The sequence below is a fragment of the Pseudomonas sp. VEM90 genome (assembly GCF_054611535.1).
Map to the genome: position 1 here is coordinate 1 of NZ_JBTRAR010000009.1, position 55,964 is coordinate 55,964.

Annotated in this window: 60 protein-coding genes, 5 tRNA genes and 1 rRNA gene (1 of these 66 running past the window's edge); 62 read left to right on the plus strand and 4 right to left on the minus strand. The window is 58.7% G+C overall.

Going from position 1 to position 55,964, the window contains the following annotated elements:
- From rrf to bfr, 51 genes are all read left to right on the plus strand, one after another.
- Positions 1–77 (plus strand): 5S ribosomal RNA (gene rrf, locus ACYCCG_RS10660); the annotation flags it as partial.
- A 184-nt stretch (positions 78–261) separates the two neighbouring features.
- Positions 262–1,221 (plus strand): bifunctional biotin--[acetyl-CoA-carboxylase] ligase/biotin operon repressor BirA, encoded by a 960-nt coding sequence (gene birA / locus ACYCCG_RS10665; RefSeq protein ID WP_339444724.1) that lies wholly within the window; start codon positions 262–264, stop codon positions 1,219–1,221.
- Positions 1,211–1,960: a pantothenate kinase gene (locus tag ACYCCG_RS10670; protein ID WP_176684320.1), complete on the plus strand. Its 750-nt coding sequence runs from the start codon at positions 1,211–1,213 to the stop codon at positions 1,958–1,960. Before birA ends, ACYCCG_RS10670 begins: the two co-directional genes overlap by 11 nt.
- A gap of 7 nt (positions 1,961–1,967) precedes the next feature.
- A complete protein-coding gene (locus tag ACYCCG_RS10675; RefSeq protein WP_176684321.1) occupies positions 1,968–2,393 on the plus strand; it encodes a hypothetical protein in 426 nt (141 codons plus the stop codon).
- Positions 2,394–2,545: 152 nt separating this feature from the next.
- Positions 2,546–2,629 (plus strand) — tRNA-Tyr (locus ACYCCG_RS10680).
- 24 nt (positions 2,630–2,653) lie between these two features.
- Positions 2,654–2,727 (plus strand) — tRNA-Gly (locus ACYCCG_RS10685).
- Between the two features lie 29 nt (positions 2,728–2,756).
- Positions 2,757–2,832: transfer RNA gene (locus ACYCCG_RS10690), tRNA-Thr, on the plus strand.
- 78 nt (positions 2,833–2,910) lie between these two features.
- The gene (gene tuf / locus ACYCCG_RS10695; RefSeq protein WP_003255489.1) at positions 2,911–4,104 is read left to right on the plus strand and encodes an elongation factor Tu; all 1,194 of its coding nucleotides are present in this window, start codon (positions 2,911–2,913) and stop codon (positions 4,102–4,104) included.
- Positions 4,105–4,158: 54 nt separating this feature from the next.
- A tRNA-Trp gene (locus ACYCCG_RS10700) sits at positions 4,159–4,234 on the plus strand.
- A 44-nt stretch (positions 4,235–4,278) separates the two neighbouring features.
- Complete coding sequence (gene secE / locus ACYCCG_RS10705; RefSeq protein WP_003255502.1) at positions 4,279–4,647, plus strand: preprotein translocase subunit SecE; 369 nt, start codon at positions 4,279–4,281, stop codon at positions 4,645–4,647.
- Between the two features lie 9 nt (positions 4,648–4,656).
- Positions 4,657–5,190, plus strand: a complete 534-nt coding sequence (gene nusG / locus ACYCCG_RS10710; RefSeq protein WP_003255501.1) for a transcription termination/antitermination protein NusG — start codon at positions 4,657–4,659, stop codon at positions 5,188–5,190.
- Between the two features lie 119 nt (positions 5,191–5,309).
- Entirely contained in the window at positions 5,310–5,741 is a 432-nt protein-coding gene (rplK, locus tag ACYCCG_RS10715) for a 50S ribosomal protein L11 (RefSeq protein WP_003255500.1), read from the plus strand.
- On the plus strand, positions 5,741–6,436 hold the full coding sequence (gene rplA / locus ACYCCG_RS10720; protein ID WP_003255499.1) for a 50S ribosomal protein L1: 696 nt from the start codon (positions 5,741–5,743) through the stop codon (positions 6,434–6,436). The genes rplK and rplA overlap by 1 nt, the downstream gene beginning before the upstream one ends.
- Before the next feature lie 197 nt (positions 6,437–6,633).
- Positions 6,634–7,134, plus strand: coding sequence for a 50S ribosomal protein L10 (rplJ, locus tag ACYCCG_RS10725; protein ID WP_016715872.1), 501 nt, complete (start codon positions 6,634–6,636; stop codon positions 7,132–7,134).
- Positions 7,135–7,211: 77 nt separating this feature from the next.
- Positions 7,212–7,577 (plus strand): 50S ribosomal protein L7/L12, encoded by a 366-nt coding sequence (gene rplL / locus ACYCCG_RS10730; RefSeq protein ID WP_003255496.1) that lies wholly within the window; start codon positions 7,212–7,214, stop codon positions 7,575–7,577.
- 220 nt (positions 7,578–7,797) lie between these two features.
- Positions 7,798–11,871 carry a DNA-directed RNA polymerase subunit beta gene (gene rpoB, locus ACYCCG_RS10735; protein WP_176684322.1) on the plus strand — a complete coding sequence of 1,358 codons (4,074 nt, stop codon included), beginning with the start codon at positions 7,798–7,800 and terminating at the stop codon, positions 11,869–11,871.
- Between the two features lie 64 nt (positions 11,872–11,935).
- Positions 11,936–16,135, plus strand: a complete 4,200-nt coding sequence (rpoC, locus tag ACYCCG_RS10740) for a DNA-directed RNA polymerase subunit beta' (RefSeq protein ID WP_014589475.1) — start codon at positions 11,936–11,938, stop codon at positions 16,133–16,135.
- Positions 16,136–16,346: 211 nt separating this feature from the next.
- On the plus strand, positions 16,347–16,718 hold the full coding sequence (gene rpsL / locus ACYCCG_RS10745) for a 30S ribosomal protein S12 (protein ID WP_003255492.1): 372 nt from the start codon (positions 16,347–16,349) through the stop codon (positions 16,716–16,718).
- Between the two features lie 106 nt (positions 16,719–16,824).
- A complete protein-coding gene (rpsG, locus tag ACYCCG_RS10750; RefSeq protein WP_003246741.1) occupies positions 16,825–17,295 on the plus strand; it encodes a 30S ribosomal protein S7 in 471 nt (156 codons plus the stop codon).
- A gap of 30 nt (positions 17,296–17,325) precedes the next feature.
- A complete protein-coding gene (fusA, locus tag ACYCCG_RS10755; RefSeq protein WP_459670350.1) occupies positions 17,326–19,470 on the plus strand; it encodes an elongation factor G in 2,145 nt (714 codons plus the stop codon).
- A 27-nt stretch (positions 19,471–19,497) separates the two neighbouring features.
- On the plus strand, positions 19,498–20,691 hold the full coding sequence (gene tuf, locus ACYCCG_RS10760) for an elongation factor Tu (protein WP_038411791.1): 1,194 nt from the start codon (positions 19,498–19,500) through the stop codon (positions 20,689–20,691).
- A gap of 142 nt (positions 20,692–20,833) precedes the next feature.
- Positions 20,834–21,145, plus strand: a complete 312-nt coding sequence (gene rpsJ, locus ACYCCG_RS10765; RefSeq protein ID WP_003186070.1) for a 30S ribosomal protein S10 — start codon at positions 20,834–20,836, stop codon at positions 21,143–21,145.
- An 80-nt stretch (positions 21,146–21,225) separates the two neighbouring features.
- On the plus strand, positions 21,226–21,861 hold the full coding sequence (gene rplC / locus ACYCCG_RS10770) for a 50S ribosomal protein L3 (protein WP_003255486.1): 636 nt from the start codon (positions 21,226–21,228) through the stop codon (positions 21,859–21,861).
- A 12-nt stretch (positions 21,862–21,873) separates the two neighbouring features.
- On the plus strand, positions 21,874–22,476 hold the full coding sequence (gene rplD, locus ACYCCG_RS10775; protein WP_003255485.1) for a 50S ribosomal protein L4: 603 nt from the start codon (positions 21,874–21,876) through the stop codon (positions 22,474–22,476).
- Positions 22,473–22,772 carry a 50S ribosomal protein L23 gene (gene rplW / locus ACYCCG_RS10780; protein ID WP_003255484.1) on the plus strand — a complete coding sequence of 100 codons (300 nt, stop codon included), beginning with the start codon at positions 22,473–22,475 and terminating at the stop codon, positions 22,770–22,772. The genes rplD and rplW overlap by 4 nt, the downstream gene beginning before the upstream one ends.
- 14 nt (positions 22,773–22,786) lie before the next feature.
- Positions 22,787–23,611: a 50S ribosomal protein L2 gene (gene rplB / locus ACYCCG_RS10785; protein ID WP_003255483.1), complete on the plus strand. Its 825-nt coding sequence runs from the start codon at positions 22,787–22,789 to the stop codon at positions 23,609–23,611.
- 16 nt (positions 23,612–23,627) lie between these two features.
- Positions 23,628–23,903 (plus strand): 30S ribosomal protein S19, encoded by a 276-nt coding sequence (gene rpsS / locus ACYCCG_RS10790; RefSeq protein WP_003255482.1) that lies wholly within the window; start codon positions 23,628–23,630, stop codon positions 23,901–23,903.
- Positions 23,904–23,914: 11 nt separating this feature from the next.
- The gene (rplV, locus tag ACYCCG_RS10795; protein WP_003103908.1) at positions 23,915–24,247 is read left to right on the plus strand and encodes a 50S ribosomal protein L22; all 333 of its coding nucleotides are present in this window, start codon (positions 23,915–23,917) and stop codon (positions 24,245–24,247) included.
- Positions 24,248–24,260: 13 nt separating this feature from the next.
- Positions 24,261–24,947: a 30S ribosomal protein S3 gene (gene rpsC, locus ACYCCG_RS10800; protein WP_003255481.1), complete on the plus strand. Its 687-nt coding sequence runs from the start codon at positions 24,261–24,263 to the stop codon at positions 24,945–24,947.
- Positions 24,948–24,959: 12 nt separating this feature from the next.
- Positions 24,960–25,373, plus strand: coding sequence for a 50S ribosomal protein L16 (gene rplP, locus ACYCCG_RS10805; protein WP_003255479.1), 414 nt, complete (start codon positions 24,960–24,962; stop codon positions 25,371–25,373).
- A complete protein-coding gene (gene rpmC, locus ACYCCG_RS10810; RefSeq protein ID WP_002555481.1) occupies positions 25,373–25,564 on the plus strand; it encodes a 50S ribosomal protein L29 in 192 nt (63 codons plus the stop codon). The genes rplP and rpmC overlap by 1 nt, the downstream gene beginning before the upstream one ends.
- Before the next feature lie 2 nt (positions 25,565–25,566).
- Positions 25,567–25,833 carry a 30S ribosomal protein S17 gene (gene rpsQ, locus ACYCCG_RS10815; RefSeq protein ID WP_003255478.1) on the plus strand — a complete coding sequence of 89 codons (267 nt, stop codon included), beginning with the start codon at positions 25,567–25,569 and terminating at the stop codon, positions 25,831–25,833.
- A gap of 23 nt (positions 25,834–25,856) precedes the next feature.
- Positions 25,857–26,225: a 50S ribosomal protein L14 gene (rplN, locus tag ACYCCG_RS10820; RefSeq protein WP_002555479.1), complete on the plus strand. Its 369-nt coding sequence runs from the start codon at positions 25,857–25,859 to the stop codon at positions 26,223–26,225.
- Positions 26,226–26,236: 11 nt separating this feature from the next.
- Positions 26,237–26,551, plus strand: coding sequence for a 50S ribosomal protein L24 (rplX, locus tag ACYCCG_RS10825; protein WP_003255476.1), 315 nt, complete (start codon positions 26,237–26,239; stop codon positions 26,549–26,551).
- Positions 26,552–26,571: 20 nt separating this feature from the next.
- Positions 26,572–27,111: a 50S ribosomal protein L5 gene (gene rplE / locus ACYCCG_RS10830; protein WP_003255474.1), complete on the plus strand. Its 540-nt coding sequence runs from the start codon at positions 26,572–26,574 to the stop codon at positions 27,109–27,111.
- A 13-nt stretch (positions 27,112–27,124) separates the two neighbouring features.
- Complete coding sequence (gene rpsN / locus ACYCCG_RS10835) at positions 27,125–27,430, plus strand: 30S ribosomal protein S14 (RefSeq protein ID WP_110637824.1); 306 nt, start codon at positions 27,125–27,127, stop codon at positions 27,428–27,430.
- Between the two features lie 208 nt (positions 27,431–27,638).
- On the plus strand, positions 27,639–28,031 hold the full coding sequence (gene rpsH / locus ACYCCG_RS10840; RefSeq protein WP_003255471.1) for a 30S ribosomal protein S8: 393 nt from the start codon (positions 27,639–27,641) through the stop codon (positions 28,029–28,031).
- Positions 28,032–28,043: 12 nt separating this feature from the next.
- Positions 28,044–28,577, plus strand: a complete 534-nt coding sequence (gene rplF / locus ACYCCG_RS10845) for a 50S ribosomal protein L6 (RefSeq protein WP_003255469.1) — start codon at positions 28,044–28,046, stop codon at positions 28,575–28,577.
- 10 nt (positions 28,578–28,587) lie between these two features.
- Positions 28,588–28,938: a 50S ribosomal protein L18 gene (gene rplR / locus ACYCCG_RS10850; RefSeq protein ID WP_003255467.1), complete on the plus strand. Its 351-nt coding sequence runs from the start codon at positions 28,588–28,590 to the stop codon at positions 28,936–28,938.
- A 3-nt stretch (positions 28,939–28,941) separates the two neighbouring features.
- The gene (gene rpsE, locus ACYCCG_RS10855) at positions 28,942–29,442 is read left to right on the plus strand and encodes a 30S ribosomal protein S5 (RefSeq protein WP_003255465.1); all 501 of its coding nucleotides are present in this window, start codon (positions 28,942–28,944) and stop codon (positions 29,440–29,442) included.
- A gap of 2 nt (positions 29,443–29,444) precedes the next feature.
- A complete protein-coding gene (gene rpmD, locus ACYCCG_RS10860) occupies positions 29,445–29,621 on the plus strand; it encodes a 50S ribosomal protein L30 (RefSeq protein ID WP_003255463.1) in 177 nt (58 codons plus the stop codon).
- 3 nt (positions 29,622–29,624) lie between these two features.
- Complete coding sequence (gene rplO, locus ACYCCG_RS10865; protein ID WP_003255461.1) at positions 29,625–30,059, plus strand: 50S ribosomal protein L15; 435 nt, start codon at positions 29,625–29,627, stop codon at positions 30,057–30,059.
- Positions 30,060–31,391 (plus strand): preprotein translocase subunit SecY, encoded by a 1,332-nt coding sequence (secY, locus tag ACYCCG_RS10870; protein ID WP_003257108.1) that lies wholly within the window; start codon positions 30,060–30,062, stop codon positions 31,389–31,391. It begins immediately after the preceding gene.
- Between the two features lie 28 nt (positions 31,392–31,419).
- Positions 31,420–31,536 (plus strand): 50S ribosomal protein L36, encoded by a 117-nt coding sequence (gene rpmJ / locus ACYCCG_RS10875; protein ID WP_002555468.1) that lies wholly within the window; start codon positions 31,420–31,422, stop codon positions 31,534–31,536.
- A 131-nt stretch (positions 31,537–31,667) separates the two neighbouring features.
- Positions 31,668–32,024 (plus strand): 30S ribosomal protein S13, encoded by a 357-nt coding sequence (gene rpsM / locus ACYCCG_RS10880; protein WP_459670362.1) that lies wholly within the window; start codon positions 31,668–31,670, stop codon positions 32,022–32,024.
- An 18-nt stretch (positions 32,025–32,042) separates the two neighbouring features.
- Positions 32,043–32,432: a 30S ribosomal protein S11 gene (gene rpsK, locus ACYCCG_RS10885; RefSeq protein ID WP_003255454.1), complete on the plus strand. Its 390-nt coding sequence runs from the start codon at positions 32,043–32,045 to the stop codon at positions 32,430–32,432.
- A gap of 15 nt (positions 32,433–32,447) precedes the next feature.
- Positions 32,448–33,068, plus strand: a complete 621-nt coding sequence (gene rpsD, locus ACYCCG_RS10890; protein ID WP_003255453.1) for a 30S ribosomal protein S4 — start codon at positions 32,448–32,450, stop codon at positions 33,066–33,068.
- Positions 33,069–33,090: 22 nt separating this feature from the next.
- Complete coding sequence (locus tag ACYCCG_RS10895; RefSeq protein ID WP_003255452.1) at positions 33,091–34,092, plus strand: DNA-directed RNA polymerase subunit alpha; 1,002 nt, start codon at positions 33,091–33,093, stop codon at positions 34,090–34,092.
- Between the two features lie 42 nt (positions 34,093–34,134).
- Positions 34,135–34,521 carry a 50S ribosomal protein L17 gene (gene rplQ / locus ACYCCG_RS10900; protein ID WP_003255451.1) on the plus strand — a complete coding sequence of 129 codons (387 nt, stop codon included), beginning with the start codon at positions 34,135–34,137 and terminating at the stop codon, positions 34,519–34,521.
- A 172-nt stretch (positions 34,522–34,693) separates the two neighbouring features.
- Entirely contained in the window at positions 34,694–36,133 is a 1,440-nt protein-coding gene (locus tag ACYCCG_RS10905; RefSeq protein WP_339443336.1) for a catalase, read from the plus strand.
- Positions 36,134–36,296: 163 nt separating this feature from the next.
- Entirely contained in the window at positions 36,297–36,761 is a 465-nt protein-coding gene (gene bfr / locus ACYCCG_RS10910; RefSeq protein ID WP_003255449.1) for a bacterioferritin, read from the plus strand.
- A 72-nt stretch (positions 36,762–36,833) separates the two neighbouring features.
- Here the strand turns inward: bfr and uvrA are convergent, their stop codons facing one another.
- Positions 36,834–39,668: an excinuclease ABC subunit UvrA gene (uvrA, locus tag ACYCCG_RS10915; protein WP_209968308.1), complete on the minus strand. Its 2,835-nt coding sequence runs from the start codon at positions 39,666–39,668 to the stop codon at positions 36,834–36,836.
- 129 nt (positions 39,669–39,797) lie between these two features.
- Between uvrA and ACYCCG_RS10920 the strand changes: the two genes are divergently transcribed.
- Both ACYCCG_RS10920 and ACYCCG_RS10925 read left to right on the plus strand, forming a co-directional pair.
- A complete protein-coding gene (locus ACYCCG_RS10920) occupies positions 39,798–41,192 on the plus strand; it encodes an MFS transporter (RefSeq protein WP_209968305.1) in 1,395 nt (464 codons plus the stop codon).
- A 9-nt stretch (positions 41,193–41,201) separates the two neighbouring features.
- Positions 41,202–41,747 carry a single-stranded DNA-binding protein gene (locus ACYCCG_RS10925; RefSeq protein ID WP_003255446.1) on the plus strand — a complete coding sequence of 182 codons (546 nt, stop codon included), beginning with the start codon at positions 41,202–41,204 and terminating at the stop codon, positions 41,745–41,747.
- Positions 41,748–41,837: 90 nt separating this feature from the next.
- Here ACYCCG_RS10925 and ACYCCG_RS10930 read toward each other — a convergent pair whose 3' ends face one another.
- Entirely contained in the window at positions 41,838–43,220 is a 1,383-nt protein-coding gene (locus ACYCCG_RS10930; RefSeq protein WP_176684328.1) for an aminotransferase-like domain-containing protein, read from the minus strand.
- 201 nt (positions 43,221–43,421) lie between these two features.
- Here ACYCCG_RS10930 and ACYCCG_RS10935 point away from each other — a divergent pair, with 201 nt between their 5' ends.
- The 9 genes from ACYCCG_RS10935 to ACYCCG_RS10975 all read left to right on the plus strand — a co-directional run bounded on the left by ACYCCG_RS10935 (position 43,422) and on the right by ACYCCG_RS10975 (position 54,328).
- Positions 43,422–44,207 (plus strand): sulfite exporter TauE/SafE family protein, encoded by a 786-nt coding sequence (locus ACYCCG_RS10935; RefSeq protein ID WP_021783899.1) that lies wholly within the window; start codon positions 43,422–43,424, stop codon positions 44,205–44,207.
- Positions 44,208–44,228: 21 nt separating this feature from the next.
- Positions 44,229–44,990: an SDR family NAD(P)-dependent oxidoreductase gene (locus ACYCCG_RS10940; RefSeq protein ID WP_176684329.1), complete on the plus strand. Its 762-nt coding sequence runs from the start codon at positions 44,229–44,231 to the stop codon at positions 44,988–44,990.
- A gap of 147 nt (positions 44,991–45,137) precedes the next feature.
- The gene (gene fdnG / locus ACYCCG_RS10945; RefSeq protein ID WP_459670367.1) at positions 45,138–48,206 is read left to right on the plus strand and encodes a formate dehydrogenase-N subunit alpha; all 3,069 of its coding nucleotides are present in this window, start codon (positions 45,138–45,140) and stop codon (positions 48,204–48,206) included.
- Entirely contained in the window at positions 48,206–49,156 is a 951-nt protein-coding gene (gene fdxH, locus ACYCCG_RS10950) for a formate dehydrogenase subunit beta (protein WP_021783903.1), read from the plus strand. The genes fdnG and fdxH overlap by 1 nt, the downstream gene beginning before the upstream one ends.
- The gene (locus tag ACYCCG_RS10955; protein ID WP_209968297.1) at positions 49,153–49,809 is read left to right on the plus strand and encodes a formate dehydrogenase subunit gamma; all 657 of its coding nucleotides are present in this window, start codon (positions 49,153–49,155) and stop codon (positions 49,807–49,809) included. Before fdxH ends, ACYCCG_RS10955 begins: the two co-directional genes overlap by 4 nt.
- 4 nt (positions 49,810–49,813) lie before the next feature.
- On the plus strand, positions 49,814–50,740 hold the full coding sequence (gene fdhE / locus ACYCCG_RS10960; RefSeq protein ID WP_392461600.1) for a formate dehydrogenase accessory protein FdhE: 927 nt from the start codon (positions 49,814–49,816) through the stop codon (positions 50,738–50,740).
- A 139-nt stretch (positions 50,741–50,879) separates the two neighbouring features.
- Complete coding sequence (gene selA / locus ACYCCG_RS10965; protein ID WP_459670370.1) at positions 50,880–52,307, plus strand: L-seryl-tRNA(Sec) selenium transferase; 1,428 nt, start codon at positions 50,880–50,882, stop codon at positions 52,305–52,307.
- Positions 52,304–54,226 (plus strand): selenocysteine-specific translation elongation factor, encoded by a 1,923-nt coding sequence (gene selB, locus ACYCCG_RS10970; protein WP_459670372.1) that lies wholly within the window; start codon positions 52,304–52,306, stop codon positions 54,224–54,226. Before selA ends, selB begins: the two co-directional genes overlap by 4 nt.
- A gap of 6 nt (positions 54,227–54,232) precedes the next feature.
- Positions 54,233–54,328: transfer RNA gene (locus ACYCCG_RS10975), tRNA-Sec, on the plus strand.
- 106 nt (positions 54,329–54,434) lie between these two features.
- Here ACYCCG_RS10975 and ACYCCG_RS10980 read toward each other — a convergent pair.
- On the minus strand, positions 54,435–55,433 hold the full coding sequence (locus ACYCCG_RS10980) for an asparaginase (protein WP_209968288.1): 999 nt from the start codon (positions 55,431–55,433) through the stop codon (positions 54,435–54,437).
- Positions 55,434–55,496: 63 nt separating this feature from the next.
- Positions 55,497–55,964: the 3' portion of an alanine/glycine:cation symporter family protein gene (locus ACYCCG_RS10985; RefSeq protein ID WP_176684337.1), read on the minus strand. 975 nt of this gene lie beyond the right edge of the window; only the last 468 of its 1,443 coding nucleotides appear in the window; its start codon lies off the right edge, out of view — the gene reads right to left on this strand; the stop codon is at positions 55,497–55,499.

A 55,964-nucleotide genomic window follows, 5' to 3' on the forward strand; every position in this document is an offset into this window, starting at 1 on the left:
CCGAACTCAGTAGTGAAACGATGCATCGCCGATGGTAGTGTGGGGTTTCCCCATGTGAGAGTAGGTCATCGTCAAGATTCATTTCGCAAAACCCCTATCTGCGCATGCAGGTAGGGGTTTTGTCTTTTGGGGCTGAAAATTCCAGGCCTGGCAGTGTTTCACTCTGTGATTGCGATGCGCGGCCCCTCCTGCAGGCCCTTTTCCTATGCAAGCCAACAGCCCATGGCTATCATGCCTGCCTTATTCCAAGTCGAGACTGGCATGCTGAAGTTGTTGAATCTCCTCAAGGATGGTCGGTTCCATTCCGGAGAAGCTCTGGGGGCAGCCCTGGGGGTGAGTCGCAGCGCAGTTTGGAAGCAGCTGCAGCATCTGGAAAGTGAGCTGAACCTCACCATTCACAAGGTTCGTGGCCGCGGTTACCAGTTGGCCGCGCCACTGGCTTTGCTCGAGGCGAAGGCAATCGGCGGGTTTGCCGTGGGTGAACAGTGGCCGGTATTCATCCACGAAACCATCGATTCGACCAATGCCGAAGGCTTGCGCCTTGCCGCTGAAGGGCAGGCGGCTCCATTCCTGGTTCTCGCCGAGCGTCAGAGTGCTGGGCGCGGTCGGCGCGGCCGGCAGTGGGTCAGCCCATTTGCTGAAAATCTCTATTACAGTCTGGTGCTGCGTGTCGATGGGGGCATGCGTCAGCTTGAGGGGTTGAGCTTGGTAGTGGGGTTGGCGGTAATGCGCACCTTGCAGGCGTTCGGGGTAAAGGATGTCGGGCTTAAATGGCCTAACGATGTGTTGGTTCGTGGGCAGAAGATCACCGGGATTCTCCTGGAATTGGTGGGCGATCCTGCAGATGTCTGTCATGTAGTGCTAGGCATTGGTATCAATGTAAACATGCAGGTAAACGACCGGGTCGATCAGCAGTGGACCTCTATGCGGCGTGAGGTAGGGGCAGCCATAGATCGTAATCACTTGGTAGCGCTGCTCAGCCAGCAGTTGCAGCACGAATTGGCGCGCCATCGCCGATACGGCTTTGCCGCATTCCAGGAGGAGTGGGAGCAGGCACACTTGTGGCAGGGCCGCAATGTTTCGCTCATTGCTGGTAGTACACGTATTGATGGTGTGGTTCTTGGCGTCGACGGGCAGGGTGGTTTGCGCCTTGAGGTGGACGGGATGGAAAAGAGCTTCAGTGGTGGTGAGCTCAGTTTGAGGTTGCGTGATGATTCTTGAGCTCGATTGCGGTAACAGCTTCATCAAGTGGCGGGTGATCCATGTCGCCGATGCTGTGATTGAAGGTGGCGGGATCGTCGATTCCGACCAGGCGCTGGTGGCCGAAGTGGCTGCGCTCGCGTCAGTGCACCTTACGGGTTGCCGTATTGTGAGTGTGCGTAGCGAAGATGAAACCGATGCGCTTTGCGCGGTGATTGCTCAGGCATTTGCCGTGCAGGCGCGAGTGGCCCACCCGGTCCGTGAAATGGCTGGTGTGCGAAATGGTTATGACGACTATCAGCGCCTGGGTATGGATCGTTGGCTGGCGGCGCTGGGTGCGTTTCACCTGGCCAAAGGCGCGTGCCTGGTGATTGACCTGGGGACCGCAGCAAAAGCGGACTTCGTGTCCGCGGACGGCGAGCATCTGGGAGGTTACATCTGCCCGGGTATGCCGTTGATGCGTAGCCAGCTGCGTACGCACACCCGTCGTATCCGCTACGACGATGCCTCCGCGGAGCGCGCATTGACCAGTTTGTCGCCAGGTCGCTCGACTGTCGAAGCGGTAGAGCGCGGTTGCGTATTGATGCTCCGGGGTTTTGCCTACACCCAGCTCGAGCAGGCTCGTGTGCTCTGGGGTGAGGATTTCACTGTGTTCCTCACTGGCGGTGATGCACCGTTGGTGAGGGAAGCCTTGCCGCAGGCGCGTGTCGTGCCTGACCTGGTTTTCGTTGGCCTGGCAATGGCCTGCCCATTGGATTGAGGTGCCTATGCGCTGGTTGTTTCTGCTGTTACTGGTGCTTAACGTCTTTTATTACGTATGGCATCAGCAGGAAGCCCCGCTGAAGGTCAAGGAAGTCGCCCCGTTGTCGCTGTACAAGGGGAATCAGCAAGAAATCCGTCTGTTGCGTGAAACTGGCGTGTCCGCACCGCCCAAGCGTCGTGATGAGTGCCTGGTAGTCGGGGGCGTGATGGGGCGGGTGCAGTTGGATGCGCTGCGTCAACGCCTGCTGAGTCTGGATATTGCCACCTTGCCGGTCGTAGGGCAGTTGCCTGGGGTGGATGGTCGCTGGCTCAAGGTTGCTCCGGAAAGCGAGCGTTTGCTGGACCAAACGGTGCTTCAGGCTCTTTCCAATGATTTCAAAGACTTAAAACATAAAATTATTTTCTGCCAGGGTATTGCAACTGGCGAATAGCTTGATAGAATGGCGCCCGCTTCACAGGGAACACCACTTAGGTGGTAGAGCTGGAAGCGGTGTCAAAGCAGCTAAGTTTCAGATTTGATTGAAAAAATTTGAAAAAACGCTTGACACTAGGGCGGCAGACAAATAGAATGCCGGCCACATCTGGAGGGATTCCCGAGCGGTCAAAGGGGACGGACTGTAAATCCGTTGCGAGAGCTTCGAAGGTTCGAATCCTTCTCCCTCCACCAGTTTTAGCGAGAGCCGCAAGCTCCGCGGGTATAGTTTAGTGGTAGAACCTCAGCCTTCCAAGCTGATGATGCGGGTTCGATTCCCGCTACCCGCTCCAAGTTTGCCGGATTTTGCACAAAGTGTTTCGCTCTTGTAGCTCAGTTGGTAGAGCACACCCTTGGTAAGGGTGAGGTCAGCGGTTCAAGTCCGCTCAAGAGCTCCATATAAACAAGGCAGATATGAAAATATCTGCCTTTGTTTTATCAGCGCAAGACTATTTCTTCTGCGGAGGATTGTATCGATGGCTAAGGAAAAGTTTGATCGTTCCCTTCCCCACGTTAACGTCGGCACTATCGGCCACGTTGACCACGGTAAGACCACTCTGACCGCAGCTCTGACTCGCGTTTGCTCCGAAGTTTTCGGTTCGGCAATCGTTGAGTTCGACAAGATCGACTCGGCTCCGGAAGAAAAAGCGCGCGGTATCACCATCAACACCGCTCACGTTGAGTACAACTCGACCATTCGTCACTACGCTCACGTTGACTGCCCAGGTCACGCTGACTACGTGAAGAACATGATCACCGGTGCTGCCCAGATGGACGGCGCGATCCTGGTTTGCTCGGCCGCCGATGGTCCGATGCCACAAACCCGTGAGCACATCCTGCTGTCCCGTCAGGTAGGCGTTCCGTACATCGTGGTCTTCCTGAACAAGGCTGACCTGGTAGACGACGCTGAGCTGCTGGAACTGGTCGAGATGGAAGTTCGTGACCTGCTGTCCACCTATGACTTCCCAGGCGACGACACCCCGATCATCATCGGTTCGGCTCGTATGGCGCTGGAAGGCAAAGACGACAACGAAATGGGTACTACCGCTGTCAAGAAGCTGGTAGAAACTCTGGACAGCTACATTCCTGAGCCAGTTCGTGCCATCGACCAGCCGTTCCTGATGCCGATCGAAGACGTGTTCTCGATCTCGGGTCGTGGTACCGTTGTTACCGGTCGTATCGAGCGTGGTATCGTCCGCGTTCAGGATCCACTGGAAATCGTTGGTCTGCGTGACACCACCACCACCACCTGCACCGGTGTTGAGATGTTCCGCAAGCTGCTGGACGAAGGTCGTGCTGGCGAGAACTGCGGCGTTCTGCTGCGTGGTACCAAGCGTGACGACGTTGAGCGTGGTCAGGTTCTGGTCAAGCCAGGTTCGGTCAAGCCGCACACCAAGTTCACCGCAGAAGTCTACGTCCTGTCGAAGGAAGAAGGCGGCCGTCACACTCCGTTCTTCAAAGGCTACCGTCCACAGTTCTACTTCCGTACCACTGACGTGACCGGTAACTGCGAACTGCCGGAAGGCGTTGAAATGGTAATGCCAGGTGACAACATTCAGATGACTGTTACCCTGATCAAGACCATCGCAATGGAAGACGGTCTGCGCTTCGCTATCCGTGAAGGCGGTCGTACCGTCGGCGCCGGTGTCGTAGCAAAAATTATTGAATAAGTAGTTGATTTACTTGATCAGGCCGGTATAATGGCCGGCCTGATACAGCGTTACAGGTCAGTAGCTCAATTGGCAGAGCGACGGTCTCCAAAACCGTAGGTTGGGGGTTCGATTCCCTCCTGACCTGCCATTTCACCTCGGTGTGATGGCTTTCTTCTTACAGGATCCTCCTCGATGACCCCCAAAACTGAAGCCCAAGAATCGCGTTTTGATCTGTTCAAGTGGCTGGCTGTAGTGGCTTTGGTGGTTGTTGGTGTTGTGGGTAATCAATATTACTCCGCCTCTCCAATCCTGTATCGCGTCCTTGTACTTCTCGTTCTGGCTGCTGTCGCGGGCTTTGTAGCCCTGCAGACTGCGAAGGGCAAGTCGTTCTTTGCGTTGGCGAAGGAAGCTCGTACCGAGATTCGTAAAGTCGTGTGGCCGACCCGCCAGGAAACCACCCAGACCACGCTGATTGTCGTGGCTGTCGTGCTGGTTATGGCACTGCTGCTGTGGGGGCTCGACTCCCTGCTCGGCTGGGCGGTCTCCTTGATCGTTGGCTAAAGGTGTCCCGTGGCTAAGCGTTGGTATGTTGTGCATGCTTACTCGGGTTACGAGAAGCATGTAATGCGCTCCCTGATCGAGCGCGTCAAGCTGGCTGGCATGGAAGACGGTTTCGGCGAGATCTTGGTTCCGACCGAAGAAGTCGTCGAAATGCGCAACGGCCAGAAGCGCAAGAGTGAGCGCAAGTTCTTCCCTGGCTATGTACTGGTCCAGATGGAGATGAACGAAGGGACTTGGCACTTGGTCAAGGATACCCCTCGCGTGATGGGCTTTATTGGTGGTACTGCTGACAAGCCTGCACCGATCACCGATAAAGAGGCTGAGGCTATTCTGCGTCGCGTTGCCGACGGCAGTGACAAGCCGAAGCCCAAGACGCTCTTCGAGCCAGGAGAAGTGGTTCGAGTCATTGATGGTCCGTTTGCTGACTTCAATGGTAGTGTCGAAGAGGTTAACTACGAAAAGAGCCGCCTGCAGGTTGCGGTGCTCATTTTCGGTCGCTCTACTCCGGTGGAGCTCGAGTTCAGCCAGGTCGAGAAGGTCTAGGCGGACGAAGCATCCCATACCCCGCAGCCCTGTGTGCTGCGGGGTTTTGTCGTCACTGGGATAAAACGCAAGTCATCCGGGGAGCCATCAGGCGTTCGTACCCGATTTTGGAGTAGCTCATGGCTAAGAAGATTCAGGCTTACATCAAGCTGCAAGTTAAGGCCGGCCAGGCCAACCCAAGCCCACCCGTTGGTCCAGCTCTGGGTCAACATGGTGTGAACATCATGGAATTCTGCAAGGCCTTCAACGCCCGTACCCAGGGTCAAGAAGCCGGCCTGCCGACTCCAGTGATCATCACTGTCTACAGCGACCGTAGCTTCACCTTCGAGACCAAGAGCACCCCTGCCTCGGTTCTGCTGAAGAAAGCTGCTGGCCTGACCAGTGGTTCGGCTCGCCCGAACACCGTTAAAGTCGGTACCGTTACCCGTGCTCAGCTGGAAGACATCGCCAAAGCTAAACAGGCTGATCTGACTGCCGCTGACCTGGACGCTGCTGTACGCACCATCGCTGGCTCTGCCCGCAGCATGGGCCTGAACGTGGAGGGTGTGTAATGGCTAAGCTGACCAAACGCCAAAAGGCAATCGCCGAGAAAATCGAAGCAGGCAAGGCCTACAACTTCGAAGAAGCGGCAACTCTGCTGGCCTCGCTGCCTGCTGCCAAGTTCGTCGAGTCCTACGACATCGCCGTTAACCTCGGTGTTGATCCGCGTAAATCCGACCAGGTCGTTCGTAGCGCTACCGTGCTGCCACACGGCACTGGCAAGACCGTTCGCGTTGCTGTCTTTACCCAGGGTCCAGCTGCTGAAGCTGCTCTGGCTGCCGGCGCTGATCGCGTAGGTATGGACGATCTGGCTGCCGAAATGAAAGGCGGCGACCTGAACTATGACGTCGTTATCGCATCCCCTGATGCCATGCGCGTTGTAGGTCAACTGGGTCAGGTTCTGGGTCCTCGCGGCCTGATGCCTAACCCGAAAGTTGGTACCGTGACCCCAGACGTAGCCACTGCCGTGAAAAACGCCAAGGCTGGTCAGGTTCGCTACCGTACCGACAAAAACGGTATTATCCACACCTCCGTTGGCAAGATCGGCTTTGAAGCTGACAAGCTGAAGGAAAACGTTGAAGCCCTGATCGCTGACCTGAAGCGTATCAAGCCGGCCTCTTCGAAAGGTATCTACGTTAAGCGCGTTACCCTGAGCACCACCATGGGCCCAGGTCTGGTCATCGATCAGAGCTCGCTGAACGTGTAAGAACATGGCGGCGCGACCAGTCGCGCCGCCAGCAAAAATTGGGGTCCCTGCCTGGCGGGGGCTATCCAAGACCGTAGGCGGCGCAAGCCTTAAAATATCAGCCCACGCAGATGGTGCTCCCGATTCGTTACCGAATCAGACACCAAAACGACATCCGGCTTCGGCCAGATGAAACGGTAAAAACCAGGAGTAAACCCGTGGCAATTAAACTCGAAGACAAGAAGGCCATCGTCGCTGAAGTCAACGAGGCTGCCAAAGTCGCTCTGTCCGCTGTCGTGGCTGATGCCCGTGGTGTGACTGTAAGCGCAATGACCGGACTCCGTAAAGAGGCCCGCGAAGCTGGTGTATACGTGCGTGTAGTGCGTAATACCCTGCTCAAGCGCGCTGTTGAAGGCACCGAATTCTCGATCCTCAACGACGCGTTCAAAGGCCCGACCCTGATTGCTTTCTCCAACGAACACCCGGGCGCTGCTGCTCGTCTGTTCAAAGAGTTCGCCAAGGGTCAGGACAAGTTCGAGATCAAGGCAGCTGCGTTTGACGGCAATTTCATTGCAGCGAACCAGATCGACGTGTTGGCTACCCTGCCGACCCGCGACGAAGCTATCGCAAAACTGATGAGCGTTATTCAAGGCGCTACCAGCAAGCTGGCTCGTACTCTGGCAGCCATTCGCGACCAGAAAGAAGCTACCGCTGCCTAAGGCGCGCGAATTCTTTCAAAATCATACGTTTAATTTGATGGCTGCGTAGGCTGTCACCCCAATACAGGATTTAAGTCATGTCTCTGACTAACGAACAAATCATCGAAGCAATCGGCCAGAAAACCGTTCTGGAAGTTGTTGAGCTGATCAAAGCAATGGAAGAAACCTTCGGCGTTACCGCTGCTGTTGCCGCTGCTGGCCCAGCTGCTGCTGCTGCCGTTGTTGAAGAGCAGACCGAGTTCAACGTTGTTCTGGTTGAAGCCGGCGACAAGAAAGTGAACGTGATTAAAGCTGTTCGCGAGCTGACCGGTCTGGGCCTGAAAGAAGCCAAAGAGAAAGTCGATGGCGCTCCTCAGGTTGTAGCTGAAGGCGTTTCGAAAGAAGCCGCTGAAGACGCTAAGAAGAAGCTGGAAGAAGCAGGCGCTAAAGTCGAGCTGAAGTAATCTCGACCTTGCGATGCCAGCCTGAGCGTTGAGCGAAAGGCTGATGGCTGGTGGCTTATGCCACCGGCCTTTTTCCGTTATTGGTGGCCGGTCAGGCCGGTCCCGATAACGAGCTGCAAGACACCCATGTGGGTGGCGCAAACCAAGGGGTTTGCACGATTTTCTGGCTGCTCCCGCCGGGAGAAGCCAAACAAGCAGGTGACCAAGCTGGGGAACGCTGATGGCTTACTCATACACTGAGAAAAAACGTATCCGCAAGGACTTTAGCAAGTTGCCGGACGTCATGGATGTGCCTTACCTCCTGGCCATCCAGCTGGATTCGTATCGCGAATTCCTGCAAGCGGGAGCATCCAAGGATCACTTCCGCGACGTCGGCCTGCACGCGGCCTTCAAATCGGTATTCCCGATCATCAGCTACTCCGGCAATGCTGCCCTGGAGTACGTAGGCTATCGCCTGGGCGAACCCGCCTTCGATGTGAAGGAATGTGTCCTGCGTGGCGTGACCTTCGCGGTCCCACTGCGGGTCAAGGTGCGCCTGATCATCTTCGACAAGGAATCGTCGAACAAAGCGATCAAGGACATCAAAGAGCAAGAAGTCTACATGGGTGAAATCCCCCTGATGACTGAGAACGGTACCTTCGTTATCAACGGTACCGAGCGTGTGATCGTTTCCCAGCTGCACCGTTCGCCTGGTGTGTTCTTCGACCACGATCGTGGCAAGACCCACAGCTCGGGCAAGCTGCTGTACTCCGCTCGCATCATCCCTTACCGCGGTTCCTGGCTGGACTTCGAGTTCGATCCGAAGGACTGCGTGTTCGTGCGTATCGACCGTCGCCGCAAACTGCCGGCCTCGGTGCTGCTGCGCGCCCTGGGTTACAGCACTGAAGAAGTGCTGAACACCTTCTACACCACCAGCGTGTTCCACATTTCCGGCGAAAAACTCAGCCTGGAACTGGTGCCGCAGCGTCTGCGTGGTGAAGTTGCAGTCATGGACATCCATGACGAAACCGGCAAAGTCATCGTCGAGCAAGGCCGCCGTATTACCGCGCGCCACATCAACCAGCTCGAGAAGGCCGGCGTCAAGCAACTGGACGTTCCAATGGAGTACGTCCTGGGCCGCACTACCGCCAAGGCAATCGTGCATCCGGCTACCGGCGAGATTCTCGCCGAATGCAACACCGAGATGACCACCGAGCTGTTGATCAAGGTCGCCAAGGCGCAGGTTGTCCGTATCGAGACCCTGTACACCAACGACATCGATTGCGGTCCGTTCATCTCTGACACCCTGAAGATCGATACCACCAGCAACCAACTGGAAGCTCTGGTCGAAATCTACCGCATGATGCGTCCAGGCGAGCCGCCAACCAAGGATGCAGCCGAGACCCTGTTCAACAACCTGTTCTTCAGCGCCGAGCGTTACGATCTGTCCGCCGTAGGCCGCATGAAGTTCAACCGTCGTATCGGTCGTACCGAGATCGAGGGTTCGGGCGTGCTGAGCAAGGAAGACATCGTCGAGGTTCTGAAGACCCTGGTCGATATCCGTAACGGCAAAGGCATCGTCGACGACATCGACCACCTGGGTAACCGTCGCGTACGTTGCGTCGGCGAGATGGCCGAGAACCAGTTCCGTGTTGGCCTTGTGCGTGTCGAGCGCGCGGTCAAGGAACGCCTGTCGATGGCGGAAAGCGAAGGCCTGATGCCGCAAGACCTGATCAACGCCAAGCCGGTAGCGGCGGCGGTGAAAGAGTTCTTCGGTTCCAGCCAGCTGTCCCAGTTCATGGACCAGAACAACCCTCTCTCGGAGATTACCCACAAGCGCCGCGTCTCCGCACTCGGCCCTGGCGGTCTGACTCGTGAGCGTGCCGGCTTCGAAGTCCGTGACGTACACCCGACCCACTATGGCCGTGTGTGCCCGATCGAGACGCCTGAAGGTCCGAACATCGGTCTGATCAACTCCCTGGCGGCCTACGCCCGCACCAACCAGTACGGCTTCCTGGAAAGCCCGTACCGTGTTGTGAAGGAAGGCGTTGTCAGCGACGACATCGTGTTCCTGTCGGCAATCGAAGAGGCGGATCACGTCATCGCACAGGCTTCGGCCGCGATGAACGACAAGAAGCAACTGATCGATGAGCTGGTAGCAGTTCGTCACCTGAACGAATTCACCGTCAAGGCGCCGGAAGACGTCACCCTGATGGACGTTTCGCCGAAGCAGGTTGTTTCCGTTGCAGCGTCGCTGATTCCGTTCCTTGAGCACGACGACGCCAACCGTGCATTGATGGGTTCGAACATGCAGCGTCAGGCTGTACCGACCCTGCGTGCCGACAAGCCGCTGGTAGGTACCGGCATGGAGCGCAACGTTGCCCGTGACTCCGGTGTCTGCGTGGTTGCTCGCCGCGGTGGTGTGATCGACTCGGTCGACGCCAGCCGTATCGTTGTTCGCGTTGCCGACGACGAAGTGGAAACCGGCGAAGCGGGTGTGGATATCTACAACCTGACCAAGTACACCCGTTCGAACCAGAACACCTGCATCAACCAGCGTCCGCTGGTGAGCAAAGGTGACAAGGTTCAGCGTGGTGACATCATGGCCGACGGCCCGTCCACCGACATGGGTGAGCTGGCTCTGGGTCAGAACATGCGCATCGCGTTCATGGCGTGGAACGGCTTCAACTTCGAAGACTCCATCTGCCTGTCCGAACGTGTTGTTCAGGAAGATCGCTTCACCACCATCCACATTCAGGAACTGACCTGTGTGGCGCGTGACACCAAGCTTGGCCCAGAGGAAATCACTGCGGACATCCCGAACGTGGGTGAAGCTGCACTGAACAAGCTGGACGAAGCCGGTATCGTTTACGTAGGTGCTGAAGTTGGCGCTGGCGACATCCTGGTCGGCAAGGTCACGCCAAAAGGCGAAACCCAGCTGACTCCGGAAGAAAAACTTCTGCGCGCAATCTTCGGTGAGAAGGCCAGCGACGTTAAGGACACCTCCCTGCGTGTGCCAACCGGCACCAAGGGTACTGTCATCGACGTACAGGTCTTCACCCGTGATGGCGTGGAGCGCGATAGCCGCGCACTGGCCATCGAGAAGATGCAGCTCGACGAGATTCGCAAGGACCTCAACGAAGAGTTCCGCATTGTCGAAGGTGCAACCTTCGAGCGTCTGCGTTCGGCTCTGAACGGCCAGGTGGTTGACGGTGGTGCAGGCCTGAAGAAAGGCACTGTGATCACTGACGAAGTGCTGGACGGTCTGGAGCACGGCCAGTGGTTCAAACTGCGCATGGCTGAAGATGCACTGAACGAGCAGTTGGAAAAGGCTCAGCAGTACATCGTCGACCGTCGCCGTCTGCTGGACGACAAGTTCGAAGACAAGAAGCGCAAGCTGCAGCAGGGCGATGACCTGGCACCGGGCGTACTGAAGATCGTCAAGGTTTACCTGGCAATCCGCCGCCGCATCCAGCCGGGTGACAAGATGGCCGGTCGTCACGGTAACAAGGGTGTTGTCTCGGTCATCATGCCGGTTGAAGACATGCCGCACGATGCCAACGGTACGCCGGTTGACGTCGTACTGAACCCGCTGGGTGTACCTTCGCGTATGAACGTTGGTCAGATCCTTGAAACCCACCTGGGCCTCGCGGCCAAGGGCCTGGGCGAGAAGATCGACCGCATGCTCGAAGAGCAGCGTAAAGCCGCTGAGCTGCGCGTGTTCCTGACCGAGGTCTACAACGAGATCGGCGGTCGTCAGGAAAACCTCGACGAATTCACCGACGAAGAGATCCTGGCCCTGGCTAACAACCTGAAGAAAGGCGTGCCGATGGCTACCCCGGTCTTCGATGGTGCCAAGGAGCGCGAGATCAAGGCCATGCTGAAGCTGGCCGACCTGCCAGAGAGCGGCCAGATGGTGCTGTTCGACGGCCGTACCGGCAACAAGTTCGAGCGTCCTGTGACCGTTGGTTACATGTACATGCTCAAGCTGAACCACTTGGTGGACGACAAGATGCACGCGCGTTCCACTGGTTCCTACAGCCTGGTTACCCAGCAGCCGCTGGGTGGTAAGGCGCAGTTCGGTGGTCAGCGTTTCGGGGAGATGGAAGTGTGGGCGCTGGAAGCATACGGCGCGGCATACACCCTGCAAGAAATGCTCACAGTGAAGTCGGACGACGTGAACGGCCGTACCAAGATGTACAAGAACATCGTGGATGGCGATCACCGTATGGAGCCGGGCATGCCCGAGTCCTTCAACGTGTTGATCAAAGAGATCCGTTCGCTCGGTATCGATATCGATCTGGAAACCGAATAACACGTGACGCGAAGGGGGGTGGGGCAGGTAATGCCCGCTCCCTGCTCCGCCAGGAGGAAAGGCCTTGAAAGACCTACTGAATTTGCTGAAAAACCAGGGTCAAGTCGAAGAGTTCGACGCCATCCGCATCGGTCTGGCGTCGCCTGAAATGATCCGTTCGTGGTCGTTCGGTGAAGTTAAGAAGCCGGAAACCATCAACTACCGTACGTTCAAGCCTGAGCGTGACGGCCTGTTCTGCGCCAAGATCTTTGGCCCAGTCAAGGACTACGAGTGCCTGTGCGGCAAGTACAAGCGCCTCAAGCACCGCGGCGTAATCTGCGAGAAGTGCGGCGTTGAAGTTGCCTTGGCGAAGGTTCGTCGTGAGCGCATGGCGCACATCGAACTGGCCTCGCCGGTTGCCCACATCTGGTTCCTGAAGTCGCTGCCGTCCCGTATCGGCCTGCTGATGGACATGACCCTGCGTGATATCGAGCGCGTGCTCTACTTCGAGAGCTATGTCGTTATCGATCCGGGCATGACTACCCTGGAAAAGGGCCAGCTGCTGAACGACGAGCAGTACTTCGAAGCGCTGGAAGAGTTCGGTGACGACTTTGACGCCCGCATGGGTGCCGAGGCTGTCCGCGAGCTGCTGCACGCTATCGACCTGGAGCACGAGATCGGCCGCCTGCGCGAAGAAATTCCGCAGACCAACTCGGAAACCAAGATCAAGAAGCTTTCCAAGCGTCTGAAGCTGATGGAAGCCTTCCAGGGCTCGGGCAACCTGCCTGAGTGGATGGTCCTGACCGTTCTGCCAGTGCTGCCGCCGGACCTGCGTCCGCTGGTACCGCTGGATGGTGGCCGTTTCGCGACCTCCGACCTGAACGACCTGTATCGTCGGGTGATCAACCGTAACAACCGTCTGAAGCGCCTGCTGGACCTGTCGGCGCCGGACATCATCGTGCGCAACGAAAAGCGCATGCTGCAGGAAGCGGTCGACGCCCTGCTGGACAACGGCCGTCGTGGTCGCGCCATCACTGGCTCGAACAAGCGTCCGCTGAAGTCCCTGGCCGACATGATCAAAGGTAAGCAAGGTCGCTTCCGTCAGAACTTGCTCGGTAAGCGTGTTGACTACTCCGGCCGTTCGGTAATTACCGTAGGTCCGACCCTGCGTCTGCACCAGTGCGGTCTGCCGAAGAAGATGGCCCTCGAGCTGTTCAAACCGTTCATTTTCGGCAAGCTGGAAATGCGTGGTCTGGCGACCACCATCAAGGCTGCCAAGAAGATGGTCGAGCGCGAGCTGCCAGAGGTGTGGGACGTTCTCGCAGAAGTGATTCGCGAACACCCCGTACTGCTCAACCGTGCACCGACCCTGCACCGTCTGGGTATCCAGGCGTTTGAGCCCGTACTGATCGAAGGTAAGGCTATCCAGCTTCACCCGCTGGTCTGTGCTGCGTACAACGCCGACTTCGACGGTGACCAGATGGCCGTTCACGTGCCGCTGACCCTGGAAGCCCAGCTCGAAGCACGTGCGCTGATGATGTCGACCAACAACATCCTGTCGCCAGCCAACGGTGAGCCAATCATCGTTCCGTCGCAGGACGTTGTACTGGGTCTGTACTACATGACCCGTGAAGCTATCAATGCCAAGGGCGAAGGTCGCGTCTTCGCCGACCTGCAGGAAGTCGACCGCGTATTCCGCGCCGGCGAAGCTGCACTGCACGCGAAAATCAAGGTTCGTATCAACGAAACCGTGAAAGAGCGTGATGGCTCGGTGGTCAAGAATACCCGTATCGTCGACACCACCGTCGGCCGTGCGCTGCTGTTCCAGGTTGTGCCGGCAGGTCTGCCGTACGACGTGGTCAACCAGCCAATGAAGAAGAAGGCGATCTCCAAGCTGATCAACCAGTGCTACCGCGTGGTTGGTCTGAAAGAGACCGTTATCTTCGCCGACCAGTTGATGTACACCGGTTTCGCTTACTCGACCATTTCCGGCGTTTCCATCGGTGTTAACGACTTCGTTATCCCGGACGAGAAAGCCCGCATCATCGGTAACGCTACCGACGAAGTGAAGGAAATCGAGAGCCAGTACGCCTCCGGCCTGGTAACCCAGGGCGAGAAGTACAACAAGGTCATCGACTTGTGGTCGAAGGCGAACGACGAAGTGTCCAAGGCGATGATGGCCAACCTCTCGAAAGAGAAGGTCATCGACCGCGAAGGCAAGGAAGTCGAGCAAGAGTCCTTCAACTCGATGTACATGATGGCTGACTCGGGTGCGCGGGGTTCCGCAGCCCAGATCCGTCAGCTGGCCGGTATGCGTGGTCTGATGGCTAAGCCGGACGGCTCCATCATCGAGACGCCGATCACTGCGAACTTCCGTGAAGGTCTGAGCGTACTTCAGTACTTCATCTCGACTCACGGTGCTCGTAAGGGTCTGGCGGATACCGCACTGAAAACCGCTAACTCCGGTTACCTGACTCGTCGTCTGGTGGACGTTGCCCAGGATCTGGTTGTGACCGAGATCGACTGCGGCACCGATCAGGGCCTGGTGATGACGCCACACATCGAAGGCGGCGATGTTGTAGAGCCGCTGGGTGAGCGTGTACTGGGTCGTGTCATCGCCCGTGACGTGTTCAAGCCAGGCACCGAGGACGTTATCGTTCCGGCCGGTACCTTGGTCGACGAGCAATGGGTCGAGTTCATCGAGCTGAACAGCATCGACGAAGTGATCGTGCGTTCGCCGATCAACTGCGAAACCCGCTACGGCATCTGCGCCAAGTGCTACGGTCGTGATCTGGCTCGCGGTCACCAGGTGAACATCGGTGAAGCTGTCGGCGTTATCGCTGCCCAGTCGATCGGTGAGCCGGGTACCCAGCTGACCATGCGTACGTTCCACATCGGTGGTGCTGCAAGCCGTACTTCGGCTGCCGACAGCGTCCAGGTGAAGAATGGCGGTATGGTGCGTCTGCACAACCTGAAGCAGGTTGAGCGTGCCGACGGTAACCTGGTTGCCGTATCGCGTTCGGGTGAGTTGGCGATTGCCGACGAGTTCGGTCGTGAGCGTGAGCGCTACAAGCTGCCTTACGGTGCGGTGATTTCGGTCAAGGAAGGTGAAAAGGTCGAAGCTGGCGCCATCGTCGCCAAATGGGACCCGCACACTCACCCGATCGTTACCGAACTGAAAGGTACCGTGACCTTCGTGGGCATGGAAGAAAACATCACCATCAAGCGTCAGACCGACGAACTGACCGGCTTGACCAACATTGAAGTACTGGACGTCAAGGATCGCCCTGCCGCAGGCAAGGAAATCCGTCCGGCAATCAAGATGGTCGATGCTGCTGGCAAGGACCTGTACCTGCCAGGTACTGACGTACCTGCCCAGTACTTCCTGCCGGCCAACGCCCTTGTCGGTGTGGCTGACGGTGCGCAGATCGGTGTTGGTGACGTTATTGCGCGTATCCCGCAAGAGACGTCGAAGACCCGTGACATTACCGGTGGTCTGCCGCGCGTTGCCGACCTGTTCGAAGCGCGTCGTCCGAAAGAAGCCTCGATTCTGGCTGAAGTCAGCGGCACCATCGCATTCGGTAAAGAGACCAAGGGCAAGCGTCGCCTGGTGATCACTCCGACCGACGGTAGCGATCCGTACGAAGAGCTGATTCCGAAGTGGCGCCACCTGAACGTCTTCGAAGGTGAACAGGTAAACCGCGGCGAAGTTATCTCGGACGGCCCGAGCGATCCGCATGACATCCTGCGTCTGCTGGGTGTGAGTGCGCTGGCGAAGTACATCGTCAACGAGATCCAGGACGTTTACCGTCTGCAAGGCGTGAAGATCAACGACAAGCACATCGAGACCATTCTGCGTCAGATGCTGCGCAAGGTTGAGATCTCCGAGTCGGGTGATTCCAGCTTCATCAAGGGCGACCAGATGGAACTGACCCAGGTACTGGTAGAGAACGAGCGTCTCGCTAGCGAGGACAAGTTCATCTCCAAGTTCACCCGCGTGCTGCTGGGTATCACCAAGGCCTCGCTGTCGACCGAGTCGTTCATCTCCGCGGCTTCCTTCCAGGAAACAACCCGCGTACTGACCGAAGCGGCGGTAACCGGCAAGCGCGACTACCTGCGCGGCCTGAAAGAGAACGTGGTCGTGGGTCGTCTGATCCCGGCTGGTACTGGTCTGGCCTACCACAGCGAGCGCAAGCGTCGCCGTGATGCCGACAAACCGCTGCGTGTAAGCGCCAGTGAAGTGGAAGCCGCACTGACCGAAGCGCTGAATTCCAGCGGTAACTAAGTACAGGGCAAGGCCCCGGCTAGCCTCGGGCGATCATCGGCGACATGAAATGTTGCCGATGATCGGGCGGGGAGGGCCGGGGCCTCGTCTTGACTGGGTGCAAGATCCTCTTTAGACTTTTGTACCCTTAAATTTGGTGAGGCTCCGTCTCGCCAATTTTTGGCTTTCTTGCAAGACAATAGAGTCGCAAGACAATCAGTGGAGCTAGTAGATGGCAACTATCAACCAGCTGGTACGTCAGCCGCGTAAGCGTTCGGTCGAGAAGTCCGACGTTCCTGCGCTGCAGAACTGCCCGCAACGTCGTGGCGTGTGCACCCGTGTGTACACCACCACGCCGAAAAAACCTAACTCGGCACTGCGTAAAGTATGCCGTGTGCGTCTGACCAACGGTTTCGAGGTTTCCTCGTACATCGGTGGTGAAGGCCACAACCTGCAAGAGCACAGCGTCGTCCTGATTCGTGGCGGTCGTGTAAAAGACTTGCCAGGTGTTCGTTACCACACCGTTCGCGGCTCTCTGGATACTTCGGGCGTTAAAGGCCGTAACCAGGGTCGTTCGAAGTACGGTACCAAGCGTCCGAAGTAATCGGCCGTTTGCAGACATCCATTTTTTTGAGTCGATAAGAGTAAGGTCGGGCGTGGGTCGAATGACCTGGTCCCGGGCTAACCTGAAGACCGTTTGAGGGCTTATCATGCCAAGACGTCGTGTAGCAGCAAAACGTGAGATCCTTGACGATCCGAAGTACGGATCCCAGATCCTCGCGAAGTTCATGAACCACGTGATGGAAAGCGGCAAGAAGGCCGTAGCCGAGCGCATCGTTTACGGTGCCCTGGATACCGTCAAAGCACGCAAGAACAGCGACCCCCTGGAAATCTTCGAGAAAGCTCTCGACGCCATCGCTCCGCTGGTCGAAGTAAAGTCCCGTCGTGTCGGCGGTGCCACTTACCAGGTTCCGGTTGAAGTTCGTCCATCCCGTCGTAACGCTCTGGCAATGCGCTGGCTCGTAGACTACGCCCGTAAGCGCGGCGAGAAGTCGATGGCTCTGCGTCTGGCCGGCGAGCTGCTGGATGCTGCCGAAGGCAAGGGTGCTGCAGTCAAGAAGCGTGAAGACGTTCACCGTATGGCTGAAGCCAACAAAGCGTTCTCGCACTACCGCTTCTAATTCAAGCATCAATCTTTTTGCGAGGGCTTTATGGCTCGTACTACAGCAATTAACCGCTACCGCAACATTGGTATCTGTGCCCACGTTGACGCGGGCAAGACCACCACTACCGAGCGGATCCTGTTCTACACAGGTCTGAGCCACAAAATGGGCGAGGTGCATGACGGCGCCGCGACCACCGACTGGATGGTGCAGGAGCAGGAGCGCGGTATCACCATTACCTCCGCTGCCGTTACCACCTTCTGGAAAGGTTCCCGTGGTCAGTATGACAACTACCGCGTAAACGTCATCGATACCCCTGGCCACGTTGACTTCACCATTGAAGTAGAGCGTTCGCTGCGTGTACTCGATGGCGCGGTCGTTGTGTTCTGCGGCACCTCCGGCGTTGAGCCGCAGTCCGAAACCGTATGGCGTCAAGCCAACAAGTACGGTGTTCCGCGTGTTGTTTACGTGAACAAGATGGACCGTGCTGGTGCAAACTTCCTGCGCGTCGTAGGTCAGATCAAGAACCGTCTGGGTCACACTCCGGTTCCTGTTCAGCTGGCCATCGGTTCGGAAGATAACTTCCAGGGTCAGGTTGACCTGATCAAGATGAAGGCTATCTACTGGAGCGAAGACGACAAGGGCACTACCTACCGTGAGGAAGAAATTCCTGCGGATATGGTCGAGCTGGCTAACGAATGGCGCAACAACATGGTTGAAGCTGCCGCCGAAGCCAACGAAGAGCTGATGAACAAGTACCTTGAAGAAGGTGAGCTGTCCGTCGAAGAGATCAAGGCAGGCCTGCGTGCGCGCACCCTGGCCAGCGAGATCGTTCCGGCTGTCTGCGGTTCGTCGTTCAAGAACAAGGGTGTTCCCCTGGTTCTGGATGCCGTCATCGACTTCCTGCCTGCGCCGACCGAGATTCCTGCTATCCAGGGTATCAACCCGGACGACAAGGATCTGGCAAAAGACGACCCGGCCGTTCGCAAGGACGAGCGTCATGCTGACGATGACGAGCCGTTCTCGGCACTGGCGTTCAAGATCGCGACCGACCCGTTCGTAGGTACTCTGACCTTCGTTCGCGTCTACTCGGGCGTTCTGAGCTCCGGCGACTCCGTGATCAACTCGGTCAAAGGCAAGAAAGAGCGCGTTGGTCGTATGGTGCAGATGCACGCCAACCAGCGTGAAGAGATCAAGGAAGTACGCGCTGGCGACATCGCGGCCCTGATCGGCATGAAGGACGTGACCACGGGTGAAACCCTGTGCAACGCCGACAAGCCAATCATCCTTGAGCGTATGGACTTCCCGGAGCCTGTAATCTCCCTGTCCGTCGAGCCGAAAACCAAGGCTGACCAGGAGAAGATGGGTATCGCACTGGGCAAGCTGGCTCAGGAAGATCCGTCGTTCCGCGTCAAGACCGATGAAGAAACCGGTCAGACCATCATCTCCGGTATGGGTGAGCTGCACCTGGACATCCTCGTTGACCGCATGAAGCGCGAATTCAACGTCGAAGCCAACATCGGCAAGCCGCAGGTTTCGTACCGCGAGAAGATCACCAAGTCCAACGTCGAGATCGAAGGCAAGTTCGTTCGTCAGTCGGGTGGTCGTGGTCAGTTCGGTCACTGCTGGGTTCGTTTCTCCGAGCCGGACGTGGACGAAAAGGGCAACATCACCGAAGGTCTGGTGTTCTCCAACGAAGTCGTTGGTGGTGTGATTCCTAAGGAATACATCCCTGCGATCCAGAAGGGTATCGAAGAGCAGATGAAAAACGGCATTGTTGCCGGTTATCCTCTGATCGGCCTGAAGGCCGCGGTATTCGACGGTTCGTACCACGACGTCGACTCCAACGAAATGGCGTTCAAGATCGCTGCTTCGATGGCGACCAAGCAACTGGCCCAGAAGGGCGGTGGCGTGGTTCTCGAGCCGATCATGAAAGTCGAAGTTGTAACCCCGGAAGACTACCTGGGTGACGTGATGGGTGACCTGAACCGTCGTCGTGGTCTGGTCCAGGGTATGGATGAGTCGGTCTCTGGCCGTGTCGTCCGTGCTGAAGTACCGCTCGGAGAGATGTTCGGTTACGCAACCGACGTTCGTTCCATGTCTCAGGGTCGCGCAAGCTACTCCATGGAATTCTCCAAATACGCCGAAGCTCCGTCGAACATCGTCGAAGCACTCGTTAAAAAACAAGGCTAATCCCCTTTAGGCAAGAGGTTCACTGTCGTGGCTAAAGAAAAATTTGATCGTTCCCTTCCCCACGTTAACGTCGGCACCATCGGCCACGTTGACCACGGTAAGACCACTCTGACCGCAGCTCTGACTCGCGTTTGCTCCGAAGTTTTCGGTTCGGCAGTCGTTGAGTTCGACAAGATCGACTCGGCTCCGGAAGAAAAAGCGCGCGGTATCACCATCAACACCGCTCACGTTGAGTACAACTCGACCATTCGTCACTACGCTCACGTTGACTGCCCAGGTCACGCTGACTACGTGAAGAACATGATCACCGGTGCTGCCCAGATGGACGGCGCGATCCTGGTTTGCTCGGCCGCCGATGGTCCGATGCCACAAACCCGTGAGCACATCCTGCTGTCCCGTCAGGTAGGCGTTCCGTACATCGTGGTCTTCCTGAACAAGGCTGACCTGGTAGACGACGCTGAGCTGCTGGAACTGGTCGAGATGGAAGTTCGCGACCTGCTGTCCACCTATGACTTCCCAGGCGACGACACCCCGATCATCATCGGTTCGGCTCGTATGGCGCTGGAAGGCAAAGACGACAACGAAATGGGTACTACCGCTGTCAAGAAGCTGGTAGAAACTCTGGACAGCTACATTCCTGAGCCAGTTCGTGCCATCGACCAGCCGTTCCTGATGCCGATCGAAGACGTGTTCTCGATCTCGGGTCGTGGTACCGTTGTTACCGGTCGTATCGAGCGTGGTATCGTCCGCGTTCAGGATCCACTGGAAATCGTTGGTCTGCGTGACACCACCACCACCACCTGCACCGGTGTTGAGATGTTCCGCAAGCTGCTGGACGAAGGTCGTGCTGGCGAGAACTGCGGCGTTCTGCTGCGTGGTACCAAGCGTGACGACGTTGAGCGTGGTCAGGTTCTGGTCAAGCCAGGTTCGGTCAAGCCGCACACCAAGTTCACCGCAGAAGTCTACGTCCTGTCGAAGGAAGAAGGCGGCCGTCACACTCCGTTCTTCAAAGGCTACCGTCCACAGTTCTACTTCCGTACCACTGACGTGACCGGTAACTGCGAACTGCCGGAAGGCGTTGAAATGGTAATGCCAGGTGACAACATTCAGATGACTGTTACCCTGATCAAGACCATCGCAATGGAAGACGGTCTGCGCTTCGCTATCCGTGAAGGCGGTCGTACCGTCGGCGCCGGCGTTGTGGCCAAAATCATCGAGTAATCACTCGACCGATTGAAAAAAACCCCCGCTCAGCGGGGGTTTTTTTTATTGGGTTGACACTAAATGGGGGCGTCTATAGAATCACGCCTCCTTTTAGCGGGCGTAGTGCGTCCGTTGGGAACAGCCTGGAGTCTGAAATCCAATGCAAAATCAGCAAATCCGTATCAGGTTGAAGGCTTTCGACCATCGCCTGATCGACCAATCCACCCAGGAAATCGTGGAAACCGCGAAACGTACTGGTGCACAAGTGCGTGGTCCAATTCCACTGCCTACCCGCAAAGAGCGTTTCACCGTTCTGGTTTCCCCGCACGTCAACAAAGACGCGCGCGACCAGTACGAGATTCGCACTCATAAGCGTGTTCTGGACATCGTCCAGCCAACGGATAAAACCGTTGACGCGCTGATGAAGCTTGATCTGGCGGCAGGTGTGGAAGTACAGATCAGCCTCGGCTAAGACTTCGGTCTAGTCGTGTAACGCTCTGAAATGGGCGGCCATAGCGGGTGAAAGCCCCGTACACTCATGAGGTTTACAACATGACTATTGGTGTAATCGGTCGCAAGTGCGGTATGACCCGCATTTTCACCGAAGAAGGTGTCTCCATTCCGGTCACGGTCATTGAGATCGAGCCGAATCGCGTCACCCAGTTCAAAACTGAAGAAACCGATGGCTACCGTGCAGTGCAAGTCACTGTCGGCGAGCGTCGTGCTTCGCGTGTGACTGCCGCTCAGGCAGGCCACTTCGCCAAGGCCAACGTTGCCGCTGGTCGCGGTGTTTGGGAGTTCCGTCTTGAAGAAGGCGATTTCCAGGCTGGCGATCTGATCAAAGCTGAACTCTTCACTGCAGGCCAGCTGGTTGACGTTACTGGTCAGTCCAAAGGTAAAGGCTTCGCCGGTACCATCAAGCGCTGGAACTTCCGTGGTCAGGACAACACCCACGGTAACTCCGTGTCGCACCGTGTTCCTGGTTCCATCGGCCAGTGCCAGACTCCTGGTCGTGTGTTCAAGGGCAAGAAAATGTCCGGTCACATGGGCGCCGAGCGCGTGACTGTTCAGTCCCTGGAAGTAGTTCGCGTAGACGCTGAGCGCAACCTGCTGCTGATCAAGGGTGCCGTACCTGGCGCTACTGGCGGCGACGTGGTTGTACGTCCAGCTGTCAAGGCTCGCGGTTAAGGGGAAACTGACATGCAACTTAATGTAAATGACGCTCAGGCGATCGAAGTTTCCGAACTGACTTTCGGTGGCGAATTCAACGAGACGCTGGTTCACCAAGCAGTCGTGGCCTACATGGCCGGCGGCCGTCAGGGCACCAAGCAGCAGAAGACCCGTTCCGACGTGGCTGGTGGCGGTAAGCGCCCATGGCGTCAGAAGGGTACTGGCCGTGCTCGTGCTGGTACCACTCGTGGTCCGATCTGGCGTGGCGGTGGTGTAACCTTCGCAGCTCGCCCACAAGATCACTCGCAGAAGCTCAACAAGAAGATGTATCGCGCAGCTCTGCGCTCCATCCTCGCTGAGCTGGTGCGTAGCGACCGTCTGGTCGTGGTTCAGGACTTCGCTGTTGAAGCACCGAAAACCAAAGATCTGCTGAACAAGCTGAACGGCATGGGTCTGAGCGATGTATTGATCGTTTCCGACGCTGTTGATCAGAACCTGTACCTGGCTGCTCGTAACCTGCCGCACGTCGATGTACGTGACGTACAAGGTTCCGACCCGGTCAGTCTGATCGCATACGAGAAAGTGTTGATCACTGTCTCGGCCGTGAAGAAATTCGAGGAGCTGCTGGGATGAACCAGGAACGCGTATTCAAAGTCCTCCTTGGCCCGCACGTTTCCGAGAAGGCTACCGTTCTGGCTGAGAAGAAAGGCCAGTTCGTATTCAAGGTTGCTACTGATGCAACCAAGCTGGAAATCAAGAAAGCTGTCGAAGGCCTGTTCAACGTAAAAGTTGAAAACGTGTCGACTGTTAACGTTCTGGGTAAAACCAAGCGTACCGCACGTGGTCTGGGCAAGCGTAATGACTGGAAGAAGGCGATCGTCTCCCTTCAGCCAGGCCAAGATCTCGATTTCAGCAGCAGTGCTGAGTAAGGAAGGGGTGCATCATGGCAATCGTTAAATGCAAACCGACTTCCCCTGGCCGCCGTTTCGTGGTCAAGGTGGTCAACAAGGAGCTGCACAAAGGCGCTCCTCACGCACCGCTGATCGAGAAAAAATCGAAGTCTGGTGGTCGTAACAACAATGGCCGCATTACCACTCGTCACGTTGGTGGTGGTCACAAGCAGCATTACCGTCTGGTCGACTTCCGTCGCAACGACAAAGATGGCATTCCAGCCACTGTCGAGCGTATCGAATACGATCCGAACCGTACTGCTCACATCGCCCTGCTGTGCTACGCAGACGGTGAGCGTCGCTACATCATCGCGCCTAAGGGCGTGAGCGCTGGCGACCAGCTGATCGCAGGTGCCCTGGCCCCAATCAAGGCCGGTAACTCCCTGCAGCTGCGCAACATTCCAGTAGGTAGCACCATTCACGGCATCGAACTGAAGCCGGGTAAAGGTGCTCAGATCGCTCGTTCCGCTGGTGCTTCGGCTCAGCTGATCGCTCGCGAAGGTGTCTACGTGACCCTGCGTCTGCGCTCTGGTGAAATGCGTAAAGTCCTGGCTGAGTGCCGTGCGACCCTGGGTGAAGTCTCGAACTCCGAGCACAGCCTGCGTTCGCTGGGTAAAGCTGGTGCCAAACGCTGGCGCGGCGTTCGCCCAACCGTTCGTGGTGTTGCCATGAACCCGGTTGACCACCCACACGGTGGTGGTGAAGGTCGTACCTCCGGTGGTCGTCATCCGGTATCGCCATGGGGCTTCCCAACCAAGGGTGCTAAAACCCGTGGTAATAAGCGTACCGACAACATGATCGTCCGTCGTCGCAAGTAACTAGAGGGATACGACAGTGCCACGTTCTCTGAAAAAAGGTCCTTTTATCGATCTTCACCTGTTGAAGAAGGTCGAAGTGGCGGTGGAGAAGAACGATCGCAAGCCAGTTAAAACCTGGTCGCGTCGCTCGATGATCCTGCCACAAATGGTCGGTCTGACCATCGCGGTTCACAACGGTCGCCAGCATGTTCCAGTTCTCGTGAACGAAGACATGGTCGGCCACAAACTGGGCGAGTTCGCCGGTACCCGCACCTATCGCGGGCACGTGGCTGACAAGAAAGCCAAGCGTTAAGGGGTAAGGAAATGGAAGTAGCCGCTAAGTTGTCGGGCGCTCGCATCTCCGCCCAGAAAGCCCGCTTGGTCGCCGACCAGATCCGCGGGAAGAAGGTGGGCGAAGCGCTCAACCTGTTGGCCTTCAGCAGCAAAAAAGCCGCTGAAATCATGAAGAAAGTCCTCGAGTCGGCCGTAGCCAACGCCGAACACAACGAAGGCGCAGACGTTGATGACCTGAAGGTCTCCACCGTCTTCGTCAACGAAGGGCGTTCGCTGAAGCGCATCATGCCACGTGCCAAAGGCCGTGCTGATCGCATCGTCAAGCGGTCTTGCCATATCACTGTCAAGGTTGCGGACAAGTAACGGAGTCGATCAGATGGGTCAGAAAGTACATCCCACTGGCATTCGCCTGGGAATCGTCAAGGAGCACACCTCCGTCTGGTACGCAGACGGTGCTACTTACGCAGATTACCTGTTGAAGGATCTGAAAACGCGTGAGTACCTCCAAGACAAACTAAAAAGCGCGTCCGTAAGCCGTATCGATATTCATCGTCCGGCTCAAACTGCACGCATCACCATCCACACCGCTCGTCCCGGTATCGTTATCGGTAAGAAAGGTGAAGATGTCGAGAAGCTGCGTCAGGACCTGACCAAGCAGATGGGTGTGCCTGTGCACATCAACATCGAAGAGATCCGCAAGCCGGAACTCGACGCTATGCTGGTTGCGCAGAGCGTAGCTCAGCAGCTGGAACGCCGTGTAATGTTCCGTCGCGCCATGAAGCGCGCGGTACAGAACGCCATGCGTATTGGTGCCAAGGGCATCAAGATCCAGGTGAGCGGTCGTCTCGGCGGTGCTGAGATTGCTCGTACCGAGTGGTATCGCGAAGGTCGTGTGCCTCTGCACACCCTGCGTGCCGATATCGACTACAACACCTACGAAGCTCACACCACTTACGGTGTGATCGGTGTGAAGGTTTGGATCTTCAAAGGCGAAGTTATTGGTGGTCGCCAAGAAGAACTGAAACCACAAGCACCAGCGCCTCGTAAAAAAGCTGCTAAGTAAGGGGTACGCCAAATGTTGCAACCAAAGCGTACAAAATTCCGCAAGCAGATGACTGGCCACAACCGTGGTCTGGCACTGCGCGGTAGCAAAGTCAGCTTCGGCGAATTCGCCCTGAAAGCTGTTGCTCGCGGTCGCCTCACCGCTCGCCAGATCGAGTCCGCACGTCGTGCGCTGACCCGTCACGTTAAACGTGGCGGTAAGATCTGGATCCGTGTGTTCCCGGACAAGCCGATCTCCAAGAAACCTCTCGAGGTTCGTATGGGTAAAGGTAAGGGTTCCGTGGAGTACTGGGTTGCCCAGATTCAGCCAGGCAAAGTCCTGTACGAGATCGAGGGTGTTTCTGAAGAGCTGGCGCGCGAAGCTTTCGCCCTGGCTGCTGCAAAGCTGCCTCTCGCCACCTCCTTTGTTAAGCGGACGGTGATGTGATGAAAGCGAATGAACTTCGTGAAAAATCGGCACAGCAACTGAACGAGCAACTGCTCGGCTTGCTGCGCGACCAGTTCAATCTGCGTATGCAGAAAGCAACTGGCCAGTTGGGGCAGTCGCACCTGCTCTCGCAAGTTAAGCGTGACATCGCTCGCGTGAAAACTGTGCTCAACCAGCAGGCAGGTAAGTGATCATGGCTGAAGCTGAAAAAACCGTCCGTACGCTGACTGGCCGTGTCGTCAGCGACAAAATGGACAAGACCATCACCGTTCTGATCGAGCGTCGCGTAAAGCACCCGATCTACGGTAAATACGTTAAGCGTTCGACTAAGCTGCACGCGCACGACGAAGCCAACCAGTGCAAGATCGGCGACAAGGTTTCCATCCGTGAAACCCGTCCGCTGGCCAAGACCAAGTCCTGGGCACTGGTTGAAGTCCTCGAACGCGCTGTTGAAGTCTAAGGGCTAGGGGTCGGAGAAATTTTATGATTCAGACTCAATCCATGCTCGATGTGGCCGATAACAGCGGCGCTCGTCGCGTCATGTGCATCAAGGTACTCGGCGGTTCGCACCGCCGTTACGCCGGCATCGGTGACATCATCAAGGTTACCGTCAAGGAAGCAATTCCGCGCGGTAAGGTCAAAAAAGGCCAAGTGATGACCGCTGTTGTCGTACGTACCCGTCACGGTGTTCGTCGCGCTGACGGTTCCATCATTCGTTTCGACGGCAACGCTGCTGTTCTGCTGAACAACAAGCAAGAGCCGATCGGCACTCGCATCTTCGGGCCAGTGACCCGTGAGCTTCGTACTGAGAAGTTCATGAAGATCGTCTCGCTCGCCCCTGAAGTGCTGTAAGGAGATCCGACATGCAAAAGATTCGTCGTGACGACGAGATCATCGTGATCGCCGGCAAAGACAAAGGTAAGCGCGGTAAGGTGCTGAAGGTTCTGGCTGATGACCGTCTGGTTATCGGTGGCGTGAACCTGGTCAAGCGTCATACCAAGCCTAACCCGATGGCGGGCGTACAGGGCGGTATCGTCGAGAAAGAAGCGCCTCTGCACGCTTCCAACGTTGCCATCTTCAACGGTGAAACCAACAAGGCTGACCGCGTTGGTTTCAAAGTAGAAGACGGTAAAAAAATTCGTGTCTTCAAGTCGACCCAAAAAGCGGTTGATGCTTGAACACTGCTAGGTAGAAGACCATGGCACGACTGAAAGAGATTTACCGGAACGAAATCGCTCCTAAGCTTAAGGAAGAACTTAAGCTGTCGAACGTGATGGAAGTTCCGCGCGTTACCAAGATCACCCTGAACATGGGTCTGGGCGAAGCGATCGGCGACAAGAAAGTCATCGAGCACGCTGTTGCCGACCTGGAAAAGATCACCGGTCAAAAGCCGGTCGTGACTTTCGCTCGCAAATCCATCGCTGGCTTCAAAGTCCGCGAAGGCTGGCCGATCGGCGTCAAGGTGACCCTGCGTAGCGACAAGATGTACGAATTTCTGGACCGCCTGCTGGCGATCTCCCTGCCTCGGGTTCGCGACTTCCGCGGCCTGAATGCCAAGTCCTTCGATGGTCGTGGCAACTACAGCATGGGCGTGAAAGAGCAGATCATCTTCCCGGAAATCGACTACGACAAGATCGATGCTCTGCGCGGTTTGGACATCACCCTGACCACCACTGCTCGTTCGGACGACGAAGGCCGCGCTCTGCTGCGTGCTTTCAAGTTCCCGTTCCGCAACTGATTGGAGTAGGAAAATGGCCAAGAAGAGCATGAAGAACCGCGAGCTGAAGCGTCAGCTCACGGTAGCAAAGTTCGCCAAGAAGCGTGCTGAGCTGAAAGCGACCATCGTTAACCAGAATGCCTCTCCAGAAGAGCGTTTTGCTGCCGTTGTCGCTCTGCAGAAGCAGCCACGTGACGCTAGCGCTTCGCGCCTGCGCAACCGTTGCCGCCTGACCGGTCGTCCTCACGGTGTATACCGTAAGTTCGGCCTGGGCCGTAACATGCTGCGTCAAGCTGCAATGCGTGGTGACGTGCCGGGTCTGGTCAAGGCCTCCTGGTAATCGCTGCAGGCAAGGCGCTGGTGGAAGGGGAGCAATCTTCCGACCGCCGGTGACCTCGCCAACAAACAAGCCCCTATATGGGGCTTGTTTCGTTTCTGCCTTGTGTCTAGAATGACCGGCTCACCTGAGCCTGGGTTTTTGCCCAATCCGTTCGGGTGGTTGTCATAGCCGCAAGGCTAATAATTCTTGTATCAGGAGCATCTAGCCCATGAGTATGCAGGACCCGTTAGCGGACATGCTAACTCGCATCCGTAATGCCCAGATGGCTGAAAAGTCCGTCGTAAGCATGCCTTCCTCTACCCTGAAGGTCGCGGTTGCCAAAGTTCTGAAGGACGAAGGTTACATCGCTGGCTACCAGGTAACTGGTGAGGCCAAGCCTTCCCTGTCGATCGAACTGAAGTACTTCGAAGGCCGTCCGGTCATCGAGGAACTGAAGCGCTCCAGCCGTCCAGGCCTGCGCCAGTACAAGGCCGTCACCGATCTGCCGAAAGTACGTGGCGGTCTGGGCGTGTCTATCGTCTCCACCAACAAAGGTGTGATGACGGATCGCGCTGCGCGCGCTGCCGGTGTCGGCGGCGAAGTTCTGTGCACAGTGTTCTAAGGGGGGATAGACATGTCTCGCGTCGCTAAGAACCCCGTTAAGCTGCCATCCGGTGTCGAAGTCAAATTCGCCGGTCAGCAGCTTTCGGTGAAGGGTGCCAAAGGTACTCTCGAACTGAACGTTCACTCGTCTGTTGAAGTTACCGAAGAGTCTGGTGAGCTGCGTTTCGTCGCTCGCAATGGTGACCAGCAAGCTCGTGCCATGGCCGGTACCACCCGCGCTCTGGTCAACAACATGGTCCAAGGCGTAAGCCAAGGCTTCGAGCGCAAGCTCCAGCTGGTCGGTGTTGGTTACAAGGCACAGGCTAAAGGCACCGTCCTGAACCTGGCCCTGGGCTTCTCTCACCCAGTGGACTACGAACTGCCAGCCGGTATCACCGCTGAAACACCTAGCCAGACCGACATCCTGATCAAGGGTATCGACAAGCAGCTGGTAGGTCAGGTGGCCGCTGAAATCCGCGACTTCCGTCCGCCAGAGCCTTACAAAGGTAAAGGTGTGCGTTACGCGGACGAAGTAGTCCGTCGTAAAGAAGCCAAGAAGAAGTAGGGCCTAGTAAATGACCGACAAAAAAGTTATTCGACTGCGTCGCGCTCGCAAAGCACGTCTCAAGATGCACGAACTCGAAGTCGTGCGCCTGTGCGTGTTCCGCTCCTCGCAGCACATCTACGCCCAGGTCATTTCGGCCGACGGCAGCAAGGTTCTGGCAAGCGCCTCGACCTTGGACAAAGACCTGCGTGATGGCGCCACTGGCAACATCGACGCGGCCACTAAGGTTGGCAAGCTGGTAGCTGAGCGTGCGAAAGCCGCCGGTGTATCTCAAGTTGCCTTTGACCGTTCCGGCTTCAAGTACCATGGCCGCGTCAAAGCGCTGGCTGATGCTGCTCGTGAAGGCGGGCTGGAGTTCTAAGTTATGGCAAATAACGATCAAAAGCGCGACGAAGGCTACATCGAGAAGCTGGTTCAAGTTAACCGCGTTGCCAAAACCGTAAAAGGCGGCCGTATCTTCACTTTCACCGCGCTGACCGTGGTGGGTGATGGTAAAGGCCGTGTTGGCTTCGGCCGTGGCAAGTCGCGCGAAGTACCAGCCGCGATCCAGAAAGCCATGGAAGCTGCTCGCCGCAACATGATCCAGGTTGACCTGAAGGGCACCACCCTGCAGTACGCCACCAAGGCTGCCCACGGCGCCTCGAAGGTTTACATGCAGCCTGCCTCGGAAGGTACCGGTATCATCGCCGGTGGCGCAATGCGTGCTGTCCTGGAAGTTGCTGGTGTTCAGAACGTTCTGGCCAAGTGCTACGGTTCGACCAACCCAGTGAACGTGGTTTACGCCACCTTCAAGGGTCTGAAAGCCATGCAATCTCCTGAATCCATTGCCGCCAAGCGTGGCAAGAGCGTCGAGGAGATCTTCTGATCATGGCAACCGTAAAAGTAACGCTGATCAAGAGCGTCTCGGGCCGTCTGCCTAACCACAAGCTGTGTGTTAAAGGCCTGGGTCTGCGTCGCATCGGTCACACTGTAGAAGTCCAGGATACTCCCGAGAACCGCGGGATGATCAACAAGGCTTACTACATGCTGAAGGTCGAGGGCTAATCGATGAAACTCAATGATCTGAGTCCAGCGCCGGGTTCCCGTCGCGAGAAGCATCGTCCAGGTCGTGGTATCGGTAGCGGTCTGGGTAAGACCGGCGGCCGTGGCCACAAAGGTCAGACTTCCCGTTCGGGTGGTTCGATCGCTCCTGGCTTCGAAGGCGGTCAACAGCCGCTGCACCGTCGCCTGCCGAAGTTCGGCTTCGTTTCCCTGAAGGCCATGGACCGCGCCGAAGTGCGTCTGTCCGAGCTGGCTAAAGTGGAAGGCGACGTGATCTCCGTGCAATCCCTGAAGGATGCCAACGTGATCAACCAGCACATTCAGCGTGTGAAAATCATGCTGTCTGGCGAAGTTACTCGCGCAGTCACCATCAAGGGTATCGCAGCCACCAAGGGTGCGCGTGCGGCTATCGAAGCAGCTGGCGGCAAATTCGAGGAATAAATGGCTAAGCAAGGTGCTCTCTCTTCGCTCGGTAAGGGCGGGATGTCGGAACTCTGGGCTCGTCTGCGCTTTCTGTTCATGGCGATCATCGTCTATCGGATAGGTGCGCATATCCCGGTTCCCGGCATCAATCCGGACCGTCTGGCGGATCTGTTTCGGCAGAATGAGGGGACCATTCTTAGCTTGTTCAACATGTTTTCCGGTGGCGCGCTCGAACGCATGAGCATCTTTGCACTGGGGATCATGCCGTACATTTCGGCATCGATCATCATGCAGTTGATGACGGCGGTCAGCCCGCAACTGGAGCAGTTGAAGAAGGAAGGTGAAGCTGGCCGTCGCAAGATCAGCCAGTACACCCGCTACGGCACCGTTATCCTGGCACTGGTCCAAGCCATTGGCATGTCCATTGGCCTGGCCAACCAGGGCGTGGCGTTTTCTGTAGGCCTGGGCTTCCACGTCGTCGCTGTTTCCACTTTCGTGGCAGGCGCGATGTTCATGATGTGGCTGGGCGAGCAGATCACCGAGCGCGGTGTGGGCAACGGTATCTCGATGTTGATCTTCGCAGGTATCGTTGCCGGTCTTCCGAGAGCAATCGGGCAGTCTTTCGAGTCTGCACGCACAGGCGATATCAACATTTTCGCCCTGGTCGCTATCGGTCTGCTGGCAGTAGCGATTATCGGTTTTGTGGTGTTCATTGAGCGTGGTCAGCGTCGTATCGCCGTTCATTACGCCAAGCGTCAGCAGGGCCGCAAGGTCTTCGCTGCGCAGACCAGCCACTTGCCGTTGAAGGTGAACATGGCGGGGGTTATCCCGGCCATTTTCGCGAGCAGCATTCTGCTGTTCCCGGCTTCGCTGGGTGCCTGGTTTGGTCAGTCCGAAGGTATGGGCTGGCTGCAGGACATCTCGCAGTCGATCGCTCCTGGTCAGCCGTTGAACATTCTGCTGTTTAGTGCAGGGATCATTTTCTTCTGCTTCTTCTACACAGCGTTGATGTTCAACCCGAAAGACGTAGCGGAAAACCTGAAGAAGTCCGGTGCCTTTATTCCGGGCATCCGTCCTGGTGAGCAGTCGGCGCGCTACATTGATGGCGTTCTGACCCGTTTGACCATGTTCGGTGCTCTTTACATGATGGCCGTCTGCCTTCTGCCCCAGTTCCTGGTGGTGGCAGCAAATGTGCCGTTCTACCTTGGCGGGACCTCGTTGCTGATTGTGGTAGTGGTTGTGATGGACTTCATGTCCCAAGTACAATCGCACCTCGTTTCGCACCAGTACGAATCCCTGATGAAGAAAGCCAACCTGAAAGGCTACGGTGGCAGCGGTCTGCTGCGCTGATACGCCCCTAAGGTTCGAGGAGTCGGTAATGAAAGTTCGTGCATCGGTGAAAAAGCTGTGCCGTAACTGCAAGATCATCCGTCGCGAAGGCGTCGTACGAGTGATCTGCAGCGCGGAACCGCGTCACAAACAGCGCCAAGGCTGAGTGTGATCTGCGCTTCAAACCCAGCAGCTAGTGTGCTGCTGGGTTGATTATTCGTTTCTACAGCGATATTATCTCGCGCCCTATTTCTTGGCTTCCGGGGCGTAGGTAGCTGTCAATTGGAGTCCCACTGAATGGCCCGTATTGCAGGCGTCAACATTCCAGATAACAAGCATACTGTTATCTCGCTGACCTACATCTATGGTGTCGGTCGCACAACTGCACAGAAGATTTGTGCAGGCGCTGGTGTAAACCCAGCCGCTAAGATCAAGGATCTGAGCGACGAGCAAATCGAAACCCTGCGTGGCGAAGTCGCGAAGTTCACCACCGAAGGTGACCTGCGTCGTGACGTCAACATGAAGATCAAGCGCTTGATGGACCTGGGTTGCTACCGCGGCCTGCGTCATCGTAAAGGTCTGCCGGTTCGCGGTCAGCGCACCAAGACCAACGCACGCACCCGTAAGGGCCCGCGTAAGCCGATCCGCAAGTAATCGCCCAGGAATATAGACATGGCAAAACCTGCTGCTCGTCCTCGTAAGAAAGTCAAAAAGACAGTGGTTGATGGCATCGCCCACATCCATGCTTCTTTCAACAACACCATCGTGACCATCACCGATCGTCAGGGCAATGCTTTGTCCTGGGCGACCTCCGGTGGTTCGGGTTTCCGTGGTTCGCGCAAATCCACCCCGTTCGCAGCCCAGATCGCTGCTGAGCGTGCTGGTCAAGCTGCGCTGGAATACGGTCTGAAGAACCTCGACGTTAACGTCAAGGGTCCAGGTCCAGGTCGTGAGTCCGCCGTTCGTGCATTGAACAGCTGCGGCTACAAGATCGCCAGCATCACCGACGTGACGCCAATCCCGCACAACGGGTGCCGTCCGCCGAAGAAGCGTCGCGTGTAATCAGGAGACAGAAGAATGGCACGTTACATTGGTCCAAAATGCAAACTGTCTCGTCGTGAAGGCACTGACCTGTTCCTGAAGAGCGGCGTTCGCGCTCTGGAATCGAAGTGCAATATCGAAGCAGCCCCAGGTATCCACGGCCAGCGCCGTGGCCGTCAGTCCGACTACGGCACCCAGCTGCGTGAGAAACAAAAAGTCCGTCGTATCTACGGTGTTCTGGAGCGTCAGTTCCGCGGTTACTACCAAGCTGCTGCCTCGAAAAAAGGCGCAACCGGTGAGAACCTGCTGCAACTGCTCGAGTGCCGTCTGGATAACGTCGTTTACCGTATGGGCTTCGGCTCGACTCGTTCCGAGTCCCGTCAGCTGGTTTCGCACAAAGCGATCAGCGTCAACGGTAAAACTGTAAACATTCCATCCTACCAAGTTCGTCCGGGTGACGTGGTCGCAGTCCGCGAGAAATCGCTGGGCCAGTTGCGCATTGTTCAAGCCCTTGAACTGTGCGCCCAGCGTGGCCGCGTTGAGTGGGTTGACGTGGATGCTGCTAAAAAGTCGGGCGTTTTCAAGAACGTTCCTGCTCGCAGCGACCTGTCTGCCGACATCAACGAAAACCTGATTGTCGAGCTCTACTCCAAGTAAGGGCTAGAAAATAGGTGCATCCATGCAGATTTCGGTAAATGAGTTCCTGACTCCCCGCCATATTGATGTGCAGGTAGTCAGTCCGACCCGCGCCAAGATTACGCTCGAGCCTCTCGAGCGTGGTTTCGGCCATACCCTGGGCAACGCGCTGCGCCGCATCCTGTTGTCCTCCATGCCTGGCTGTGCAGTAGTCGAGGCCGAGATCGATGGCGTACTCCATGAGTACTCCGCGATCGAAGGTGTTCAGGAAGACGTAATTGAAATCCTGTTGAACCTGAAAGGCCTGGCTATCAAACTGCATGGTCGTGACGAAGTTACGCTGACCTTGTCGAAAAAGGGTTCGGGGGTGGTTACCGCTGCCGATATTCAGCTGGATCACGATGTCGAGATCGTCAACCCCGATCACGTAATCGCGAACCTGGCGTCGAACGGCGCTCTGAACATGAAGCTCACTGTAGCTCGTGGTCGTGGTTACGAGCCGGCCGACTCCCGTCAAACCGACGAAGACGAAAGCCGTAGCATTGGCCGTCTGCAGTTGGACGCTTCGTTCAGCCCGGTGCGTCGTATCGCCTATGTGGTCGAGAACGCCCGTGTTGAACAGCGTACCAACTTGGACAAACTGGTCATTGATCTGGAAACCAACGGCACCCTGGATCCTGAAGAGGCTATCCGCCGCGCTGCGACCATTCTGCAACAGCAGCTGGCCGCGTTCGTCGACCTCAAGGGTGACAGCGAGCCTGTCGTAGTCGAGCAGGAAGACGAGATCGATCCGATCCTGCTGCGTCCGGTTGACGACCTGGAACTGACTGTACGTTCGGCCAACTGCCTCAAGGCGGAGAACATCTACTACATCGGCGACCTGATTCAGCGTACCGAAGTAGAGCTGTTGAAGACTCCTAACCTGGGTAAGAAGTCCCTGACTGAAATCAAGGACGTTCTGGCCTCTCGTGGTCTGTCTCTCGGCATGCGCCTCGACAACTGGCCGCCTGCAAGTCTTAAGAAAGACGACAAGGCGACCGCCTGATCGTCGTAATCACCGAACGTAGTGTTTGGTAAGGAATGAATCATGCGTCATCGTAAAAGTGGACGTCACCTGAGCCGCACCAGCTCTCACCGCAAGGCTATGTTCCAGAACATGGCAGTGTCGCTGATCGAGCACGAGCTGATCAAAACCACCCTGCCGAAAGCCAAGGAACTGCGCCGCGTTGCCGAGCCGCTGATCACCCTGGCCAAGGAAGACAGCGTTGCTAACCGTCGTCTGGCCTTCGACCGTACCCGTTCGAAGTCCGCTGTTGGCAAACTGTTCAACGATCTGGGCAAGCGTTACGCCACCCGTCAGGGCGGCTACCTGCGCATCCTGAAGTGCGGTTTCCGCGCTGGCGACAACGCGCCTATGGCGTACGTCGAGCTGGTTGATCGTCCGGTCGGCGGTGCTGTAGAAGCTGCTGAGTAAGACGTTCTGTCTGCTACAAAAAACCGGGCCTAGTGCCCGGTTTTTTGTTTGCACATCTATTGTTTATTTCTATTGATGTAAGTCATGTAATAAATTTGTGCCTGTAATCTCGCTCGGCAATACTCTCTTCACAGCCGATTAGCCGGCGCTTGAAGACCGATAAGGAGAGCCCATGAGCAAGATTCTCACTACCGCTAGCGGTGCACCTGTAGCCGACAACCAGAACTCCCGCTCCGCCGGCCCGCGCGGTCCGCTGCTGCTCGACGACTTCCACCTGATCGAGAAGCTCGCCCATTTCAACCGCGAGAACATTCCAGAACGCCGCGTCCATGCCAAAGGCTCGGGTGCCTATGGCACTTTTACCGTTACTCACGATATTACCGGCTATACCAGCGCCAAGCTGTTCGAAGAGATCGGTAAACAAACTGAGACTTTCTTACGTTTTTCCACCGTTGGTGGCGAGCGCGGTTCGGCAGATACCGAGCGTGACCCGCGCGGTTTCGCGGTGAAGTTTTACACCGAGGAAGGCAACTGGGACATCGTCGGTAACAACACGCCAGTATTCTTCATTCGCGACCCACTGAAGTTCCCGGACTTTATCCACACCCAGAAGCGCCATCCGCAGTCCAACCTGAAGAACGCTCAGATGATGTGGGATTTCTGGTCGCACTCTCCTGAAGCGCTGCACCAGGTAACCATCCTCTTTTCCGACCGTGGCATTCCGGACGGCTACCGCCATATGCATGGCTTTGGCAGCCATACCTACAGCCTGATCAATGCAAAGGGTGAGCGCACTTGGGTCAAGTGGCACTTCAAGACTCAACAAGGCATCAAGAACCTCACCCCGGCAGACGCTGCACGCCTTGCAGGTACCGACCCGGATTACGCTCAGCGAGATCTGTTTGAGGCCATCGAACGTGGCGACTACCCGCGCTGGACGGTCTGCATTCAGGTGATGAGCGAAGCCGAGGCTGCTAGCCGTGACGAGAACCCATTCGACGTGACCAAGACATGGTCGCAGAAGGACTATCCGCTCATCGAGGTGGGTGTGCTGGAGCTCAATCGTAACCCGCTCAACTATTTCGCAGAGGTCGAGCAGGCTGCGTTCGGGCCGAGCAATATGGTGCCCGGCGTCGGTCTTTCGCCAGACCGCATGCTGCAAGGCCGCGTATTCGCCTACGCTGATGCGCACCGCTATCGCGTGGGTACCAATCACCAGCAATTGCCAGTCAACGCGCCACGCTGCCCGGTTAACAGCTATCAGCGCGACGGCTCCATGGCCACCGGTGGCTACGGTAGTGCACCGAACTATGAACCAAACAGCTACAGCGGCGCCCCGAAACAGTCCCCACGTCATGCTGAGCCAGCATTGGCCATGAATGGTTCGGCTGATCGCTACGATCACCGCGAGGACACCGACTACTTCAGCCATGCCGGCGCTTTGTTCCGTTTGATGAGCGATGAGCAGAAGGCCCTGCTGATCAGCAACATCGCCGGTACCATGGCGGGCGTCAGCGAAGACGTGATCCAGCGTCAGTTACAGTACTTCTTCAAGGCGGATCCGGCCTACGGTGAAGGGATTGCGAAGGCTTTGGGCATCAATCTCGCCTAAGTCGAAGTGATAAGAAGAACCGCCCTCATTTGGGCGGTTTTTCAATGAATATCACTACTGTTTAACCGATTTTTTGCGTCTGATTGCGCGTTTTTCAGTGACCGTAGACAAAAGCTGGTTCACACTATGTGGCATAGACGTTTTCACATGGAGAATCAGGGCGATGCAAGGCCACCCGGATGTAATCAACTATCTCGTCACGCTGTTGAAGGGCGAACTGGCGGCACGCGACCAGTACTTCATTCATTCGCGCATGTACGAAGACTGGGGCCTGTCCAAGCTCTACGAGCGCATCAACCACGAGATGGAGGAAGAGACGCAGCACGCCGATGCCCTGATGCGTCGTATCCTCATGCTCGAAGGGACCCCTGACATGCGTGCGGATGACCTGGAGGTCGGCAGCACCGTGCCGGAAATGATTGAGGCAGACCTCAAGCTCGAATACAAGGTGCGCGGTGCGCTTTGCAAAGGCATCGAGCTGTGCGAATTGCACAAGGATTACGTCAGTCGTGACATCCTGCGTGCGCAGCTGGCCGACACCGAAGAAGATCACACCTACTGGCTCGAGAAGCAGCAGGGCCTGATCAAGGCCATCGGGCTGGAAAACTATCTGCAGTCGCAGATGTAAGTTATCCACAGACACAAGTAAAAGCCCCTGGCACCAACGGTACCAGGGGCTTTCTCATTGCGTTGACAGCACTCAGGCCCGATCCCGCTCCAGCAATGGTTTCAGGTAATGGCCGGTATATGACTGTTTCATCACGCTCAGCTCTTCTGGCGTACCGCAGGCAATGATCTGCCCACCCTTGGAGCCACCCTCAGGGCCCAGGTCAACCAGCCAGTCGGCGGTTTTGATCACATCCAGGTTATGCTCGATCACCACCACGGTATTGCCGTGGTCGCGCAGGCGATGCAATACGTCGAGCAGTTGCTGGATATCGGCAAAGTGCAGGCCGGTGGTAGGTTCGTCGAGAATGTACAAAGTCTTGCCGGTATCGCGCTTGGACAGTTCGCGCGACAGCTTCACGCGCTGTGCCTCACCCCCTGACAGCGTGGTCGCTGACTGCCCCAGTTTGATGTACGACAGGCCCACATCCATCAACGTCTGCAGCTTGCGCGCCAGCGCCGGCACCGCATCGAAGAACTCTCGGGCATCCTCGATGGTCATTTCCAGCACCTCGTGGATGTTCTTGCCCTTGTACTTGATCTCCAGGGTTTCGCGGTTGTAGCGCTTGCTCTTGCACACGTCACACGGCACGTAGATGTCCGGCAGGAAGTGCATTTCCACCTTGATCAGGCCATCGCCCTGGCAGGCCTCGCAACGGCCACCCTTGACGTTGAACGAGAAACGCCCCGGGCCATAACCACGCGAGCGTGACTCCGGTACACCAGAGAAAAGTTCGCGGATCGGCGTGAAGATGCCGGTGTAGGTCGCCGGGTTGGAGCGTGGGGTGCGGCCGATCGGGCTCTGGTCGATATCCACCACCTTGTCCAGGTGCTGCAGGCCGTCCATGCTGCTGTGTGGCGCGGCTTCCAGGCTGCTTGCGCCATTGAGGGCGGTGGCGGCCAAGGGGTAAAGGGTATTGTTGATCAGCGTCGATTTACCCGAACCGGATACACCGGTCACGCAGGTCAGCAGGCCGATCGGCACTTCCAGGTCGACGTTCTGCAGGTTGTTGCCACGTGCGCCCTTGAGCTTGAGTTGCAGCTTCTTGTTGCGCGGCGTGCGCTTGGCCGGCACAACGATCTTCTTGCGCCCGGACAGGTACTTGCCAGTCAGCGAATCGGGGTGGTCCATGACCTCCTGAGGCGAGCCCTCGGCGACGATCTGCCCGCCGTGCACACCAGCGCCCGGGCCGATGTCGACCACGTAGTCGGCCAGTCGAATGGCGTCCTCGTCGTGCTCCACCACGATTACCGTGTTGCCCAGGTCGCGCAAATGGTTGAGGGTGGCCAACAGGCGGTCGTTGTCGCGTTGATGAAGGCCGATGGACGGTTCATCGAGGATGTACATCACGCCCACCAGGCCGGCGCCGATCTGGCTGGCCAGGCGGATACGTTGCGCTTCACCACCGGACAGGGTGTCGGCGCTACGATCCAGGGTCAGGTAGTCGAGACCGACATTGACCAGGAATTGAAGGCGCTCGCAGATTTCCTTGAGTATTTTTGCCGCGATTTCGCCACGCCGGCCGGTCAGGGTCAGTTCGCCAAAGTAGTTGCTGGCTTCACCGATCGGCATATTGGTTACCGCCGGCAGGGTCTTCTCGCCCACCCACACATGGCGCGCCTCGCGGCGCAGGCGCGTACCCCGGCAATCCGGGCACGGTTGCGTGCCAAGGAATTTGGCCAGTTCTTCACGCACCGTGGCCGATTCGGTTTCGCGGTAGCGGCGCTCAAGGTTCGGCACAATGCCTTCGAACGGGTGCGATCGCTTGACGATGTCGCCTCGGTCGTTGAGGTACTTGAAGTCGACACTCTGCTTGCCGCTGCCCTGCAGGATCACCTTCTGGTGTTCGGCCGACAGCTCGCCGAAAGGCTCCTCCAGGCTGAAGCCATAGTGTGCGGCCAACGAACCGAGCATCTGGAAGTAGTACACGTTACGCCGGTCCCAGCCGCGGATCGCGCCTTCGGCCAAGGTGAGTTCGGTGTTGACCAGGCGTTTGGTGTCGAAGAACTGCTTGACCCCCAGGCCGTCGCAGGTCGGGCAGGCGCCAGCCGGGTTGTTGAAGGAGAACAGCTTCGGTTCCAGCTCGCTGATCGCGTGGCCGCACACCGGGCAGGCGAAGCGCGCGGAGAAGATCGTCTCTTCGCCTTGTTCGCCGTCCATCGGTGCCACCAAGGCAATACCATCGGCCAGCTTCAACGCGGTCTCGAACGATTCGGCCAGGCGCTGTTGCAGGTCGGCGCGGACTTTGAAACGGTCCACCACCACATCGATGCTGTGCTTCTTCTGCTTGTCCAGCTTGGGCAACTCATCGAGTTCGTAGAGCTTGCCGTTGACCCTGGCCCGCACGAAGCCCTGGGCGCGCAATTCGTCAAACACCGCCAGATGCTCACCTTTGCGCTCGCGCACTACCGGCGCGAGCAGCATCAGCTTGCTGCCTTCCGGGCTTTCCAGCACAAGGTCGACCATCTGGCTGATCGTTTGCGCCTCCAGCGGAATATCGTGGTCCGGGCAGCGTGGCGTACCGACGCGGGCGTACAGCAGGCGCAGGTAGTCATAGATTTCGGTGATGGTGCCGACCGTGGAACGCGGGTTGTGCGAGGTCGATTTCTGCTCGATCGAAATCGCCGGCGACAGGCCTTCGATGGTGTCGACGTCGGGTTTTTCCATCATCGACAAAAACTGCCGGGCGTAGGCCGACAGCGACTCCACGTAGCGGCGCTGGCCTTCGGCGTACAAGGTATCGAACGCCAGGGACGACTTGCCGGAACCGGACAGGCCGGTGATCACGATCAACTTGTCCCGGGGCAGGGTCAGGTCGATGTTCTTCAGGTTGTGGGTACGTGCCCCACGAATCAGGATCTTGTCCACTACGGCCTCGCTCGGCGGGCATAAACAAGGAAGTATACGGCGCCCTGCCAGTACGCGGCAAAGCGTCGCGTAGATGCCGTCAAGCTGTCGGACTGATAGAATCGCCGCCGGTTCACACGAGGTTAATCCATGCACGACACCCACAACGAACGCATGAGTGGCGGCGAAACCCGCGCCGCTGGCGGCCTTGCCCTGGTCTTTGCCTTTCGTATGCTGGGCATGTTCATGGTCTTGCCGGTACTGGCCACCTACGGCATGGACCTGGCTGGCGCCACGCCTGCGCTGATCGGCCTGGCCATTGGTGCCTATGGCCTGACCCAGGCGGTATTTCAGATCCCGTTCGGGATGATTTCCGACCGTATCGGTCGCCGGCCGGTGATTTATCTGGGGCTGGTGATCTTTGCCCTTGGCAGCGTGCTGGCGGCCCAGGCCGACTCTATCTGGGGCGTGATTGCCGGGCGCATCCTGCAGGGCGCCGGGGCAATTTCTGCCGCGGTCATGGCGTTGCTGTCCGACCTCACCCGCGAACAACACCGGACCAAGGCCATGGCCATGATCGGCATGAGCATCGGCTTGTCGTTTGCTGTCGCCATGGTCGTTGGTCCACTGCTGACAAGTGCCTTTGGTTTGTCAGGTTTGTTCCTGGTCACGGCTGGGCTTGCCCTGGTCGGCATCCTGTTGATCGCGTTTGTCGTGCCCAACACCCACAGCATCCTGCAGCACCGCGAGTCGGGTGTGGCGCGCCAGGCCATCGGCCCGACCCTGCGCCATCCGGACCTTCTGCGCCTGGACATAAGCATTTTCATCCTGCACGCCATCCTCATGGCCAGCTTCGTTGCGCTGCCGCTGGCGTTCGTCGAGCGTGGTGGCCTGCCCAAGGAGCAGCACTGGTGGGTGTACCTGACCGCGCTGTTCATCTCATTTTTTGCAATGGTCCCGTTCATCATCTACGGCGAAAAAAAGCGCAAGATGAAACGTGTGTTGGCCGGCGCGGTCAGTGTCCTGCTGCTGACAGAGATATACTTCTGGGAGTGGGCTGACGGTTTGCGCGGACTGGTGATTGGCACCGTGGTATTCTTTACCGCATTCAACCTGCTGGAGGCTTCGCTGCCTTCTCTGGTGAGCAAGGTGTCGCCTGCCGGTGGCAAGGGGACGGCAATGGGGGTGTATTCCACCAGCCAGTTCCTCGGTGCAGCGTTAGGCGGGATTCTGGGTGGCTGGCTGTTCCAGCACGGTGGGCTGGACACGGTGTTCCTCGGTAGCGCGGCGCTGTGTGTTATCTGGCTGATCGTTGCCTTGCGCATGAACGAGCCGCCATATGTGACCAGCCTGCGCATGCCCCTGACGCCTGAGGCGGTCCGGGAAGCCGGCCTGACCGAGCGCCTGATGGCCGTGCCGGGTGTGACCGACGCTGTGGTGGTGGCAGAAGAAGCCGCCATCTATATCAAACTGGATACGAAAATTTTGGACCGTGCGACCCTGGAGCGACTGGTGAATCCAGCCTCTTCGGCGTGCGAAGCCTAGGAGAACGTTATGGCCCGTGGGGTTAACAAAGTCATTCTGGTCGGTACCTGTGGCCAGGATCCCGAAGTCCGCTACCTGCCCAACGGTAACGCCGTGACCAACCTGAGCCTGGCCACCAGCGAGCAGTGGACTGACAAGCAGTCGGGCCAGAAGGTCGAGCGTACCGAGTGGCACCGGGTGTCGCTGTTCGGCAAGGTTGCCGAAATCGCTGGCGAATACCTGCGCAAAGGTTCGCAGTGCTACATCGAAGGCAAGCTGCAGACCCGCGAGTGGGAAAAAGACGGCATCAAGCGCTACACCACCGAGATCATCGTCGATATCAACGGCACCATGCAGCTGCTCGGCGGTCGTCCGCAAGGCCAGCAGCAGGGCGGCGACCCGTACAACCAGGGTGGCGGCAATTACGGTGGCGGCCAGCAGCAACAATACAACCAGGCACCGCCACGCCAGCAGGCCCAGCGCCCGCAGCAGGCCCCTCAGCGCCCAGCGCCGCAACAGCCTGCGCCGCAGCCGGCTGCTGATTTCGACAGCTTCGATGACGATATTCCGTTCTGATCAGAGCGGTAAGGCGTTCAGCAAGACCAGAAACCCGGGGCAGTTGCCCCGGGTTTTTTTATGGGCCGCACCGCGTATCTGACATCGCTTTCAATAAAACAACCGCGGCTCAGGCGAATCCAGCAGGCTTGCCAGCTTGGTCAGGGCAAACGCCAGTTCCTGGCGGCTGGGTGCCATCAGGGCGATGCGCACACCGCTGGTGGCGTGGCTGCGTTCTGGCAGAAACTGGCTGCCGCTGACCACCGTTACGCCGTTGTCACGCGCCAGGTTGGCAAACTCGTCGCTGGTCCACGGTTCTGGCAGCTCCAGCCAGATATGGAAGCTATGGGGCTGAATGCGGATCTTGTATTGGCCAAGAATCTCTCTGGCCATGTGCTGGCGCGCGGCCGCCTCTTCCTGCTGCATACGCACCAACTGGTCGGCCTTGCCGCTGTTGATCAGGTTACTGGCCAGTTGCGCCATCAATGGCGATGGCATCCACACGCTGCTGCGTACCATCGATGATAACCGTGACAGGGTTTGCGGCGGGGCGTACAGGTAGCCGATGCGCAGCGCCGGCAGCACGCTTTTGGACAGGCTGGTGAGGTATACCGAGCGCTCTGGCGCATACGCTGCAAGCGGCTTGTAGTCTGGGCTGGGCTCGAGAAAACCGTAGATATCGTCATCCACGATGAACAGGTCGAACTCACGGGCGATCTCGGCAATAGCCTGACGCCTTGCAGGGGGCATGATCGAGTTGGTCGGGTTTTGGTGCGTGGTGACGCACACCAGCAGGGAAGGGCGGTGTTCCAGGCAGGCCGCGCGTAATGCTTCCGGGATGAGCCCGTGTTCGTCCACGGCGACGCCGCGCAGGCGTCGGCCCATGCTGTGGGCCAGGGATATGATGCCCGGGTAGCAGAGCGACTCGCACAGCACCACATCGTCACTCTTCGACAGGCTGCTGATGGCCACCAGCAGCCCATGCTGGGCGCCAGCGGTCAGTACTACCTGTTGCCAGCGCGCATCAGGCAGCCAGCGCTGTAGCCAGGTCGCACCGGCTTGTTTGTGGGACGTGTGGCCACCCTCTGTCACATAGTCGAGTACCTGCCCCAAGTCCGAGGAGGCGGCCAGTTCGCTGATAGCCGTGCCTAGCCATTCGCTCATGTGAGCGTCGTTGGGTTTGATGATCGAGAGATCAATCTGGCTGCTCTCTCCGGCCACAGGGGCGGGCACCGACGGGGCGGTTAATGGCTGTCGCAATTGCCTGACAAATGTGCCTCGGCCTACCTCGCCCGCCACCAAGCCGCGCTTGGCTGCTTCGTCGTAGGCCCTGCCAACAGTGCCGGGGGTTACGTTCAGCGCCTCGGCGAGGTCCTTGAGTGTGGGTAAGCGATCGCCTTCTGCAAGCCGACCACTTTCGATGTCCTGTTCAAGGGCATCAGCGATCATCAGGTAAACCGGTTGTGTTTGATGGCTGTATTGAGGGACCCACATGGAGATGGCACCAGACGCTGCAAGAGCGCGAAAGCCTAGCATGAAAGCTCTGATGCAGGTAATGATAGTAATTGGTTGGATTGAGTTGGTTTTATTTTAGATTGAATCGATTCAATTTTTGAAATTACAATCATCGCACCGATCAGGCCAGCCGCACTCGGGCTGTGCCTGGCTTAAACGCTCCACTGGATGGACATTGCTATGGAAATTTTGGGTTCTTACTGGGCGGAGCACTGGTTGCTGGCCATCCTCATGCTTGGCGCGATCGCCTTTGTTGCAGGTTTCGTCGACAGCATTGCCGGTGGTGGTGGTTTGTTCCTGGTACCGGGCTTTCTGTTGGTTGGCATGCCGCCGCAGGTGGCACTGGGTCAGGAAAAACTGGTCAGTACCCTCGGCACACTGGCGGCTATACGAAACTTCCTGGCCAACAGCAAGATGGTCTGGCAGGTAGCGTTGGTCGGGGTGCCGTTTTCGCTGCTAGGCGCCTATCTGGGGGCTCACCTGATCGTATCGATCTCGCAGGAAACTGTGGGCAAGATCATCCTGGCACTGATCCCGCTCGGTATTCTCATTTTCCTTACTCCCAAGGACCGCCCGGTCGAGGAGCGCGAACTGTCATCGCGCATGCTGTTCACCGTGGTCCCGCTGACCTGCCTGGCCATCGGCTTCTATGACGGCTTCTTCGGCCCCGGCACCGGCAGCATGTTCATCATCGCTTTCCATTACCTGTTGCGCATGGACCTGGTCTCCAGTTCGGCCAACTCCAAAACCTTCAACTTCGCTTCCAACATCGGCGCGTTGGTCGCCTTCGTCAGCGCAGGCAAGGTCGTTTACCTGCTGGCATTGCCACTTGTGGCCTGCAACATCCTCGGTAACCACCTGGGCAGTTCCCTGGCCTTGCGTAAAGGTAACGACGTGGTGCGCAAGGTGTTGGTGTTCTCGATGCTCTGCCTGTTCACCAGCCTGGGCGTGAAGTACCTGACCTGACCCATTGATAGGAGATAACGAATGAAAACCGCATTTGTAACCGGTGCTTCCTCAGGCTTTGGCCGCGCCATCTGCTGCACTCTGATCGGCAAAGGCTACCGCGTGGTCGGTGGGGCCAGGCGCATGGACAAACTGAAAGCACTGGAGGCTGAACTGGGCGCCAATTTCATTCCGCTGGCGCTGGATGTCACTGATTCAGTATCGCTCGAGAAGGCGGTCGAGCAGATGCGTGAGGCGTCGCTGCAGATCGATCTGCTGGTCAACAACGCGGGGCTGGCGCTGGGCGTGGACCGTGCCCAAGCCAGCAGTGCCGCAAACTGGCAGCAGATGATCGACACCAACATCACCGGCCTGGCCATGGTCACCCACAAGATTCTGCCGCAGATGGTGGAAGCCGATAGCGGCATGATCATCAACATCGGCTCGATCGCCGGCACTTACCCCTATCCCGGCGGTAACGTGTATGGCGCCAGCAAGGCGTTCGTCCGCCAGTTCAGCCTCAACCTGCGTGCTGACCTGGCTGGCACCCGCGTGCGAGTAAGCAACATCGAGCCGGGGCTGTGCTCAGGCACTGACTTCTCGGTGGTGCGCCTGAATGGCGACCTTGACGCCGTGCAGGCCCTGTATCGGGATGTAGAGGCCCTCCTGCCGGAGGACATTGCAGCAACGGTAGCCTGGGTTGCCGAGCAGCCGGCGCATGTAAACATCAACACCATCGAGATCATGCCTGTGGCGCAGAGCAGTGCGGCACTGAATGTGGTGCGCAACCTGCCACGTACCTGATCGGTGCTGTACCACTGACTCAGGTCATCGCACCTTCTGGATTCTTGACTAGTCTTATCCTTTGGCGGCTATCAATTGGCCGCCACCGTGACTACCAAGAGGCGCCGGCAATGTTCCGCGCGTCCACCACCTGATCAGGAGTGCACGATGGACCTGAACCGTCGGCAGTTCTTCAAGGTCGCCGCCGTCGGCCTTGGAGGCTCGAGCCTTGCAGCGTTGGGCATGGCCCCGACGCCGGCATTCGCCGAGCAGGTGCGTCACTTCAAGCTGGCGCATACCAAAGAAACCCGTAACACCTGCCCATACTGTTCGGTCGGCTGCGGCCTGATCATGTACAGCCAGGGTGATGCGGGAAAAAACGTCAAACAGAACATCATCCATATCGAAGGGGACGCCGACCACCCGGTCAACCGCGGCACCCTCTGCCCGAAAGGCGCCGGCCTGCTGGACTTTATCCACAGCTCGAGCCGCCTGCAGTACCCCGAGGTTCGCAAGCCGGGCAGCAAAGAATGGGTGCGGGTCAGCTGGGACGAGGCGCTCGACCGCGTCGCCGACCTGATGAAGCAGGACCGCGATGCCAACTTCATCGAAAAGAACGCCCAAGGACAAACAGTCAACCGCTGGCTCTCCACCGGTTTTCTTGCCGCTTCCGCCGCTTCCAGCGAGGCTGGCTACCTGACCCACAAGGTCATCCGCGCAACAGGCATGCTGGGGTTCGATAACCAGGCACGTGTCTGACATGGCCCGACGGTGGCAAGTCTTGCCCCGACGTACGGCCGTGGCGCCATGACCAACCACTGGTCCGATATCGCCAACGCGAATCTGGTCCTGGTGATGGGTGGCAACGCAGCAGAAGCGCACCCGTGCGGCTTCAAGTGGGTGACCGAGGCCAAGGCGCACAACAAGGCGCGGCTGATTGTGGTCGACCCGCGGTTTACCCGTACCGCTTCGGTGGCGGATTACTATGCACCGATCCGTACTGGTACCGACATCGCCTTCATGGGCGGGCTGATCAACTATCTGCTTAGCACAGACAAGATCCAGCACGAGTACGTGCGCAACTACACTGACGTGTCGTTCATCGTCAAAGAGAACTACGGCTTCGAGGATGGGCTGTTCAGCGGCTACGACGAGGCCAAGCGTGTGTACGCCGACAAGTCCGGTTGGGGTTACGAGCTGGGCGAGGACGGCTATGCCAAGGTCGACCCGACACTGCAGCACCCTCGCTGCGTGTTCCAGTTGATGAAGCAGCATTACAGCCGCTATACCCCGGAACTGGCGAGCATGACCTGTGGCATGCCGCAGGACGCCATGATGAAGGTCTGGGAAGAGATCGCCTCCTGCTCGGTACCGGGCAAGACCATGACGATCCTCTATGCGCTCGGCTGGACGCAGCATTCGATCGGCGCGCAAATCATTCGTAGCGCGGCCATGGTCCAGTTGCTGCTGGGCAACGTCGGCATGCCGGGGGGCGGGGTCAACGCGTTGCGTGGACACTCCAACATCCAAGGGCTGACCGATCTCGGCCTGTTGTCCAATTTGCTGCCGGGTTACCTGACCTTGCCCGGTGATGCCGAGCAGGATTACGCCGCCTACATCGACAAGCGCGCCTCCAAGCCACTGCGTCCGGGCCAGCTGTCGTACTGGCAGAACTACGGCAAGTTCCACGTCAGCCTGATGAAAGCCTGGTACGGGGCCAACGCCACGGTAGAAAACAACTGGGGCTACGAGTGGCTACCCAAGCTCGACGTGCCGGGCTACGACGTGCTGCGCATGTTCGAGATGATGGACCAGGGCAAGGTCAACGGCTATATGTGCCAAGGTTTCAATCCGATTGCAGCGCTGCCGGACAAGAACCGTGTCACCGCGGCGCTGAGTAAGCTCAAGTGGCTGGTGGTCATGGACCCGCTAGCTACCGAGACATCGGAGTTCTGGCGCAATGCCGGGCCGTTCAACGACGTCGACACGGCCAATATCCAGACCGAAGTGATCCGCTTGCCCACTACCTGCTTCGCCGAGGAAGACGGGTCGCTGGTCAACAGCAGCCGTTGGCTGCAATGGCACTGGAAGGGCGCAGACGGCCCGGGCGAGACCCGTACCGACGTGCACATCATGAGCGAGTTGTTCCTGCGCCTGCGCCAACGCTACCAGGCCGAGGGCGGCGCCTACCCCGACCCGATAATGAACATCAGCTGGCCGTACAAGATACCTGAGGAGCCATCTCCAGAGGAGTTGGCCAAGGAGATGAACGGCTGGGCGGCGGCCGATGTCACCGATCCGACTGGCGCGGTGATCAAGGCGGGCCAGCAACTGGCGGGCTTCGGCCAGCTCAAGGACGATGGCAGCACCGCGTCTGGCTGCTGGATCTTCGCCGGCTGCTGGACCGAACAGGGCAACCAGATGGCTCGCCGCGACAACAGCGACCCGTATGGCATGCACCAGGTGCAGAACTGGGCCTGGGCCTGGCCGGCCAACCGCCGCATCCTCTACAACCGTGCCTCCAGCGACCCGCAAGGCAAGCCTTGGGACCCGGAGAAAAAGCGCCTGGTGTGGTGGAACGGCAAGGCCTGGACCGGCACCGACGTGCCGGATTTCAAGGTCGACTCGCCGCCCGAAGCGGGGATGAACCCGTTCATCATGAACCCCGAAGGCGTGGCGCGTTTCTTTGCCATCGACAAAATGGCCGAAGGCCCGTTCCCCGAGCACTATGAGCCATTCGAAACACCGATCGGCATTAACCCGCTGCACCCGCAGAACAAGAAGGCCACCAGCAACCCGGCCGGGCGCATCTTCGATTCTGTATGGGACACCCTCGGCACGCACGACGAGTTCCCCTATGCGGCGACCACCTACCGGCTGACCGAGCATTTCCACTTCTGGAGCAAGCATTGCCGGCTCAACGCCATTGCCCAACCCGAGCAGTTCGTCGAGATCGGCGAGGTGCTGGCCAACGAGAAAGGCATCAAGGCCGGCGACCGGGTACGGGTGTCGAGCAAGCGTGGGCATATCGATGCGGTGGCGGTGGTAACCAAGCGGATTCGCCCGCTGCAGGTCAACAATCAGACCGTGCACCAGATCGGCATCCCGCTGCACTGGGGCTTCACCGGCGTTACCCGGCATGGCTACCTGACCAATACCTTGGTGCCGTTCCTCGGTGATGGCAACACGCAGACGCCAGAGTCCAAGTCGTTCCTCGTCAAAGTGGAGAAACTCTGATGGCCAGCCAAGACATCATCGCCCGCTCGGCCACCACTACCGTCCCGCCCTCGGTGCGTCAGCAGCAGGAGGTCGCCAAGCTGATCGACACTACCAAGTGCATCGGCTGCAAGGCCTGCCAGGTGGCGTGCTCGGAGTGGAATGAGCTACGTGACGAGGTTGGCCACAACCACGGCACCTACGACAACCCCCAGGACCTCACTGCCGAGACCTGGACACTGATGCGCTTTACCGAGCACGAGCGCGACGACGGCAACCTGGAGTGGCTGATCCGCAAGGATGGCTGCATGCACTGTGCCGACCCAGGTTGCCTGAAGGCCTGCCCAAGCCCGGGTGCGATCATCAAACACGCCAACGGTATCGTCGACTTCAACCAGGACCACTGCATCGGCTGCGGCTACTGCATCACCGGCTGCCCGTTCAACATCCCGCGCATCTCGCAGAAAGACCACAAGGCGTACAAGTGCACCCTGTGTTCCGATCGCGTGAGCGTGGGGCTGGAGCCGGCGTGCGTGAAAACCTGCCCGACCGGTGCGATCGTGTTCGGCAGCAAGGACGAGATGAAAGTGCATGCGGCCGAGCGCATCGTCGATCTGAAGTCGCGGGGCTACGACAACGCCGGGTTGTACGACCCGGACGGCGTCGGTGGTACCCACGTGATGTATGTGCTGCACCATGCCGACACGCCGAAGCTGTATGCCGGCCTGCCGGACCAGCCAGTGATCAGCCCGTTGGTGGGGTTGTGGAAGGGCTTCACCAAGCCGCTGGCGCTGCTGGCCATGGGTGCGGCGGTGCTGGCGGGGTTCTTCCACTATGTGCGCATTGGCCCACAGCGGGTTGAGGAGGATGAGCACCCGACACCGCCGGACGAAAGCGTGCATCAAGTGGACCCGTCGGTCCATGTCTATGATCCGAAGCAGCCCGGTGGGCAAGGGGAGCAGCGGCCATGAACGACAACAAACCCATCCTGCGCTACAACGCCAACGAGCGTAGCAACCACTGGGTGGTGGCGATCCTGTTCATCCTGGCTGGGCTGTCGGGGCTTGCGCTGTTCCATCCGGCGCTATTCTGGCTCAGCAACCTGTTCGGCGGCGGGCCGTGGACGCGCATTCTGCATCCCTTCATCGGGGTAGCGATGTTCGTGTTCTTCCTCGGCCTGGTATTGCGCTTCTGGCGGGCCAACTTCATCACTGCCAACGACCGCCTGTGGCTGCGCCGGGTGGACCGGGTAATGCGCAACGAGGAGGAGGGGGTGCCGCCGGTCGGCAAATACAATGCCGGGCAGAAGCTGCTGTTCTGGACCCTGCTGGTGTGCATGCTGGTGCTGCTGATCAGTGGCGTGGTGATCTGGCGGGCATACTTCAGCCATTGGTTTGGCATCGATGCCATTCGTTTGTCTGCGCTGTTGCATGCGCTGGCGGCCTTCGTGCTGATTCTCAGCATCATCGTGCACATCTACGCCGGCATCTGGATCAAGGGCTCGATCGGCGCCATGCTGCATGGCTGGGTCAGCCGCGCCTGGGCACGCAAGCATCATGAGTTGTGGTACCGCGAAGTGACCGGCGAAAAGACGCCGGGTGATCACGGACGAAAAAAAGGATGAGCGCTTGAGCATCATACTTGAACCCGGGCAGATCGAAGCGTCGGCGGTCACGCCGCCATTTCTGCACCTGCCTGCTGGCAACCTGTTTGAACTGCGCGCCGCCCGCCTGGAGCAACTGGCTGAGGGCAACGCGCTTGGCGACTACCTGAGGTTGATTGCGCGTTTATGCCGCATCCAGCAGCAGCTTGTGGATAACCCGCCCAGCGGCTTGCCCGTGGCCGAGGAGCGTCAGCGCCTGTGCATGGACCATGGTTTGCCGCCGCTGGCGGCTGACAGCCTGGTGCGTGAAGGGCCGTGGCTGGTCTGGTTGCAGGCACTGCTAGAGCACCTCAGCGGCGAACGCAGTGGCCCGCTGGGTGAGGCGCTGCAGCTGCTACGAGGCAGTGATGACCATCAGCGCAAGGGCTGGGGCATTGCTTTGCTGGCAGGCCAGTACGATGGTGTGCCCGCAGCACTGGTGCCGTTCCTCGGGGCCGCGTTGCAGGCGGCTTGGTCCAGCTGGTTGCTGGCGCTGCCTGTACACCAGCTCAAGCCTGCCGGCAGCCTGGCTCAATGCCCCGCTTGTGGTTCGCCGGCGATGGCCGGGGTGGTGCGCAACCGTGGAAAGCACAACGGCTTGCGTTACCTGGCCTGTTCGTTGTGTGCCTGTGAGTGGCATGTTGTGCGAGTCAAGTGTGTGTACTGCGAGTCGAGCAAGGACTTGCGTTACACCAGCCTTGAGGATGATCGCCATGCACCCGGCAAGGCGCCGCTGCGCGCCGAGTGCTGCCCTGGTTGCGACAGCTACCTGAAGCAGAACTACCTGGAGAACGATGCGGCGGCCGAGCCGCTGGCCGACGACCTGGCCAGCCTGGCCTTGGATATACGCCTGGACGGGGAGGGTTTCCATCGCCTGGCGCCCAACCTGATGCTCGCCCCGGGTAGTGGGTGAGGGTCTACACTGAAACACCGACTTGCCTTCGTAGCTACAGGTAATTGCGCCAACCTTCAGGATGACGCTGTACTTGTAGGAGCGGGTTCACCCGCGAATGGGCCAGCACAGACAACGGATCAGTCCAAGGTAGTACCGCATGTCCAACAGCCTAGCCAGTGACACCCCACGCCTGCCGTCCATCGATACCCTCCTGCGCCACCCGGCTTGCCTCCCGCTGATCGACCGCCACGGTCGCGACGCCGTGCTGACTACCCTGCGCCAGTTGCTCGACGACCTGCGCGAGCCCGCCCGTAATGGCGAACTCGGCAGCGCCGAGCTGGCCCCGGAAGTCCTCCTTGGCCGCAGCGGCGAACGCCTCGCCCTCCAGCAACGTAGCCAGGTTCGCCGCGTGTTCAATCTCACCGGCACCGTGCTGCACACCAACCTGGGCCGCGCCTTGCTACCGGAAGAAGCCATCGAGGCCATGCGGACCGCCGCTCGTTATCCGCTCAACCTGGAATTCGACCTGGCCACCGGTAAACGGGGTGATCGTGATGACCTGATCGAAGGCTTGATCCGCGAGTTGACCGGTGCCGAAGCCGTCACCGTGGTCAACAACAATGCCGCCGCCGTGCTGCTAGCGCTCAACAGCCTGGGCGCGCGCAAGGAAGGCATCATCTCTCGCGGCGAGCTGATCGAGATCGGTGGTGCCTTCCGGATTCCCGACATCATGGCCCGTGCCGGCGTCAAGCTGCATGAGGTCGGTACCACCAACCGTACTCACGCCCGCGACTACGAGGCCGCCATCGGTCCGCGCACTGGCCTGCTGATGCGGGTGCATTGCAGTAATTACAGCATCCAGGGCTTCACCACCCAGGTGGCTACTGCCGAGCTGGCACGTATCGCCCACCAACATCAACTGCCACTGCTTGAAGACCTGGGCAGCGGTAGCCTGCTCGACCTTACCCGCTGGGGCCTGCCCGCCGAACCCACGGTACGCCAGGCCCTGGCCGATGGTGCCGATATCGTCACCTTCAGTGGCGACAAACTGCTGGGTGGTCCGCAGGCCGGGATCATCGTCGGCCATAAGGACTTGATCACCAGGATCAAGAAAAATCCGCTCAAGCGTGCGTTGCGCGTCGACAAGATCACCCTTGCTGCACTCGAAGCGGTGCTGGCGCTGTACCGCAACCCCGATCGCCTGGCCGAGCGCCTGCCCAGCCTGCGCCTGCTGACCCGTAGCCAGGCCGAGATTCAGGCCCAGGCCGAGCGCCTGGCGCCTGAACTCAAGGCGCGCCTCGGTGAGCAATGGGCAATCAGCGTAGAGCCTGCGTTGGGCATGATCGGCAGCGGCAGCCAGCCGGTTGCGCGCTTGCCCAGTGCCGCGCTGTGCCTGCGCCCGCAAGTGTCGAAGAAGCTGCGCGGGCGCAGCCTGCATGTGCTGGAGCGAACCCTGCGCGACCTGCCGGTGCCGGTGCTGGGCCGGATTGACGACGATGCCCTGTGGCTGGACCTGCGCCAACTGGATGACGAAACCCAGTGGCTGGCCCAGTTACCAGCTCTGCAGTTGGGGCCGGTGCAGTGATCGTTGGAACCGCTGGCCACATCGACCATGGCAAGACCGCACTGCTGCAGGCGCTAACTGGCCAAGCCGGCGACCAGCGGCAGGAGGAGCGCGCCCGCGGTATGACCATCGACCTTGGCTACCGCTATGCGGCGCTGAGCGAAGGCGCGCCGCTGACCGGCTTCATCGATGTGCCGGGCCACGAGCGTTTTATCCACAACATGCTGGCCGGCGCCCATGGCATCGACCTGGTGTTGTTGGTAGTGGCTGCCGACGACGGGGTCATGCCGCAGACCCGTGAGCACCTGGCGATCATCGAGCTGCTGGGTATTCCCCAGGCCTTGGTGGCGATCAGCAAATGCGACCGGGTCGAGCCGTCGCGCCTGGCCGAGGTGCAGATGCAAGTCAGTGAACTGCTGGCGCGTGGGCCGTATGGCGGTGCGCGGCAGTTTCCGCTGTCGAGCATCAGCGGGGAGGGCGTGGGAGCGTTGCGCCAAGCCCTGCTGGAGGCCGAAGCAGGTACGCGGCAACGCAGGGTGCACGGTGGTTTTCGCCTGGCCGTCGACCGTGCCTTTGCGGTTACCGGCGCGGGTGTGGTGGTCACCGGCACGGCACTGGCAGGGCGGGTCAGTGCGGGTGATACGTTGCTGCTGGGCAAGGCTGGCAAAGTGGTGCGCGTGCGTGGCCTGCATGCTCAGAACCAGGCCGCGTTGGTGGCAGAAGCCGGTCAACGGGTGGCGCTGAACATCGCTGCCGAGCGCCTGGCCGTGGAGCAGGTGCACCGGGGCGACTGGCTGGTGCCCGAGTGGTTGCATGCGCCCAGTGTTCGGGTGGATATCGAGCTGAACCTGTTACCTGATGAGACGCGTACTTTCGAACATTTCAGCGCCGTGCATGTGCACCTCGGCACTCAGGATGTTACGGCCCGGGTCGCCTTGCTCGAAGGCGAAAGCCTGGCTGCCGGCCAGCGCATGTTTGCCCAGTTGTTGCTCAACGCGCCGTTGCAGGCCGTGCACGGCGACCGCCTGGTGCTGCGCGATCAGCGTGCTCAGCGCACATTGGGCGGCGGCAAGGTGCTCGACCCGTTCGCACCAAGCCGCCAACGCCGCAGCGATGCCCGTCTGCAGCAGTTGCAGGTGCTGCGCGACGCAGCGGATCTGGAGCACGCACTGCCAGCACTGCTCGCCAGTGCCCCGGGCGGCATTAGCCCGCAGCGGCTCGAGCGGCAGTTCAACCGCCTGCGGGAAACCTGGCAGTTACCGGACAATGTGCGGGTGGTGGCCACCCGGCAGGGCCAACTGCTGTTCGCCAACGCTCAATGGCAGGCGCTCAAGCAGCAGGTCCTGGAGCAGCTGGCGCGCTTTCACGAGCAAGAGCCCGACCAGCTTGGCCCTGACCGTGATCGCTTGCGGCGCTTTGTAGCCTTGCCTCTGGAACGGCCGGCATTCGTCAGTTTGCTGGATGAACTGCTCGACGACAGCGCCATCGCCAGCAGCGGGCCATGGCTGCATCTGCCCGATCACAAGGTACAGTTGAGCGAAGCCGACAGTGCATTGTGGGCACGTCTGCAGCCGAAGTTGATCGCAGGGCAATATGACCCACCTTGGGTCAGGACACTGGCGAGTGAGGAGAACCGTGCCGAAGCCGATGTGCGCCTGTTATTGCGCAAGTTGGCGCGGCTGGGCCTGGTGCATCAGGTAGTGCGCGACCTGTTCTACCCAGAGGCGACGCTACAGCGCATGGCAGCGTTGATGTTGGGGCAGGCCAGCGAAACGACGATAGTGCAGGTTTCCGCGTTTCGCGATATGTTGGGCATCGGTCGCAAGCGCAGTGTGCAGATTCTGGAATACTTCGACCGTATCGGCCTGACCCGGAGGGTGGCCGACCAGCGTCACATCCGCGCCGACAGCGCCCTGGCCCAACAGCAGGCCAGGCACTGAGTTCAAGGAAGGCAATCGCGCCCGGTGGCGCGGCCGGGCTTCAAACCCGGTTGGGGACGGCAGCCGTTCCCGGGCAGGTTCGACTCCCGCTGCCTTCCGCCATTTTTTCACCCTTTAGGGCCTCTTCGCGGGTGAACCCGCTCCTACACAGGAAACGCTATCGTCGTAGGAGCGGGTTTACCCGCGAAGAGGCCCTAAAGGGCGCTGATCAAGCCCGCTCGCCACACAAATCCAGGACAAACCAGTGGTCTGCTGCGTCGGCATCCAACCCCGCGCCCAGCAGTGCCACCATCTTGCCCAGTGCCGCTTCACGGGTCATGCCACCGCCACTGACCAGCCCGGCCCCGCGCAAGCGGTTGCCCGCTGCATAGGTGTCGAACACCACCGAGCCTTCCGGGCACTGGCTGATCGCTGCCAGCATCACGCCGCGCTGGCGCGCTGCGCTCAGCACATTCAGCAGCGCCTGGTCATCTGACGGCCCGGTACCGCTGCCGTAGCACTCCAGCAGCAAACCCTGCACACCACTGTCGATCAAGGCCTGCAAATGCCCGGCCTGCAGCCCTGGGAACACTGGCACGACCGCCAGGTTGACCGGCTTGCGCGGCTGCCTGTAGCCCAGCTCGGCAGGGATCGTATCGGCCCGCTCAGCGTCACGATGGCGTGGCAGCGCCGCAAAGGCATCGAACGCTTCGCTGCGCAGCTTCGACGCCCGACAGCCATGCAGCAGCTGACCGTGGAAGTACAGCTGCACGCCCTCTTCCAGGCCTTGTTCGAACTGGCGCAATGCGCCGCACAGGTTGTCCCAGGCATCGCTGTCCGGGGCACCTGCCGGCAGCATCGAGCCGGTCAGCAACACTGGTACGGGCAAGCCAAGCAACAGGAACGACAACGCTGCAGCGCTGTAGGCCATGCTGTCGGTGCCGTGCAGCACCAGCACGCCATCGTGGCCCGCTACATCCACCGCCTCGACGATGGCATCGCGCATCGCCAGCCAGTTGTGCTGTTGCATGTTGGCGCTGTCGAGCAGCGGGTCCAGCTCGTGCAGCGTCCATTGCACCTGGGGTGCATTGGCCATCTGGGCAAAGTGTTCACGCATCCGCGCTTCAAAACCACCGGCCGGTGCCAGGCCTTCGGGGGTTTCGAGCATGCCGATGGTGCCACCGGTATAGAGAACGAGAAGATTCTTTACTGCGCGCATGGAAAGCATCCGTAGCAGTGAGCGGAGAAAGAAAAGCCGCCCGCGGAAGGGGCGGCTGGGCAGGGGAGGATATCAGCGCTGCGGCTGAACTTGGCCGACTGCTTTGTCAGTGGCTGTTTCCACCTGAGGATTGGCAGGCCAGGCATTGCGGTCCAGGTCCAGGTCGGCAAACTTGGACGAGTCGAACACAGGCTGCTTTACACCGGCCTTGCGCTGGTCGTCGTAGTCGCGCATGACTCGCAGGCCGACCTTGAACAACATGGCCAGGGCCACCAGGTTGACGAAGGCCAGGCAGGTCATGGTGATGTCGGCGAAGGCGAACACGGTCGACAGGTCTTGCATCGAACCCCACACGACCAGTGCCAGCACCAGGCCACGGAACACCATCAACACTACGCGGTTACGGCTGAGGAACTGCAGGCTGTTCTCGCCGAGGTAGTAGTTGTAGAGGATGCAGGTGAAGACGAACAGCGACAGCGCCACGCTGACGAACACCCGGCCCCAGTCACCGACTACGGCGGCCAGCGAGTTCTGGGTCAG

Coding starts and splice junctions, on each gene's coding strand:
- rplD (WP_003255485.1), top strand. CDS start 21,874: ATGCAACTTAATGTAAATGACGCTCAGGCGATCGAAGTTTCCGAACTG.
- rplC (WP_003255486.1), top strand. CDS start 21,226: ATGACTATTGGTGTAATCGGTCGCAAGTGCGGTATGACCCGCATTTTC.
- ACYCCG_RS10935 (WP_021783899.1), top strand. CDS start 43,422: ATGGAAATTTTGGGTTCTTACTGGGCGGAGCACTGGTTGCTGGCCATC.
- rpmJ (WP_002555468.1), top strand. CDS start 31,420: ATGAAAGTTCGTGCATCGGTGAAAAAGCTGTGCCGTAACTGCAAGATC.
- secY (WP_003257108.1), top strand. CDS start 30,060: ATGGCTAAGCAAGGTGCTCTCTCTTCGCTCGGTAAGGGCGGGATGTCG.
- rpsJ (WP_003186070.1), top strand. CDS start 20,834: ATGCAAAATCAGCAAATCCGTATCAGGTTGAAGGCTTTCGACCATCGC.
- ACYCCG_RS10895 (WP_003255452.1), top strand. CDS start 33,091: ATGCAGATTTCGGTAAATGAGTTCCTGACTCCCCGCCATATTGATGTG.
- ACYCCG_RS10675 (WP_176684321.1), top strand. CDS start 1,968: ATGCGCTGGTTGTTTCTGCTGTTACTGGTGCTTAACGTCTTTTATTAC.
- rpsD (WP_003255453.1), top strand. CDS start 32,448: ATGGCACGTTACATTGGTCCAAAATGCAAACTGTCTCGTCGTGAAGGC.
- bfr (WP_003255449.1), top strand. CDS start 36,297: ATGCAAGGCCACCCGGATGTAATCAACTATCTCGTCACGCTGTTGAAG.
- ACYCCG_RS10920 (WP_209968305.1), top strand. CDS start 39,798: ATGCACGACACCCACAACGAACGCATGAGTGGCGGCGAAACCCGCGCC.
- rpsN (WP_110637824.1), top strand. CDS start 27,125: ATGGCCAAGAAGAGCATGAAGAACCGCGAGCTGAAGCGTCAGCTCACG.
- rpsE (WP_003255465.1), top strand. CDS start 28,942: ATGGCAAATAACGATCAAAAGCGCGACGAAGGCTACATCGAGAAGCTG.
- rpsM (WP_459670362.1), top strand. CDS start 31,668: ATGGCCCGTATTGCAGGCGTCAACATTCCAGATAACAAGCATACTGTT.
- ACYCCG_RS10955 (WP_209968297.1), top strand. CDS start 49,153: ATGAACGACAACAAACCCATCCTGCGCTACAACGCCAACGAGCGTAGC.
- fusA (WP_459670350.1), top strand. CDS start 17,326: ATGGCTCGTACTACAGCAATTAACCGCTACCGCAACATTGGTATCTGT.
- rplF (WP_003255469.1), top strand. CDS start 28,044: ATGTCTCGCGTCGCTAAGAACCCCGTTAAGCTGCCATCCGGTGTCGAA.
- ACYCCG_RS10905 (WP_339443336.1), top strand. CDS start 34,694: ATGAGCAAGATTCTCACTACCGCTAGCGGTGCACCTGTAGCCGACAAC.
- rplK (WP_003255500.1), top strand. CDS start 5,310: ATGGCTAAGAAGATTCAGGCTTACATCAAGCTGCAAGTTAAGGCCGGC.
- rpoB (WP_176684322.1), top strand. CDS start 7,798: ATGGCTTACTCATACACTGAGAAAAAACGTATCCGCAAGGACTTTAGC.
- rplQ (WP_003255451.1), top strand. CDS start 34,135: ATGCGTCATCGTAAAAGTGGACGTCACCTGAGCCGCACCAGCTCTCAC.
- rpsC (WP_003255481.1), top strand. CDS start 24,261: ATGGGTCAGAAAGTACATCCCACTGGCATTCGCCTGGGAATCGTCAAG.
- rplR (WP_003255467.1), top strand. CDS start 28,588: ATGACCGACAAAAAAGTTATTCGACTGCGTCGCGCTCGCAAAGCACGT.
- ACYCCG_RS10980 (WP_209968288.1), bottom strand. CDS start 55,433: ATGCTTTCCATGCGCGCAGTAAAGAATCTTCTCGTTCTCTATACCGGT.
- selA (WP_459670370.1), top strand. CDS start 50,880: ATGTCCAACAGCCTAGCCAGTGACACCCCACGCCTGCCGTCCATCGAT.
- rpsQ (WP_003255478.1), top strand. CDS start 25,567: ATGGCTGAAGCTGAAAAAACCGTCCGTACGCTGACTGGCCGTGTCGTC.
- rplP (WP_003255479.1), top strand. CDS start 24,960: ATGTTGCAACCAAAGCGTACAAAATTCCGCAAGCAGATGACTGGCCAC.
- rplX (WP_003255476.1), top strand. CDS start 26,237: ATGCAAAAGATTCGTCGTGACGACGAGATCATCGTGATCGCCGGCAAA.
- rpmD (WP_003255463.1), top strand. CDS start 29,445: ATGGCAACCGTAAAAGTAACGCTGATCAAGAGCGTCTCGGGCCGTCTG.
- ACYCCG_RS10940 (WP_176684329.1), top strand. CDS start 44,229: ATGAAAACCGCATTTGTAACCGGTGCTTCCTCAGGCTTTGGCCGCGCC.
- rpmC (WP_002555481.1), top strand. CDS start 25,373: ATGAAAGCGAATGAACTTCGTGAAAAATCGGCACAGCAACTGAACGAG.
- rpsG (WP_003246741.1), top strand. CDS start 16,825: ATGCCAAGACGTCGTGTAGCAGCAAAACGTGAGATCCTTGACGATCCG.
- rpsH (WP_003255471.1), top strand. CDS start 27,639: ATGAGTATGCAGGACCCGTTAGCGGACATGCTAACTCGCATCCGTAAT.
- ACYCCG_RS10925 (WP_003255446.1), top strand. CDS start 41,202: ATGGCCCGTGGGGTTAACAAAGTCATTCTGGTCGGTACCTGTGGCCAG.
- ACYCCG_RS10930 (WP_176684328.1), bottom strand. CDS start 43,220: ATGTGGGTCCCTCAATACAGCCATCAAACACAACCGGTTTACCTGATG.
- rplW (WP_003255484.1), top strand. CDS start 22,473: ATGAACCAGGAACGCGTATTCAAAGTCCTCCTTGGCCCGCACGTTTCC.
- birA (WP_339444724.1), top strand. CDS start 262: ATGCTGAAGTTGTTGAATCTCCTCAAGGATGGTCGGTTCCATTCCGGA.
- rpsL (WP_003255492.1), top strand. CDS start 16,347: ATGGCAACTATCAACCAGCTGGTACGTCAGCCGCGTAAGCGTTCGGTC.
- rplB (WP_003255483.1), top strand. CDS start 22,787: ATGGCAATCGTTAAATGCAAACCGACTTCCCCTGGCCGCCGTTTCGTG.
- rpsK (WP_003255454.1), top strand. CDS start 32,043: ATGGCAAAACCTGCTGCTCGTCCTCGTAAGAAAGTCAAAAAGACAGTG.
- rplL (WP_003255496.1), top strand. CDS start 7,212: ATGTCTCTGACTAACGAACAAATCATCGAAGCAATCGGCCAGAAAACC.
- secE (WP_003255502.1), top strand. CDS start 4,279: ATGACCCCCAAAACTGAAGCCCAAGAATCGCGTTTTGATCTGTTCAAG.
- rplA (WP_003255499.1), top strand. CDS start 5,741: ATGGCTAAGCTGACCAAACGCCAAAAGGCAATCGCCGAGAAAATCGAA.
- rplO (WP_003255461.1), top strand. CDS start 29,625: ATGAAACTCAATGATCTGAGTCCAGCGCCGGGTTCCCGTCGCGAGAAG.
- rplN (WP_002555479.1), top strand. CDS start 25,857: ATGATTCAGACTCAATCCATGCTCGATGTGGCCGATAACAGCGGCGCT.
- ACYCCG_RS10670 (WP_176684320.1), top strand. CDS start 1,211: ATGATTCTTGAGCTCGATTGCGGTAACAGCTTCATCAAGTGGCGGGTG.
- fdxH (WP_021783903.1), top strand. CDS start 48,206: ATGGCCAGCCAAGACATCATCGCCCGCTCGGCCACCACTACCGTCCCG.
- tuf (WP_003255489.1), top strand. CDS start 2,911: ATGGCTAAGGAAAAGTTTGATCGTTCCCTTCCCCACGTTAACGTCGGC.
- rplE (WP_003255474.1), top strand. CDS start 26,572: ATGGCACGACTGAAAGAGATTTACCGGAACGAAATCGCTCCTAAGCTT.
- rplV (WP_003103908.1), top strand. CDS start 23,915: ATGGAAGTAGCCGCTAAGTTGTCGGGCGCTCGCATCTCCGCCCAGAAA.